Origin of the sequence: Microbacterium allomyrinae, assembly GCF_020682705.1 — a bacterium.
Lineage (GTDB): Bacteria > Actinomycetota > Actinomycetes > Actinomycetales > Microbacteriaceae > Microbacterium > Microbacterium allomyrinae.
Genome location: NZ_JAGTTN010000001.1, coordinates 1,254,485 through 1,310,936 on the forward strand (window position 1 = coordinate 1,254,485; position 56,452 = coordinate 1,310,936).

Genomic DNA, 56,452 nt, shown 5'->3' on the forward strand with positions numbered 1-56,452 from the left:
CACATCCCGGCACACCTGCGTGTTCAGCGCGTTGAGCGCCTCGGGCCGGTTGAGCGTGATCCATCCGACGCGCCCGCGCGTCTCGACCAGGATCGTCTCGTACTCGGTCATGCGGATCCTCCCTGATCTGTAGGCCTCACCCGATGATGCCGCGTCTCACGTCGTTTCGCAGCCTCTCGGCACGCGCGGCGCGATCCATCCCCATGGGGATTGTTCCCCATGGGGGTGGGGTGGGGGTTCGGGTTAGCCTGTGGGCGGGCCTGATCGGGCCCGTGGTTTTCGAGAGGATCGTGACATGGCGGATTTCAAGGCTTCTTATGGCGAGATGGAGGCCATGTCGGGCAAGCTCGACAGCGGTCGTGAGGAGATCGGCGATGTGCTGCGTCGTCTGAAGAGCGATGTGGACCGCCTGCTGGGCGATGACTTCAAGACGCAGCACGCGTCGGGCAAGTTCGGTGAGGGCTACCAGGAGCTGACCACCGGTCTGGAGAAGGCCATCGAGGGAATCTCCGACATGGGTGAGTCGCTGCGCAAGATGCAGCAGGCGATCAAGGACACCGACCAGGCCCTCGCCGGCAACTGACCTTTCGAACGGATGCCGCGGCACGTGATCGCGGCATCCGCCTTCGCATCAATGCCGCCAGCGGCAAGGGGGAAACGGGGAAATGCCCGACGTCATGCTGGACCTCGACCGACTGCGCCAGACGCAGACCGGGCTCACGGCGTCGATCGACGAGTTCAAGAATGGCTTGCGGCACCGATCAAGGCCCGCGCCGCGCTTCCCTCGCCGAGCATCTGGACGAACCCTTTCCGCAGCATCGCACTCGGCGAATCCCAACTCGTGCAGGCCGAGAACTTCCTCGGCACGCTGGGGAAGTCCCCGTGGGGCCAGTCGCCCGCCGTGCAGCAGTTTGTGACGAGCACTAGGGGGGCGCTCCCCAGCGTGTGGAAGCAGGCGGCAAATTTCACAGTGTGGCTCGGCTTCACGGGAGCGGATGCCGTGCAGTCGGTCCACACGACGTTCGGTGTCGGCCCCGACGTCAAGATCCCCGGAATGGACCAGGTGAAGATTCCGTGATGACAACTCGGCGAGACCGCGGCGCCCTGCTCTGGCGCGTCTATGCGATCGCACTCGGCTTCAACGCACTGATTCTCGTCGCGTTCATCGCCGGTTCGATGTTCTTCACGGGTGGCCAGATGGGCGAGAGTGATACAACCAAATGGCAGCCGGTCTGGTATTGGCCGGTGTTTCCGGTGCCGGCGTGGCTGCTGATCATCCCCGCAGCGATCGCCGCAGTCATCGTCATTCCCATGTGCGTCCTGACGCCCGCGTCGCACGTCACTCGACTTCTCAACGCTGCCGGCGTCACCGGTGGAAGCGCAGCATCTGCGTACGTCTTCATGTTCATGTTCCCCGCGAAGTCCGGTGTATTCCCGATACCCGAGATCGGAACCTATGTCGGCCCTCACTGGATCGCACTCGCGTTGTCGCTGGTCTGCCTGGCAGTGCTCGTCGTCGCCTTTCTGATCAAGGCTGCCGCGTACGAGCGGATGCGCAAGGCGGGAACCCTGCCGCAATGATCGACACGGCACCGAGCGGTTTCCACATCATGATGCCGCCCGGCTGGGTGCGGTACCTGGTGGATGCCGATGGCAAAGCCGCTCTCGTCGCCCAGGCGACGTCGCGCATGCGGCAGCTGTCGCGGCCGGATCTGGACGCGCAGGCGCGCAGCATGATCCAGTCGTACTGGCAGACGCTGACACGGCAGCGTATCTCTGCGATCTACCTCCCCTCCGAAGCGGGGGACGAGGGTCTACCGCTGTCGATCGCCGTCAAGCAGCATGCGGCGCCGGAGGACGCCGCATTCGAGGCATCCCTTCCCGCTCTCGCGGGCGCGCCGATCGAGCGTTTCGAGACCCCCGTCGGTATGGTGCTGCGATGGCAGAAGGACTCGCACGGCCACGACGAAATGGCCGGCGTGACCTCGCGGCAGATCGGCTACGGCTTTCCGCTGCCGATCGCGGGGGACCGGCGGGGCATGGTGTTCCTGGCGTCGATCGCCTACCCCGACGAAGCCGCGCCCGATGCCGTCGCCCTCCTCACCGAGACGAGCGACGCGATCATGGAGACCTTCCGCTGGCGATGACCCTCGAGTACACGTTCGACATCGACTACACCGTGTGGATGCCGGTGCCCCTGGAGTTCCCGTGGATTGGGTACGACACCGCGATGTCATGGGCCGCCGACGTCACCGAGGACCTGCTCGCCGGGCGAGGCGCTCCTGAGGAGGTGCGCCGAGCGTTCGCGGCGACCGCGCTGGAACGGGCGCTCATGCCGGCACCGCTCGAAGAGCCCATCGAGCGGTTCTGGCGCCGTCCCGACACCGGCGCGCCCGATCGGCTGGTGCACCTGTATGCGCTGCAGGTGCAGGGCGACCCCGATCCGGACGAGCTGACCGAGCTCGCCCGGACCGGGCTCGGCGGGTTCGTCCAGTCCGTCACGCCTCTCGATCGCACGCCGTTCACCACCGCACTCCGGGTGGTGCTCCTGCTCGAGCTTCCCGGTGGGTCGACAGCGACCGTGATGCGCCTGATCGGCGCACGCGACGGCACGGTTCTGATGCTCGAGCTCGTCGACGACAACGTCGCCGCCGTGGCCTTCCTCGAACCCGAGATCGAGGCGCTGTTCCGCAGCATCCGTCTACGCAGCGCCTGAGGGAGCGCGTCGACGCGCTCCCGCGTCAGACTCTGTCGCCGCGGATCGTGTTGATGATCCCCGAGAAGTCCTGGCCGGCGCCTTCGCCGTCGGCGAACTCCTGGTAGATCTCACGTGCGAGCCGGCCCATCTTCGCCTCGACTCCGGTCGCGGCGATCGCCTTCTCAGCGAGTCCGAGGTCCTTGTTCATCAGCGCACCGGCGAAGCCCGGCTGGTAGTCGCGGTTGGCCGGGCTGGTGGGCACGGGACCGGGAACCGGGCAGTTGGTCGTGAGCGCCCAGCACTGGCCCGACGCGTTCGAGGCGACGTCGAAGAGCGCCTGGTGCGAGAGGCCGAGCCGCTCCCCCAGCACGAAGGCTTCGGCTACGGCGATCTGCGACACCGCGAGGATCATGTTGTTGCAGACCTTGGCGGCCTGGCCGAGACCTGCGCCGCCGCAGTGCACGACGCGCCGCCCCATCGCCTCGAACAGGGGCCGCGCCGCCTCGAAGTCCTCGTCGGTGCCGCCCACCATGAACGCGAGCGTCGCGTTCTCGGCGCCGACGACACCGCCCGACACCGGTGCGTCCAGCGACCGGTGCCCCGCGGCCTCGGCGAGCGCGTGCGCTGCCCTGGCCTCGTCGACGGCGATCGTCGAGCAGTCCACGAAGAGCGCATCGGATGCCGCGACCGCGAGCAGTCCGTCGGCCCCGTCGACACCGCGATAGGCGCCGAGCACCTGGTCCCCGGTCTGGAACATCGTGATCACGACGGACGCGGCGGTCGCGGCATCCGTCCCCGAGTGGGCCACGGCGACCCCCGCCTCCCGCGCCGCGTCGACAGCGGCGGGGAACACGTCGAAACCGACCACCTCATGCCCGGAGGTCGCCAGGTTCTTCGCCATCGGAAGCCCCATGTGGCCGAGGCCCAGGAATGCGATCCTCATCGTCCTGCTCCCAGCAACTGGCGGCCGATGATCACGCGCATGATCTCGTTGGTCCCCTCGAGGATCTGGTGGACGCGGAGATCGCGCACCACCTTCTCGATCCCGTACTCGTGCAGATAGCCGTAGCCGCCGTGCAGCTGCAGGGCCTCGTTGGCGACGCGGAAGCCGGCGTCGGTCGCGAAGCGCTTGGCCATCGCGCACCGCATGCTCGCATCGGGAGCCTTCGCGTCGACCGCGGCGGCGGCATCTCGCACCAGAGCACGCGCGGCGTGCAGCTCGGTGGCCATGTCGGCGAGGCTGAACACGACGGACTGCTTCTCGGCGAGCGGCTCACCGAACGTGAAGCGCTCGTGCACGTAGCGGATGGCGCGATCCAGAGCCCACTGCGCACCGCCGAGCGAGCATGCGGCGATGTTGATCCGCCCGCCGTCGAGCCCCGACATCGCGATCTTGAAGCCCTGTCCTTCGCTGCCGAGCATGCTCGCCGCGGGCACGCGGACTTCGTCGAGGATCACCTGGCGGGTGGGCTGCGCGTTCCACCCCATCTTGTGCTCGTTCGCGCCGAACGAGAGCCCCGGGGTCGCATCGGGGACGAGGAACGCGGTGATGCCGCGCGAACCCCGGTTTCCCGAGCCCGTCGACGAATCGGTGCGCGCCATGACGATGTAGACGGATGCCTCGCCCGCCCCCGAGATGAACTGCTTGACTCCCGTCAGCACGTAGTCGTCGCCGTCTCGTACAGCGCTGGTGGTGATGGCGCCGGCATCGGATCCCGCCCCGGGCTCGGTGAGGCAGTAGCTGCCGAACCCTTCCATGGCCGTCAGGCGCGGCAGCCACTCGCGGCGCTGTGCCTCGGTGCCGTACGAGTCGATCATCCACGCCACCATGTTGTGGATCGAGATGTAGGCGGCGATCGCGGTATCGCCCTGCGCGAGCTCCTCGAAGATCGCCGCCGCGTCGGAGCGGGTGAGGCCCGTGCCGCCGACGTCCTCGCGCACATAGATGCCGCCGAGGCCGAGTTCACCGCCGCGCCGGAGGGTCTCGCGGGGGAAGTGCGACTGCGCATCCCATTCGAGGGCGTGAGGGGCGAGCTCCGTCTGGGCGAAGTCGCGCACCGCCTCGAGAATCGCGTCGCGCTCATCGCTGGTGAGAGTCAGGGGTTCTGGGGTGATCGTGGTGGGCACCGTTGCTCCTTCGGCGATCCGGCGACGCCCTCGTGGGGCTTCGCGATCAGCGTTCTCGTGCCGCCATCGGCACGAAACGATTTTACATGGATGTCCTAGTAATTGTGAGGACACCCGTGAATCGGTTCGCCGTGAGCGACGAGGTCCGAACGCCGCGGCATCCGAACCCCGTCGTGCGGTCTCTACTGGCTCCAAGGAGCGAAGGCGCGCAGCTCTATCTGCCCGTTACGGGCCATCGGATGCCGCGACGCGATCTCGACCGCCTCGTCGAGGTCGTCGACCTCGAGGATGTCGAAGCCGAGGATCACCTCGCTGGTCTCGGCGAAGGGGCCGCGCGTCGTGAGCACCTTTCCGCCGCGCACCGTGACGACGGTGGCATCGGACGCCGGGGCGAGCACTTCGCCGATGACCCGCTTGCCGCTCGCGTCGAGCGGGTCGACCCACAGGTCGATGTCGGACTCGTCGCTCGGCTGGTCGGGCTGAGCGGAGCTGACGACGAACATCATGAACTTCATGGACTGATCCTTTCGGTCGGGGGCGGACTCGCACCACCCTCACTTCGGACGTCGTCCGGGGCGCACCGATGTCGACACTTCGTTCGCGCGCTCCAGACCGGGAACCCGTATGCTCGCGCGCATGACCGATGTCGCGACAAGGCCCCGGCCCGGAACCAGTGTGCACGGCTTGTCCGCACCGCTCCTGCTGGTGAGCGGACTCGTCGTCAGGTTGAGCCTGTGATGCTCGCGCGGCAGGCCCGCGGCGTCGGACTCGCGCTCGTCGCGCTCGTGGTCTCGGGATGCGCGACCGGACCCTCCGGGGACGGGTCGCAGGCCGATCGAGTGGTGCGCGGCATCCCCGAGGTCTGGAGCGGCCCGAACATCGACCCGCTCGAAGGCGGCCCCGTCGTCGGCTGGATCGATGACGACGAGTTCGCGGTCGTCACGATGGGCAGCGGCAGCTGCCCGCCGGTGGCGCGAGAGCCGGAGGTCGTAGGCCCGGGCGAGCTGCGCGTCACGTTCGGCCCCTCGCCGCACGACCCGTGCACGGCGGACATGAGCACGACGACGCACGTCTTCGCGCTCCCCGCCGAAGTCACCGACCGACCGGTGACGATCACCGTGACGTTCGAGGACTGGAACGAGGAGTTCGTGCTCGAGCTGCCCTGAACGCTCGTCGCGTCTTCGTCACCGCTCACACGCCCGCTCGCCCAACGACCGGGGATGCGGGTCGTTGGGCGAGCGGGGTGGAAAGGAGATGCTCTCCCGTCAGTAGGCGAGCACCGGGATGGGGATGACCGTCTTCGAGTTCGCGTAGTCGGCACCGGTGAAGGTGGTGCGGATCACGTGGATGCCCCGACTCGACAGCTTCACATCGAGCGCGACACGGCCCTTGGCGGAGGCATCCAGCTGCACCGTGCCGACGACCTTGCCGTTGTCGGTCACGGTCACCGTGCCCACCGGCGCGGAGCCGTCGGCTGCGGTGACACGGCCGGCGACGGTGATCGTGCTGCCGGCCTTGACGAGCAGCTTCGTCGGCGCGATGAGCGTGCTCGTCGCCACCGGCTCGCGGTCGACCAGCACCACGGCAGACCGTGCCGGAACCGTGATGGTTCCGGTCGCGGCATCCCACGTGGTCGTCTTCACCACGGCGTCCGAGCCCTTGGCGAGCGCCGGCGTGAGCGCGAAGCTGCGACCTGCGAGCTCGGGCACGACCTGGGTGGCCGCATCGGGTGAGGAGTTGAACACGACGAGCGCACCGTCGAGCTTCGGGTCGACGTCGTCGCCGACGAGGTCGTCGATCAGCATCGTGAGAACGCCGGGTGCGGCATCCGGTCCGCTGCCCGGGAACGTGACCTTCTGTCCAATCAGATCCGCCGAGCCGAGGCGGAGAAGCCCCACCTCTTCACGAACCCGGAGCAGATCGAGAGCGGATGCCTCGGCCGTCGCGATGTCGGCCGCTGCGGGCTTGTTCGCCGGGTCCGCGAGCAGCGGTTGCTTGATCGCCCACGAATCGGCGTTGTCGGCCGCACGCGGAAGACCCGAGCCGAAGGTCGACTCCTGACCGGTCCAGTCGATGCGGTTGAACCAGTCACCCGAGTTGTAACTGTTGCGATCCAGCGACTTCGAGCGCAGCAGCTCGGTGCCGGCGTGCCAGAACGACGGAGTCTGCGAGAACGTCGTGGTCGCGAGCGACAGCGTGTTCATGCGGACCCGATCGGCCATCGTCGTGTCGGCCGGCAGCTTCAGCACCGACAGGTCGTACAGCGTCTCGTTGTCGTGGGCGTCGACGTAGGTGATGACCTCGTCGGGCTGGTCGGCGTATCCCGCGGGCGCTCCGCGGTAGTCGAGCTCGTCACCTGCCGCCGTTGCACCGGTGTGGTCGGTGAGCGTGAAGTCGCGGAGGTTGCCCGCGAGTCCGAGCTTGACCAGATCGATCTGGTGGGCGAGGTCGGCGAGCGCCTGCTCGGTCGTGCCGTTGATCGGCACGCCGTTGGGGTCGGTTCCCAGCCCGGTGCCGAAGCCCTGCTGCTGGATCGTCTCGCCCGCCACCGGGCTGCCACCGTGTACGGCATCGCGCAGCCGGTCGCTGAACGTGCCGATCCCGGTGCCGCCCAGTTGGCCCTGCGTGGCCTGCTCGAAGAGGGCGTTGTCCGCGACCTCGCCGAAGTTCCAGCCCTCGCCGTACAGGTAGATCTTCGAGCCGTCGACGCCGTCCTTCTTGACCGTCAGCTCGTCGAGCGCTGCGCGGATCGCGAGCATGTTGGCCTTGGAGTGGTGCCCCATCAGGTCGAAGCGGAAGCCGTCGACCTTGTAGTCGCGGGCCCACGTCACGACCGAGTCGACCATGAGCTTCTGTGCGACTTCGTGCTCGGTGGCGACGTTCTGGCAGCAGGTCGAGGTCTCGACGCCGCCCGCGAGGTTCAGACGCTGGTAGTACCCGGGCACGACCTGGTCGAGAACCGAGGTGGGCGCCTGACCCGATGCGGTGGTGTGGTTGAAGACCTCGTCGAGGACGACCTGCAGGCCCATGTAGTGCAGCGCCCCGACCATCTCGCGGAACTCTCCGACGCGCGCACCGCCCTCGGGGTCGACGGCATAGGAGCCCTCGGGAACCGAGTAGTGGTACGGGTCGTAGCCCCAGTTGTAGCCGTCGGCGTCGACGACCGCCTCGACGCAGGCCTGCTGCTCGGTGCTGTCGGCGGCGAACGACGCGAGGTCGCAGTCGGGCACGGCCTGCTGCGAGCGGTCCTCCTCGATCGTGGCGATGTCGAAGGTGGGCAGCAGGTGCACCGTGTTGATTCCCGCGTCGGCGAGCTGGCGCAGCTGCTTCGTTCCGGCACTGTCGCGCGTGAAGGCGCGGTACGTTCCGCGCTCGGCCTCGGGCACCGTCTCATCGGTGATCGAGAAGTCGCGCACGTGCAGTTCGTAGATCGCGCGGTCGACCGGGCGGTCGATCACGGGCGCCTTCGTCTTCTCCCACATCTTCGGGCGCCACTGCTTGTCGGCGGAGTCGATCGCGACCGAACGCTCGGAGTTGACCGTGAGCGCGATCGAGTACGGGTCGGTGACGGCGTTCGTCTCGATCGCACCGGTGGTCGGCGCGTAGACCACGACCTCCCACAGGTACTCGTCGCCCTTCAGGGCGTTCTTGCCCGCGACGGTCCAGACGCCGGATGCCGCATCCCAGGCCGCTTCATGGCGCACGGCGTCGCCGTCGGTGCCGGCATCCCACGTGAGCAGGGTCGCGGCCTGAGCCGTCGGCGCCCACAGGCGGAACGTGGGCTTGTTGCCCTGGAAGGTGACGCCGAGGTCGGCATCGGCCACCGCGTCGGCGTACAGGTCGTCGAGCACGCCCGGGATCTGCACACCGGTGAAGGCCGTGAGAGCACCATCGGCGTCGCGCTGCGACACCATCAGCTGTCCGCGCACCAGGGCCGCGGCATCCGCATCATCCACGCTGAGCGCGACGAATCCCGCGAGAGCCGGGAACTTCGCCTTCTGCTCGGCGGTGAGCCCGCCGTCGACCAGGGTGAGGTCGATCGCTTCGCCGCCGGTGATCTCACCGTCGGAGAGGGCAACGGATGCGTCAGCCGACGCGTGCAGCTGCCACGAGGCATCCGCGGGGTCGGTGCCGAGGTCGGCCGGCCACGCGATCGTGTCGGCGTCGATCCAGTGTGCGCGCTGCTCACCGGTGCCGGCGAGCGGCGGGTCGCTGACCTCGATCTCGAGGATGTGCGTGGCGAGCGTGTAGCGGAACACGATCAGCTTGCCTTCGGCCGCGCTGAACGAGTAGTTCGAGCCGCCCAGTGCTCCGCCGACACCGTAGTTCTCCGCCCAGCTGAGACCGTGCGCGACCTTGATCTCGTACGCCCCCTCGGGGATCTGGTCGGTGGTGAACTCGTAGACGCCGTCCTTGTCACCATCGGCCATCAGGGTCGCCAGGCAGTCCGGTGCCCAGTCGCCGGCGCAGCCGAGCTCGCTCTGCGGCGAGCCGGGCAGCGTCACGATCGGGCCTTCCGCCGTCGACTGGCCGATGTTGGAGCGGGGGTCGAAGTAGAAGGTGATCGGGCCGCCCGGGTGCGAGATCGCGATGTTCGCGCCGTCCCTGACGCCGTTCGCACCGTAGTTCTCGTCCCACGATCCGTTGAAGGCGAACTTGTACTCGTAGTCGCCTGCGGCGAGGTCGAACGTGCCGGCCCAGATGCCATCGGCGCGCAGCGTGAGCTTCGCCGCCTCGCAGCCGGGTGCCCAGTCGCCCGCGCAGCCGAGCTCGGAGTCGAGGCTTCCGGCCACCGTGATCATGTCGATCGGCGACTCGGGTTCTTCCTCGACGACGAGCGACACCGAGTTGCCCACCGACGCGTACGTCGAGGCGGCGGCGTGGGCACCGGCGGCATCGGTCGTCACGGCGCGGTACTCGAGGAGCGTGCCGTCGGCCAGCCCCTCGACGGTGTGGAATACCCGGGGGTCGGTGTCTTCGGCCGTGCCGAGCTCGTGCCACTCGTCCGAGCCGACGACGCGCCACGAGAAGCTCGTCTCCTGCCACGTGGTGTCGTCGACGTCGGCGCTGACCGGGCTCGATCCGCTGACACCCGCGCCTGCCGAGGGCGCCGACACGGTGATGGCCAGCGGCGCTTCGGGCGAGGTGACCTGAGCATCGGCGCGGTACACGACGGCCGAGAGGGCCGGGACCGTGACGGATGTCGCGGAGGCGGCATCGGTCGAGATCGCGGTGTCGGTGCCGTACACCGGAGCGAACGATGCGCTTGCGGTGAGGGTGTTCAGCTCGACCGTCTTGGCGGCCGTGGTGTTGTTGAGCGCGACCAGGTACTCGACCTTCTCGTCGCGGTCGACGCGCGAGAACGCGTAGACGCCCGCGCCGCTGTCGGTGTAGCGCTCGACCTGGGAACCCGTGACCAGCGCGGGGTGCTCGGCGCGCAGGGCCGCGAGGTCGGCGATGCGCTCGTAGATCGGAACGGCCGTGCTGAAGCGGTCGACAGAACCGGCGTTCTCACCGGTGATGAGGTTCTGGTTCTGGTACTCCGTCACCTGGCTCGCGAAGAGCGTCTGGCGCGCGTCCTTGTCGCCACCCGTGCCCGCGAAGCCCTGCTCATCGCCGTAGTAGACGACAGGCTGGCCGCGGCCCAGGAACATCAGGTCGTGGGCGAGCAGGTCCCGCTCGAGAGCGTTCGGGGTCGTCTGCAGCATGTAGCCGACGCGGCCCATGTCGTGATTGCCGAGGAAGGTCGGCAGCGCCGTCGACGAGGAGTCGGCGGTCGTGTACCAATCGTCACCGGCGTACAGGCCCTGCAGGCCCTTGGCGCTGTTGCCAGCGGCGTAGCTGACGGCGGATGACTGGAACGTGAAGTCGAGGACCGAGTTCATGTCGGTCTCGCGGACGTACGGGGCCAGCTTCACCGGGTCGGCGTCGTAGACCTCGCCGAACATGAAGAAGTCGGGCTTGCCCGCCGCGTGGGCGTAGTCGAGCACCTCGGTCGACCACTTCTCCCAGAACTCGAAGTTGACGTGCTTGGCGGTGTCGATGCGGAAGCCGTCGATGCCGAAGTCGACCCAGTCCTCGTACACGTCGACGAAGCCGTTCACGACGTCGGGGTGCTCGGTCATGAGGTCGTCGAGACCCGAGAAGTCGCCGTACGTGACCGACTCGCCCGTCCAGGTGGAGTCGCCGCGGTTGTGGTACAGCGTCGGATCGTTGAGCCACGCCGGGACCTTGGCGGTCGTGTCGTTCACGACGGGCGTGTACGGGAACGACGTCGCCGCATCGAGCTCGGGGAACGTGTCGGTGCCCGCGTAGTCGGCCGGATCGAACGCGGTGCCCGAGGCGTCGAGATACGGGGTGGTCGCCTGATCGACGTAGGAGTACTGGCCCTGGGTGTTCGAGATCAGGTCTGCGGTGTGGTTCGTGATGATGTCGAAGTAGACCTTGATGCCCTTGGCGTGCGCCTCATCGATCAGCGCCTCGAGCTCGGCATTCGTTCCCAGGTGCGGGTCGATCTGCGTGAAGTCGGTGATCCAGTACCCGTGGTAACCGGCGCTGGCGTTCACGCCCTCGCCCTGCACGGGGTTGTTCTTGAAGCTCGGCGTGAGCCAGATCGCGGTCGTGCCGAGACCCTCGATGTAGTCGAGGTTGTCACGCAGACCCGCGATGTCACCACCGTTGTAGAAGCCCTTGTCGGTCGGGTCGAACCCGTTCACGAGCCGGTCGCCCGCGATGCCGCCGGTGTCGTTCGACGCGTCGCCGTTGGCGAAGCGGTCGGTCATGACGAAGTAGAACTGCTCCTGGCTGCCCGGCTGACGCACCGGAGCCGCGACCAGCGCGTCGTCGTCGGCGGTGTAGCCGGCGCGCAGGCTCTTCGCCTCGAGACCGACGCGGTGGGTCGTGTCGTCGAAGACGAATCGCAGCGTCGAGGGCCCGGCGACGGTCAGCGGGATGTTGTCGCCTCCGCCGTTGAGTCCGTAGGACTCGTCCCACCCGTCGTTCACCGCGACCTTGTACTCGTAGGTGCCGGCCGGCACCTCGAACTCGGCGGCGTACACGCCCGCCGTGTCGGTGGGCGCGAGTTCGGTCGCGGCGCACTCAGGCTGCCAGTCGGCCGAGCAGCCGAGTTCGGACTGCAGGTTGCCGACGATCGCGAACGTCCGATCGACCGCGGCAGCGGGGGCCGTGGCCACCACTCCCCCGGTGAGGATCAGGGCTGCGGCAGCGATACTCGCTGCGATACGGCGGACACGTGCAGAGGACGGCTTCGACGCTGTCGGCATTGACACAAGGCTCCAGGGGTGGGGCGGGGCACGGCTACGTGCCCGAGGTTGCGGTGTGCGGCCGACGCTAGCAGTGGCTCAGGCGAAAATGCAAGCGCTTACAGGTCACAGAATCGTCTCGTCCAGCGGATGCCGCACCCGACGGCATCCGCTCGTTCGCCCCGCGCGCAATCGCTTGCAGGCCGGACGTGAGCGGCGGGTCCGGCTAGAGCCGCTCGATGATCGTGGCGTTGGCCATGCCGCCGCCCTCGCACATCGTCTGCAGGCCGAACCGGCCGTCCGTCGCCTCGAGGTGCGCCACCAGTGTGCCGAGCAGCCGGGTTCCCGATGCGCCCACGGCGTGGCCGAGCGCGATCGCACCGCCCCACGGGTTGAGCTTCGCGGGATCCGCGTCGAACTCCCGCTGCCATGCCAGGGGCACCGAGGCGAACGCCTCGTTCACCTCGTACGCGTCGAGATCGTCCATCGACAGTCCGCTGCGCTCGAGGATGCGTCGCGTCGCCGGAATGGGACCGGTGAGCATGAGCATCGGGTCGTCGCCCACCACCGCGAACGAGTGGAAGCGCGCCCGCGGAGCCAGCCCCAGCTGCGCGGCCGTGTCTTCGCCCATGATGAGAACCGCCGAGGCGGCATCGGTCAGCGGCGAGGAGTTGCCGGGCGTGATCTTGAAGTCCAGCTCCGGGAAGCGCGCGACGATCTCATCGGTCCGGAACGCGGGTGCCAGCCCCGCGAGGCCCTCGACGGTCGTCCCGGCGCGCACGGTCTCGTCTCGGGCGAGCACGCCGTCGGCGGTGGCCACCGGGAGCAGCTGCGAGTCGAAAGCACCGCGGGACCAGGCATCGGTCGCCCGTCGATGCGACTCGGCCGAGAACGAGTCCAGCTCGTCGCGCGTGAAGCCCCAGCGCTGGGCGATGAGCTCGGCGGAGACGCCCTGCCCCACGAGACCCTCGGGATAGCGGGCGGCGATTCCTGCGGGAAGCGTCGCGCCGGTGCGCGAGGAGCCGAGGGGCACACGGCTCATCGATTCGACGCCGGCGGCGATCACGATGTCGTACGCACCCGCGATCACGCCCTGCGCGGCGAAGTGCGCTGCCTGCTGACTCGACCCGCACTGCCGGTCGATCGTGGCCGCCGGCACCGACTCGGCGAACCCCGCGGCGAGTGCCGCCTGGCGCGCGATGTTGCCGCCCTGGTCGCCGAGCTGGCTCACACATCCCATCAGCACGTCGTCGACCTGCCGCGAGTCGAGGCCGTTGCGCTCGAGAAGGGCGGTGAGCACTCCCGCGGCGAGATCGACCGGATGCACTCCGCTGAGGCCGCCTCCTGGTTTACCCCTGCCGGACGGGGTGCGGACGACGTCGACGATGACGGCCTGGCGCATGAGAGCCTCCTGCTCACAAGCCTAGAACTCGAATGGATGGCGCGGGCCGGGTGCGGGTCAGCCGCGGGCCTCGGGCGTCGCGTAGGTGCTGCGCTGCTCGATGACCGCCAGCGTGCAGCGGGAGATGCAGATGAGCTTGCCCGCGTCGTCGATGATGCGGATCTCCCACACGTGCGCGCGGCGGCCGATGTTGACGGCGGTCACGATTCCGGTGACCCAGCCCGACGAGATCGGGCGGATGTGGTTCGCGTTGATCTCCTGCCCCACCACGTGGAAGCGCTCGCGGTCCACCGCGAGGTAGCCCGCCCACGACGCGAGCGTCTCGGCGAACGCGATGGATGCCCCGCCGTGCAGCACGCCGGCCGGCTGCACGGTGCGATGGTCCACCGGCATCCGTCCGACGAGAGCGTCATCGCGGATCTCGACGATCTCGACGCCGAGGTTCTCGATCATGGTGCCCGGCGCCATCCCGCCGAGGTCGATGTCGGCGAGGTCGCCGTGCCAGATGCTCACCCCGCAGACTCCTCGGCGCGGTCGGCGGTCGCCAGGGATGCGGCATCCGGAACGTAGCCGTCGACGTGACGCTCTGGCGGACCGTTGTACTCGGACAGCGGGCGGATGAGGGCGTTCGACGCCGCCTGCTCCATGATGTGCGCGGTCCATCCGGTCACGCGCGCCGCGACGAACAGGGGCGTGAAGGTGAGCGTGTCGAAGCCGATGAGCTTGTACGCGGGCCCCGACGGGTAGTCGAGGTTCGGGTAGATTCCCTTTCGGCCGACGAACTCGGACTCGAGGGTGTCGTACAGCGCCGCGACATCCGGGCGGTCGTAGTGCTCGACCAGCGTGTCGAGCGCGGCCTTCATCGTGGGCACGCGCGAATCGCCCCGCTTGTAGACCCGATGGCCGAAGCCCATGATCTTCCGCTTCTCGGCGAGGGCCTTGTCGAGCCACGGACCCACGTTCTCAGCGGTTCCGATCTCATCGAAGATGTGCAGCACGGCTTCGTTCGCGCCACCGTGCAGCGGGCCCTTCAACGCGCCGATCGCGGCGACGACGGCCGAGTACAGGTCGCTGAGGGTGGACGTGACGACGCGGGCGGTGAACGTCGAGGCGTTGAACGAGTGCTCGGCGTACAGCACCATCGAGCGGTTGAACGCGTCGACCACGACGGGGTCGGACTCTTCACCGAAGGTCATCCACAGGAAGTTCGCCGCATAGTCCAGGTCGTCGCGCGGGGCCACCGGCTGCTGCCCACGACGTCGGCGCTGGCCGTACGCGACGATGGCGGGGAGCACGGCGAACAGCCGGATGCTGCGTGCCAGGTTCTCCTCCACGCTCCCGGCCACATCGAGCACCGACCCGGTGCCGGCGAGGTCGCGCGCGCCGATGAGGCTCACGGCGGTGCGCACCTCGTCCATCGGATGCGCGTCCAGCGGCACGAGATCGATCGCGGCGCGGACGTCGGCGGGCAGCGACCGGTACGACCGCTCGGTCGCCCGCAGCTGCGCGAGCTGCACGTCATCGGGCAGATCGCCGTTCCACAGCAGGTACGCGACGGCCTCGAACGACTGCGTCGCCGCGAGTTCCTGCACCGGATACCCGCGGTACAGCAGCGAGTTCGTGTCGGGATTGACCTTCGACACCGCCGTGTAGTCGACGACGACGCCGGCGAGGCCCTTCTTGATGTCGGGTTCTGTCATGACTGCTGCTCTCCTTCGAGGTGGTGCGTGTCCCGAAGTGCGTCGCTGTGCGAGTGATCCAGCGATGAGGATCGGGGCTTGCGGTGAGAACTTCGGGACATGGGTCAGCGGGAGATCTGGAAGTTGAAGACGTCCTGGTCGAAGTGGTTGTACTGCTCGTAGTCGATGAGCTCGTACAGGTCGGCGCGATGCTGCATCTCGCCGAGCTTCGATGTCAGGTGCCCCTCCTCATCGAGGGTGTCGAGAGCGCGGGATGCCGCCCCCATCGCGATCCGCAGCAGCGAGACGGGCCAGATCACGATGTTCACCCCGACGTCGCGCAGCTGATCGACCGAGAACAGCTCCGACTTTCCGAACTCGGTCATGTTCGCGAGGATCGGCACGTCTACGGCGGCGCGGATCGCGGCGAACTCCTCGAGCGTGCGCATCGCCTCGGGGAAGACGGCATCCGCCCCCGCATCGACGAGCGCCTTCGCGCGGTCGATCGCGGAATCCATCCCCTCCACCGCGCGGATGTCGGTGCGCGCCATGATGAGGAAGTTCGGGTCGCGGCGAGCGTCGGCCGCGGCGCGGATGCGCTTGATCGCGGTGTTCTCGTCGACGACGGCCTTGCCGTCGAGGTGCCCGCAGCGCTTCGGGTTGATCTGATCCTCGATGTGCGTGCCGGCCAGGCCCGCGTCTTCGAGCGTCTGAATCGTACGCGCCACGTTCATCGGCTCGCCGAACCCGGTGTCGGCGTCGATGATGGCCGGCAGATCGGTCATCCGGGCGATCTGCTGACCACGACCGGCGACCTCGGTGAGCGTCGTGAGTCCGATGTCGGGCAGCCCGAGGTCGGCGGAGAGCACGGCGCCCGAGATGTAGACCCCCTCGAACCCCTTGCGCTCGATGAGTCGCGCGGAGAGCGGATTGAACGCGCCCGGGAACCGCAGCAGCTCGCCGGTCGCGAGGCGTTCGCGGAAGAGACGGCGCTTCTCGTGGGCGGGCACGGTGGAGTACAGCATCGGTCAGTCCTCGGCCCTCTCGCGTTGAGGATTCAGGAGACCCGCCCTGAGCGAGCCCCCACGATCGGCGTTCTCGACGCCCCGCCCCGCGGAGTCAGCCATCAGAACAGCCCCTTCGGTGCCGGGGCGCCGGCGAGGACTCCGAAATCGGCGACGATCGTCAGCTGCTGCACCTCTTCGGGCGTGAGCTCGGGCAGACGCTGGGCGAGGTCGAGGAAGCGCTCGATCTCGGCGGCGGTCAGCACGGGCTCGGCCAGGATGCGGAACTTGCGGATGTAATCCTCGCGGGCGAACGGACGGGCGCCGAGCGGGTGGGCGTCGGCGACGGCGATCTCGTCCTCGATCACCGTGCCGTCGGTCAGGGTGATGACGACGCGGCCCCCGAAGGCCTTCTCGTTCGGGTCGTCCGAGTGGTAGCGGCGGGTCCACTCCTCGTCCTCGGCGGTCGTGATCTTGCTCCACAGCTCGACGGTGTCGGCGCGGCCGGCGCGCTCCGGCGCGTAGGAGGCGACGTGGTGCCAGCCGCCGTCCTGCAGCGCGACCGCGAAGATGTACGGGATCGAATGGTCCAGCGTTTCGCGCGACGCCGTCGGGTCGTACTTCTGCGGGTCGTTCGCCCCGGACCCGATGACGTAGTGGGTGTGGTGCGACGTGTGCAGCACGATCGACTCGACGTTCGCGGGGTCGATCGCCTGAGGCGCCGACCCGTGGAGCTTGCGGGCCAGGTCGATCCAGGCCTGCGCCTGATACTCGGCCGAGTGCTCCTTCGTGTACGAATCGAGGATGCCGCGCTTCGACTCGCCGGCATCCGGCAGCGGCACGTCGTACGAGGCATCCGGGCCGTCGAGCAGCCAGGCGATGACGCCGTCCTCACCCTCGTAGATCGGGCTCGGTGAGGTCTCTCCGCGCATCGCGCGGTCGACCGCCTCGACCGCCATCTTGCCGGCGAAGGCGGGAGCATGCGCCTTCCACGTCGAGATCTCGCCCTTGCGCGACTGGCGCGTGGCGGTGGTGGTGTGAAGAGCCTGACCGACCGCCTGGTAGATCGTCTCGACCGGGAGACCGAGAAGGGTGCCGATGCCGGCCGCGGCCGACGGGCCGAGGTGGGCGACGTGGTCGATCTTGTGCTTGTGCAGGCTGATCGCGCGCACGAGATCGATCTGGATCTCGTAGCCCGTGGCGAGTCCGCGCACGAGCGCGGCGCCATCGGACCCGACGTGCTGGGCGACCGCGAGGATCGGCGGGATGTTGTCTCCGGGGTGGGAGTACTCCGCCGCGAGGAAGGTGTCGTGGTAGTCGAGCTCGCGCACGGCCACGCCGTTGGCCCACGCCGCCCACTCGGGGCTGGTGCGACGCTCGAGAGGGCAGCCGAACACGGTTGCGCCCACGCCGCCGACCGACACCGCGTGGTCCAGCGCCTGCTGGCGGGCCGCGCTGACGGGGGCACGGGTGAGGGATGCCGCGGCGACCGCGGCATTGTCGATCACGCGGTTGACGATCATGTCGACCACGTCCTGGTCGACCTCGACGGGGTCCGCGGCGACCTCGGCGATATGCCAGGCCAGCTGCCCTTCGCGCGCGAGATTCTCGTCGCTGCGGTGAACGCGGAGGTGGTGGATGACGGTCATGATGACGGGGCCTTTCAGAGACGCGACCCTTCGACGGGCTCAGGGACCGGAGAACCGGCCGCTGCGGCCGGAGACCCGATCGCTGAGCTCGTCGCAGCGTCGAGGGAATCGAGGATGTTCGTGAGCGCGTTGTGCAGGTGCACGTGCGTGGCGTGAGCGGCGAGGTCGGCGTCGCGCGCGCCGATCGCGGAGGCGATCAGGCCGTGCTCGGCCACCGATGCCGCCAGTCGGCCAGGGTTGTCACGCGCGAGCCGGCGCACGCGCACGAGGTGGGTGCGGACGGTCCGCAGCGCCGCGGTGAGGTAGTCGTTGGAGACGGAGGCATCGAGCATCTCGTCGAACCGCGCGATGAGCAGGTAGTACGCGTCTCGTCCGGTGGCGAGATCGACCCGGGTGAACTCGCGCGCGAGGTCGGTGAAAGCTGCGGGATCCCCCCGCTCGGCGGCGAGACGGGCGGCGGATTCTTCGAGGGCGCGTCGCACTTCGAAGATCTCGCGGATGTCGTCGGGCTCGATCGCGGTGACGACCGTCACGCGCGGCGACTGCTGCGCGACGAGGCCGTCCGCGGCGAGGCGCCCGAGCGCTTCGCGCAGAGGGGTTCTGCTCACGCCCAGACGTGCGGCCTGCTCGACCTCGCCGAGCACGACCCCGGGCCGCAGGACGCCCGACTGGATCTCGTCGAGGAGGGTCGCATATGCGCGATCGCTGGCTCGCACGCGCATCACCTCCTCGTTCAGGACTCCGTCATTGTATACATAAAGGCGCCAGGGCCGCCACTCCTCGTCCCAATCAGACGTTTAGGTATACACCGGTACCGCACACGGGGGGCCGTCGGGAGGCCGTGAGTATTTCGTGAGGAATCTTCACAAGTTTGTGAAATCGGCGTACGCTCCCCGCCATGACCAGCGTCATCCGCACGAGCGGGCTCGCGAAGCACTACGGCCGCGTCCATGCCCTCGATGGGCTCGATCTCGAGGTCGAAAAGGGCCAGATCCACGGCTTCCTCGGCCCGAACGGCGCCGGCAAGTCGACCACGATCCGGGTGCTGCTGGGACTCGCGAGAGCCACTGCCGGTGAGGCATCCGTCTTCGGCTCACACCCGTGGCAGGACGCCGTCGCGCTCCACCGGCGCATCGCGTACGTGCCGGGCGACGTCAGCATCTGGCCCAATCTGTCGGGCGGCGAGGCGATCGACCTCATGGCGCGCCTGCGCAGCGTACCGCGCCGGGACCCCGCCTACCGGGCCGAGCGCGAACGGCTGTGCGAGGCCTTCCAGTTCGACCCGCGCAAGAAGGGCCGCGCCTACTCGAAGGGCAACCGGCAGAAGGTTGCGCTGATCGCCGCGTTCTCGGTACCCGCCGACCTGTACATCCTCGATGAGCCCACCAGCGGCCTTGACCCTCTCATGGAGGTCATGTTCCGGCGCGAGATCGCACGGGTGCGCGCCGGTGGCGCCACGGTGCTGCTGTCGAGCCACATCCTCTCGGAGGTCGAGCAACTGTGCGATCGCGTGTCGATCATCCGGGCCGGCAGGATCGTCGAGTCGGGCACTTTGGCAGAGCTCCGTCACCTCACGCGCACCGAAGTCTCCTTCGAGGGGACGGATGCCGCGGCCGCCGGCGGCATCGCGGGCGTGCACGACATCGTCGCCGAGGAGGGGCGCGTGCGATTCACCGTCGACAGCGATGCCGTCACCGCGATGCTGCCCGAGCTCGCCCGGCGCGACGTCGCCGGGCTGCGCGTGAACCCGCCGTCGCTCGAGGAGCTCTTCCTCCGCCACTACGGTGACGACCTCGCCGCGATGGAGGCAGGCGGACGATGAGCCGCTTCGTCGCGCTGCTCGGCCAGCGGCTCCGTCGCGACTGGGTGCAGCTCGTGCTGTGGACGGTCGGCACGGCACTGTTGGCCTACCTGTCGTTCGTCGGGGTGGCCGAGTCGTACGCCACCGCGCAGGACCGCACCTCGCTGCTGGCCGCCGCCCTCGCGAATCCGGTGATCCTGTTGTTCCGGGGACTCCCCTCGGGCGCCGGAGAGGGCGCATTCATGGTGTTCCTCATCTTCCCGTGGCTCGCGATCCTCGCGGCCTTCATGAGCACATTCCTCGCGGTCCGCCACACTCGCATGGACGAGGAGGCAGGCCGCACCGAACTCGTCGCGGCGACGCCCGCGGGCAGGCTCCTCCCGGTCGGTGCGACCGCCGTCGAGGGACTGATCGCGAACGCGGTGCTCGCGGCATTGGTCGCCCTCGCCTTCGCCGGCGTCGGCCTCCCCCTCGAGGGAGCGCTCCTGGCGGGCGCTGCGGCGGCAGGCGCCGGGATCGTCTTCCTGGGAGTCGGGCTCGTGGCTGCGCAGCTGATGCGCGCTTCACGGGGTGCCAACTCGCTGGCGGTGTGGGTGACGGTCGGCACCTTCGTCCTCGCGGGAATCGGCAACGCCGTCGGCACCCCGAGCGACGATCTCACCCACATGGAGAGTTCGTGGCTCGCCTGGCTGTCGCCGTTCGGGTGGGCGGAGAACACCCGCGCGTTCGACGAGAACGTGTGGTGGCCCGTGCTCGTCTGCCTCGGCGTCGGGCTGGGGCTCGCATGGACGGCGCTCGCCCTGGCCTCAGTGCGCGACATCGGCGAGAGCTTCATCGCCGAGCGCAGCGGACGTGCCGTGGCGCCGGCATCCCTCTCCTCGTCCACCGGGCTGGTGTGGCGGATCACGCGCGGCGCCGTGCAGGGATGGGCGGTCGGCGGGCTGATCACCGGCATCCTGGCGACCACGCTCGCCTCGCTCGTGCAGGAGGTCGGCGCCGACAACCCGTCGGTCGAGCAGATCCTCGCCCAGATCGCCGGAGGCGGCGACATCGAGCAGGCCACGGTCACCGTGTTCTTCACGATGCTGGGCATCCTCGCCGCGTGCTGCGCCGTGCAGATCGTATGCCGTGCACGCCAGGAGGAGGCGCACGGCACCGCCGAGCCGGTACTGGCGACACCCGTCGCGCGCATCCGCTGGCTCGCGGACTACCTGCTCATCGCGCTCGTCGGCATCGTGCTGGTGATCGCCGCCGCGATCGGCGGTGCCGCCCTCGGCATCGCCGGCCAGGGCGGCACATGGGAGCTCATGCCGGATGTGCTGGTGACCGGCGGCGGGCAGGCGGTCGCGGCATCCGTCTTCCTGGTGCTCACGGCGCTCATTTTCGTCGTCGCGCCGCGGCTGACGATCGCGCTGGGATGGACGCTCGTGCTCGTCGGCATGATGCTCGGACTGTTGGGCCCGCTGTTCGGGTTCCCGGACTGGCTCACCCACCTCTCGCCGGTCGCCGTCGCCCCCAAGGTCGAGGGAGATGTCGTCGACATCGCGGGACTGTGGTGGCTCGTGCTGGCGACCGGCGCCGGCGCGGCGCTCTCGCTCGGCCTGATGCGGCGGCGTGAACTCGCGCCCGCCGGATAGCTCCACGGGGTGAGGAGTCCTATGGCCAACGAGCATCCGGGCATGAAGCCCGCAGAACAGGCCGCCGCGATGCTGGCCGCCGCCGGCATGGCGCGCATGCCCGCCCGCGTGATGATGGCGCTGGTCGGTTCGCCCGACGAGGGCTACACGGCGGCCGACCTCGCGGAGCGGCTGGGAGTGTCCGCGGCAGCGGTGTCGGGCGCGGTGCGCTACCTCGTGTCGATGCGGATGATCCAGCGGGTCTCCCGTCCTGGCGACCGGCGCGACCGCTACGACCTCGTGGACGACGCCTGGGCCGGGATGATCACGGCGAACGCCCCGCTGTACGCGGGGCTCGCCGCGCAGATGGACAGCATCGCCGAGGAGAACGCCGGTGCGCCGATCTCGGTCGCGCGGGCACGCGAGATCGCCGACTTCCTGCGCTACCTCGCCGAGCGGATGCCGCGCCTCGCGGCCGACTGGAGGGCCGAGCGCGAGGCCGCAACCCGCCCCGACCCCCGGTAGCCTTGCCCGGGTGACTGATTCTCCCCGCTACATCGTGGCCACCGACGGAGCCTGCAAAGGAAACCCCGGACCGACAGGCTGGGCGTGGGTGGGCGAGGACGGCGAATGGGCCGCGGGGGCGATCCCGCAGGGCACCAACAACGTGGGTGAGCTGATGGGCCTGCTCAAGGCCATCGAGGACCACGCCGACGTCGAGAACCTCGTCGTGCAGGCCGATTCGAAGTATGCGATCGACACCTATACGAAGTGGATGGACGGCCACCGTCGCCGCGGCTGGAAGACCTCGACGGGCGCGCCGACCAAGAACGTCGACATCCTCGAACAGCTCATCGTCGCGCGTGATGCCCGTCGCGCGGCCGGGCTTCCCGACGTCGTGCTCGAGCACGTGCGCGGACACTCGGGTCACGTCCTGAACGCCTGGGCGGACGAGCGCGCGGTGCGCGGGTCCGAGCACGCCGCGAAGGGCGTCGCGAGCGCGTGGTCGTCGCTCGGCACTCACGACAAGATCGACGTGTCGGTCGCGCCGAAGAACGGGCGCTGACGCTTCACAGGCCCGCGCGATACTCCGCCCATGCGTCGCCGAGACGCCGAAGCCCTTCGCTCAGTACGGCCTCGGGTGCGGTGTAGGGCATCCGGATGTGGTCGTCGTAGGCGACGGATGCCGTGAACTCCGCGCTGCCGGCGACGGCGACGCCCCGCATCGCCGCGACCCGGGCGAAGGCGCTCGCCGAGCCGATCGGCAGCTCCGCCCAGGCAGTCAGGCCGCCGCGCGGCGGTACCACGCGCCAGTCCGGCAGATGCTCGGCCATCTCGGCGAGCATCCGGGTCGCCGCGGCCGCGTGCGTCTCGCTCACGTCGCGCCGCAAGCGACGTGCATCGTCGAGGAGGTCGAGCGCGAGCAGCTGAGCGGGCACGCTGGTGGACTGATCGACGAGCTGACGGATGCTGCGAAGCCGCCTCACCTGCACGGGATCGGCTCGGAGCCACCCGATCCGCAAACCCGACCACGACCATTTCGACAGCGAGTCGATCACGATGATCGGGGCATCTGGACGCAGCGCTGCGAGGGTCGGCGGGACGACTCCGTCGAACGACACGTGCGCCAGCGCCCTGTCCTCCAGCACCGGCACGCCGTACTCCGCGGACAGGTCCGCGATCCGCTGACGCGCGGCGTGCGGCGTGCGCGTTCCCGTCGGATTGTGGTGGTGCGGGTTGACCGCCACCAGCACCGGTCGAAGTGCCACGATCGCCGCCTCGAGCTCGTCGATGTCGAGCCCGTCCGGCCCCATCGTCACGCCGTGCAGCCGCCCGCCCCGCCGGCGCACCGAGTCCGCGAGGCCCGGCCAGGTGACGGACTCCGTGAGGACGAGATCACCGGGGCCGATCATGTCGTCGATGACGAGACTGATCGCCTGCTGGGCGCCGTGGGTGACCAGGATCTGCGCGGCCGTGGCAGGCGTGCCCTCCTCGTCGAACAGCGTCGCGATGCGCCTGCGGAGCACCGGCAGACCCGCCGGGTCGGTCTCGGACATGCCCACCGGGTCGAACACGGGAGAGTGCGCACGCACGATCTCGCTCGCCCGCTCCGGGATCGCCGGCACCGCGCGCAGCAGATCGATCGCGGACGGCAGCGCCGAGAAGAGCGTCTCGCCGCGGGCGACTCGATCGTGTGCCGGAGCCGCCGCCACGTGGCCCGCGACGCGCGTGCCGCTCCCCTGGCGACGCTCGACGAGCTCGTCGTCGTCGAGCAGCCCGTAGGCGGCGACGACGGTGCCGCGTGACACCGCGATCGTACCGGCGAGCGTGCGCTCCGCGGGCAGGCGATCTCCGGGGCGCAGCTCGCCACCGGCGATGAGCGCCGAGATCGCTCGCGCCAGCCGGGCCGCGAGCGTCCCCTCACCCTGGGCCCATCGACCGAGGCGCGTGGCGAGCCGTGCGGCGTCGACGGTGCCCGCCCGGGAGACGGGGCCGCTGTGAGCCGCATGATGGTCCACCGGCCACTCATTGGCCCTTTCAAAGGTCGTCATAGCACCGCATTCTGGTCCAATGCGACCCACTGTTCCCACCGAATCGGTAAACCTCGGTCCACTTCAGCCGAATTGGACCGTCCGCGATCTGCTGTCGTGGATCGCCGAGGACGACACCCGGTGCCATGAGCCCGCGCTGACTCCGCTGGTCGCGGCGCTCGATCGTGCACTCCGCCCGGAACGTCGCCCGGCAGACGGGTCGGTCACCATGTCGTCACCGGTCGGCCTGGTCCGCTCGCTGGCGTCTCTGGTCCGCTCGCAGCCCGCGCTCGGTCGCACCTCGGTACTCTCGCTCCTCCAGGGCGGCGGACAGGTGGCGGGACGATCTCTGCCGGATGCCGTCGCCTCGGGTGTGCAGGATCCGCGCGACCTCGACCGGCGCGCGAGCGACGCGGCATCCGCCCCGGCTCGGGCACTCATCCGCGCGTGACGCCCGCCGGCGCGCTCAGCGACCTGACCGAGTCGGGCCGTCAGGCCTCGGATCCGTCCGTGGAGCCTTCGTAGAGTCCGATCGCATTGCCGTCGGGGTCCGAGATCACCGCCCACCAGCTGGTGGGGCTGATCTCGGCCTTCTCCATCAGCACCGTCGCGCCCGCTGCGGTGGCTGCGCCTACCGTGTCGTCGATCGAGTCGACCTCGACGTACGAACGCGGCTGGCTGAACCCTTCGCTGCGCGGAGCGAGACCGCCGCCCGAGATCTGGTTCGGAGCCTGCCACATCGGGTACCCCTCGAACCCGGGAACCTCCGCGATCTGCCAGCCGAACAGCGTCGAGTAGAACTTCTTCGCCTGCGCGAAGTCGGTGACGGGGATGTCGATGTGCGTGATGTCGCCGTGAGCCATGGTGGTGTCCTCTCGTGCGGTTCCGACCCGGCTAGTCTCCGCCGCGATCCGTACGCTCACAAGGGGTCGGACCGTCAGCCGGCACCTGCGTCGGCGAGGTGCGATTCGAGCGCGTCGACGGCGGGGCGCTGCCCCTTCACGAGCTTCTCGCGGGCGTCGGGCAGCGACATCCATTCGACTCGATCGACCTCGGGAAAGGATGCCGTCCGACCCGATCGCGGCGGCCATTCGAGCTCGAACTCGCCGAACTGCGCCCCCTCGAGCGAGAACCCCGCTCCGTCGGCCACGAAGACCGTCACTCGCTTTCCCGATGAGTAGGCGAAGGTGCCGAGCTCGGCGTACGCGACCTGGGGCGCGTCGAGACCGAGCTCCTCGCGGAACTCGCGCCGGGCGGCGTCGAGCGCCCCCTCGTCGGCTTCGACGAACTCGCCTTTCGGGATCGACCAGGCGCCGGCGTCCTTGCTCGCCCAATACGGCCCGCCCATGTGCGCGATCAGCACGCGGGGCTCGGGATCGAGCCGGTAGAGCAGGATGCCGGCGCTCGTGGTCACCATGTCGGTTCCTGAACGCGTCAGCCGATGCGCGTCTTGGGCGACACCGTGTAGGTGTCTTCGGCGTCGTCGTACACGGCACCCGCCAGGGCCGCATCGATCGCCGACATCGTGTCGGCATCGAGCACGACACCCGAGGCCTTGACGGTGTCGGCGAGCTGCTCGGGGCGCGATGCCCCCACCAGCGCCGACGCGACGTTCGGGTTCTGCAGCACCCACGCGATAGCGAGCTGCGGCATCGTCAGCCCGGCCTGCTCGGCGATGGGCCGAAGCCGCTGCACAGCCTCGAGCACGTCGTCGCGCAGGAAGTCCTTGATGAAGTTCGCGCCGCTCTTCTCGTCGGTCGCGCGCGAACCGTCGGGGACAGGCTGGCCGGGCAGGTACTTCCCGCTCAGCACGCCCTGCGCCATCGGCGACCAGACGATCTGCGAGATGCCGAGTTCCTGAGAGGCCGGAACGACCTTGCCCTCGATCACGCGCCACAGCGCCGAGTACTGCGGCTGATTCGAGATGAGCTGGATGCCGTAGCTCTTGGCGAGCGCGTGGCCACTGCGCAGCTGCTCGGCCGTCCATTCCGAGACGCCGATGTACAGCGCCTTGCCCTGCCGGACGACATCGGCGAACGCCTGGAAGGTCTCTTCGAGCGGCGTCTCGTAGTCGAAGCGGTGCGCCTGGTAGAGGTCGACGTAGTCGGTGCCCAGACGCTGCAGCGAGCCGTTGATCGACTCGAAGATGTGCTTGCGGCTGAGCCCGGTGTCGTTTGCGCCACCCGGACCGGTCGGGAAGTACACCTTCGTGAAGATCTCGAGCGACTCGCGGCGCTGACCGGCGAGTGCCTTGCCGAGCACCGCCTCTGCGAGGGTGTTGGCATAGACGTCGGCGGTGTCGAACGTCGAGATGCCGACGTCGAGCGCCGCATGCACGGTGGCGATCGCCGCCGAGTCGTCGACCTGGGAGCCGTGGGTGACCCAGTTGCCGTAGGTGATCTCAGAGACCTTGAGACCGCTGTTGCCGAGGTACCGGTAGTTGACCATGAGAAAACGCTACCCCGCTGGACGGACACCGCGGGCGGCGTCCATCGCGCCGAGGCCGCGAGACGCGGGTTCGCACGACCGGGTCAGCGCGCGACCAGCCACTCCTCGAGCGTCACCGAGTCGATGATCGCCTCTCCCACGGGCACGAGGCTGGTCTGGTCGACGTCGCGTCCGAAGTAGCCCATGCTCTCGTCGACGACGATCGGTCGGGAGTCGCCCGCCGCAACGAGCACCCGCCCGACGAGACTCGGAATCGACGCCCGCTCGGGACCTGCGACCTCGACGACGCCCGCGGCCGGGGCAACCGCGGCATCGGCGACCGCACGCGCGACGGCAGCCGCAGCGACGGGCTGCATGGTCGCCGGAGCGAGGCGCACTTCACCGGCGACGGTGCTCGCGTCGGCGATGCTCGCCAGAAACTCGAAGAACTGGGTCGCACGCACGATCGTGAACGGCACGCCGCCCTCGTGGATGAGGCGCTCCTGCACGACCTTTCCCGCGAGGTAGCCCGGCGAATCAGGGTCGCGGTCCACGCCCACGATCGACAGGGCGACATGATGGCCGACTCCCGCGCGCTTCTCGGCGGCGAGCACGTTCGCCGTCGCGGCCGAGAAGAAGGCGATCACCGCCGCCTCGTCGAACGCGGGGGCATTCGTCACGTCGACGACGACATCTGCACCCGCGAGGGCTGCGTCGAGTCCGGCCCCGGTCACGCTGTCGACACCTGTCGACGGCGACGCCGCGATCGCCTCGTGCCCTCGATCCCGCAGCTGCGAGACGACCTGCGCGCCGATGAGTCCTGTTCCGCCCAGTACCACGATCTTCATATCTCCACCTAACTCGGATACTTGTTGTCCGGGTTGACCTTACCCGGATAACACCTATCCGAGTCAAGTACGATTTCGGGATGCGGATGTCGGGCGGAGTCGAGTGGGCGGTGCACTGCTGCGTCGTGCTCACCGACGTCGATCAGCCGGTGCCCGCTGCGACCCTCGCGAAGCTCCACGACGTGTCGATGACCTACCTCGCCAAGCAGATGCAGGCGCTCGCCCGCGCGGGACTCGTCCGCTCGGTGCAGGGGAAGGCCGGCGGCTACGTACTCACCCGCGACCCCGACGAGATCACCGTGCTGGACGTGGTCGTCGCGATCGAAGGCGTCGAACCGCAGTTCGTCTGCACCGAGATCCGTCAGCGCGGCCCCCTCGGAACGCCGCCCGAGGATTGCCGCACCGCATGTCCGGTCGCGAAGGCCATGCTGGCCGCCGAGTCCGCCTGGCGCGGCGCGCTGAAGGCGATCACGATCGGCGATCTCGGTCGCGAGGTCAATCGCGGAGCGGGCCGCGACGCCCTCGCGACGATACGGACCTGGTTCGGCGGCGAGGCCGCCTGACGCTCCCACGGGCGACGCGCGGGCGGCGAGCCCGGGCGTCGTCCGGCTCAGCGGACCTGCGCGCTCTCCTCGTCCAGCTCGTCCAGCTCATCGAGGTCTTCGATGCCCGCACCGATGATGTCGTCGGGGTCGGTCGCGGCCTGCTCGAACTGCGAGTTGTAGAGCCGGAAGTACGCGCCCTTCGCGGCGATGAGCTCGTCGTGCGCTCCCTGCTCGACGATGCCGCCGTTCTCCATCACCAGGATGAGATCGGCATCGCGGATCGTGGACAGCCGGTGGGCGATCACGAACGAGGTGCGCCCTTCGCGCAGCGCCGCCATCGCGTTCTGCAGCAGCAGCTCGGTGCGGGTGTCGACCGAGCTGGTGGCCTCGTCGAGGATGAGCACCGACGGCTGTGCGACGAACGCGCGGGCGATCGTGATGAGCTGCTTCTCGCCCGCCGAGATGTTCGACGCGTCCTCGTCGAGCACGGTGTCGTAACCGTCGGGGAGCGAGTGCACGAACCGGTCGACGTACGTGGCGCGAGCGGATTCGAGGATCTCGGTGTCGGTGGCGTCGGCGCGTCCGTAGCGGATGTTGTCGCGGATCGTACCCGCGAACAGCCACGGGTCCTGCAGCACCATGCCGGTCTTCGCGCGGATGTCGTGTCGCGTCAGATCGGCGATGTTCTGACCGTTGAGCAGGATGCGGCCGCCATCGAGCTCGTAGAACCGCATGATCAGGTTGACCAGCGTCGTCTTACCCGCACCCGTCGGGCCCACGATCGCCACCGTCTGGCCGGGCTCGACCCGGAAGGACAGATCGTGGATGAGAGGACGGTCGGGCGAATACGAGAACGCGACGTCCTGGAACTCGATCGTGCCGTCTCCGTCGATCGGCGCCGGCGCATCGGCCGCGTCGGGCTCCTCCTCCGGCTCGTCGAGCAGTTCGAACACGCGCTCGGCGGATGCCGTTCCGGACTGGACCACGGCGGCCATGCCGCCGAGCTCCGACAGCGGCTGGGTGAACTGCTGCGAGTACTGGATGAACGCCTGCACGTCGCCGAGGCGCAGCTGGCCGCCCGCGACCATGAGCGCGCCGAACACGGCGATGCCGACGTAGGTGAGGTTTCCGATGAACATCATCGCGGGCATCATGATGTTCGATAGGAACTGGGCCTTGAACGACGCCTGGTAGAGCTCCTCGTTCTCGACACGGAACGCCTCGCGCGAGGCCTGCTCGCGGCCGAACACCTTCACGAGCGCGTGGCCCGAGAACGACTCCTCGACGCGCGCGTTCAGGCGGCCGACCTTGCGCCACTGGATGCCGAACGCCTTCTGCGAACGCGGTCCGATCACACCGAACAGAACGCCCATCAGAGGGAAGCTCACGAGCACCACGAGCGTCAGCTGCCACGAGATCGAGAGCATCATGATGAGCACGCCGATCACGGTGAGCACGCTCGTGAGCGCCTGCGACAGCGACTGCTGCATCATCTGCGTGATGTTGTCGATGTCGTTGGTGACGCGCGAGATCAGCTCGCCGCGCTGCACGCGGTCGAAGTAGCTCAGCGGCATGCGGTTGATCTTGGCTTCGACCTGCTCGCGCAGGCGCCACATGGTGCGGACCATGATCACGTTGATGACGTAGCCCTGCACCCACAGCAGCAGCGACGACGCGAAGTACAGCGCCAGCACGACGAGGAGCACGCGGCTCAGCGCCAGGAAGTCGACGCCCGCCCCGGGGTCGAAGTTCTGCATCGCGTTGACGACATTGGCGAGATCGGGCTGTCCTGCGTCGATGAGACCCTGGACGACCTGTTCTTTCGTCGCGCCGGCGGGAACCATGCCGGACACGACGCCCTCGAAGAGGATGTTGGTCGCCTCACCCAGCACCTTCGGCGCGAGCACGGCGAGGACGACGCCGGCGGCGCCGAGCAGCGACACGAAGACGAAGGCGACCGCGTTCGGCTTGAGCAGACCCAGCAGCCGGCGGAAGGACGGCCCGAACCGCGATGCCTTGCCGGGAGCGACACCGCCCGACCAGTCGTCGGCCGCGATGCGCGCCTGCTCGCCGAGTTCGATCTCGAGCTTCTCCTCGGCGGACAACGCCACTTCTGCGCGTTCCTTCACCCGGCCCTTCCCGTCCTTCGCCGTCTGCCGGCTCTCGTCGGCGCTCATCGGGCCACCTCCGCGCCGAGCTGGGATTCCACGATCTCGCGGTAGGTCTGGCTGGACTCGAGAAGCTCCTCGTGGGTTCCGAGACCCACGATGCCGCCGTCGTCGAGCACCACGATGCGGTCGGCGTCGGTGATGGTGGAGATGCGCTGGGCGACCACGATCTTCGTCACGTCGGGCAGTTCCCGCCACAACGCCTGTCTGAGCCTGGCGTCGGTCGTGAGATCGAGCGCGGAGAAGGAGTCGTCGAACACCAGGATGCGCGGCTCGTGCACGATCGCCCGCGCGATCGCGAGCCGCTGACGCTGACCGCCCGAGACGTTGGTGCCGCCCTGTGCGATCGGAGAGTCGAGCCCGTGCGGCATCTGACTCACGAAATCGCTCGCCTGGGCGATCTCGAGTGCCCGCCAGATCTCGGCATCCGTCGCGTCTTCTTTTCCGAAGCGCAGATTCGACGCGATCGTGCCGGAGAACAGGAACGGCCGCTGCGGCACCAGCCCGATCGCGCTCCACAGCCCGTCGAGATCGGCCTCGCGCACGTCGAGCCCGCCGACGCGCACCACGCCGCCGGTGACGTCGAACAGGCGTGGGATGAGCGAGACGAGCGTCGTCTTGCCCGCGCCGGTCGAGCCCACGATCGCGACCGTCTCGCCGGGATCGGCGCGGAAGGTGATGCCGGACAGGATCGGATGCTCGGCACCCGGATACGTGTACGCGACGTCCTCGAACGCGAGGGCCCCCGGCGTCGGGAACCGCGACGTGGCATCGTCGGGGCGCACCAGCGTCGATGGGGTGCCGAGCACCTCGCCGACGCGCTCCGCAGAGACGGCGGCACGCGGGATCATCAGCGCCATGAAGCTCGCCATCATGACACCCGACAGGATGATCATCACGTACTGCATGAAGGCGAAGAGGGTGCCGATCTGGATCTCGCCGGAGTCGACCTGGAAGCCGCCGAACCAGATCACTCCGATCACGGTGACGTTGAGGATCAGCATGACGGCGGGGAACAGCACCACGAAGAGCGAACCGACCTTGCGGCCGACGACCATGATCTCGGTGTTCGCCTCGCGGAAGCGCTCCTCTTCGATGGGCTCGCGGACGAACGCGCGGATGACCCGGATGCCGGTGAGCTGCTCGCGCATGACGCGGTTCACCCCGTCGAGCTTGCCCTGGTAGCTGCGGAAGAGCGGGACCATGCGGGCGATGAGGAGCCCCGCCACGACGAGCAGCACGGGGACGGCCACCAGGATGATCCATGCGAGGCTCGCCGCCTGGTCGATCGCGAGGATGATTCCGCCGATCGCCAGGAGCGGCGCCGACACGAGGAACGTCGCGCCCATCATCGCGAGCATCTGCACCTGCTGCACGTCGTTGGTGTTGCGGGTGATCAGCGAGCCCGCTCCGAAGCCGGTCACCTCACGCTCGGAGAAGCTCGAGACCCGCTCGAAGATCCCGTCGCGAAGATCGCGGCCCATCTTCATCGCAGCTTTCGCCGCGAAGTACGTGGCGATGATCGCCGCGACGATCTGACCGAGAGACACCGTGAGCATGACGAGCCCGGTGCGCCAGATGTACTCGGTGTCGCCCTTGGAGACGCCGTTGTCGACGATGTCGGCGTTGAGGCTGGGCAGATACAGCGACGCGAGCGCCGAAGCGAACTGGAACACCAGCACTCCAAGCAGGAGCCAGCCGTACGGCTTCAGATAGCGAACGAGGAGCTTTGCCAGCACGGATGTCTCCAGAGTCTGCCGGGCGCAACGGATGGCGCCCGCGAGGTGATGCAGACACCCTCCCACGTGCCACCGACATCGCGACGGCCCGTTCTCGGAGGGCGGAACGCGCAGAGCAGGCGACCGCCCTTCCGCATCCGTCGATCACGATAACACGATATATCGCGACGTTCGAGGCGAGCGCGCGTCTCTCAGGCGGTCACGCCTCGGCTCCCTGCGCGATGTCCGCGCGCTCGCGCCAGCTGCGTGCCGTGACGCGGTCCAGCGCGACCTTACGGCGCAGTGCGGCGGCCTGCTCGTAGAGCGACGGCTCACCGTAGCTCGTGAGCACCTTCACGAGGACCGGGAGCAGCTCGATCATGAAGAACAGACCGGCGATCAGCCAGTGCGCCCACGCGAGCGTCGGCTCGCGCTGAGAGAGGCGTTCCAGCCCGCTGATCTGGCTGAGCAGTCCCTCGGCTTCGGCATTGCCGCTCGCAACGGCATCGGCACGGGCGTTGTAGGCGGCGAGCGCCGTTTCGTACTGCGTGCGCGCCGCGGGCAGCTCGCCTTCGGCCTGCTCCTTGTTCTGCGCCTCCGAGGCGCCGACGGCGGCCGTGCCGGCGGTCTGCGCGGCAGCAAGATCCGCCTCGGCCGTGCGCAGCTGGGCCGCGATGTCGTCATACGATGCCTGCGCCTGCGCGAGCTGGTCTCGCGCGGCGCCCGAGCTCGCCCCCTCGCCCGCGACCCCGGTGCAGCCGGCGACCTCGCCCGCGCCCTCGCCACTGATCTCGCACTGGTACATCGCGCGGGCCTGATCGATGACCTCCTGCTGTGCAGCGAGCTTCGCCGTCATCTCGTCGACGGTCTGCTGAGCCGTCGCGGTGGTGGCGGACGTCGAGGACGTGCCCTCGACGATGCCCGTCGCCGCCTGGTTCTCGAGCGCGGCGACACGCGCGCTCGCGGCATCCAGGGCCTGCTTCTCGGGGCCCGAGGTGACCGCATCCTGATCGGACTGGGCCTGCACGAGGTTCGTCGCCGTCACCTCGCGTGCGATGTCGTTGTGGAAGATCTGCAGCACGAGCGGCTCGGCCACCACGATGCCGATGACCGCCGCCATGATCACGCGAGGGACGGCCAGCCCGATCAGCCGGCCGACGCTGTGCGTGGAGCGCATCGTCGAGGTCAGGAAGCGGTCGAGGTTGAAGATGATGAGCGCCCACAGGATCGCCAGCGGCAGGGCGCCCCAGGCCACGATCCGCACACCCGTGGTCAGCGCGAAGTACATCGAGATCGCCGAGATCAGAGCGGTGCCTGCGATCACGAAGAACATCTGCACGAATCGAGGCGTCTCGGTGGGCACCTGATCGAGCACATCGGGCTCTGCGCCGCCGAGGATCGCGAGCCGGCGCCATCCCGATCCGCGAGGCCGCCGATGCGAGCGGGCGCGCACCTCGCCCGCGTCGGGAGCGGATGCCTCGTCCGGCGTGGCCGCCGCACCCGCGTCGTGGGGATCGCCCTCTTCCACGATCGTCGTCGGAGCGGTGTCGTCGAAGAGTTCGTCGACCTTCTCGAACGGGTCGACGCGGTCGTCGGGTCCCTGCGCGGGCTCCGGCTCGGACGAGCCGGCTTGAGCTGCGCGCACATCGTCGACGAAGAGGTCGTCGACCTGATCGCCGGACGCGTCGAGGTCGATCCGACCGTCGGAGCCGAAACGGCCGGGCCGGTGTGCGGAGAAAGACATCCGCCCAGGCTAAGCAGGGCCACCTGTGCGGCAGGTGGATGAACGCTATGCCGCGTCAGACCTCGAGCGGCGTGACGGCCGCGACGGCCTGGTCATCCTCGGTCGCGACCAGCTGCCCGCAGGCGCCGTCGATCTCCTTGCCGCGGGTGTCGCGCAGCGTGGTCGGCACGCCCGCCTCATTCAGGCGCCGAACGAACTCGTTCTGCACCGAGACGTCGGACGAGGTCCAGATCGATCCGGGCGTCGGGTTGAGCGGGATGGGATTCACGTGCACCCAGCCGCGGCCGCGCTGGTTGAGCTTCTCTGCGAGAAGATCGGCGCGCCAGGCGTGGTCGTTCATGTCTTTGATGAGCGCGTACTCGATCGAGACGCGGCGGCCGGTCTTGTCGAAGTAGGCGCGGGCGGCATCGAGCGCCTCGTCGACCTTCCAGCGGGAGTTCACCGGGATGAGCTCGTCGCGCAGCTTGTCGTCCGGCGCATGCAGCGACAGGGCGAAGGTCACCGGGATGTCCTCGTTCGCGAGCTTCACGATCGCCGGCACGAGTCCGACCGTCGACACCGTGATGCCGCGGGCGCTCATGCCGAGGCCGTGCTCTTTGTCGGTCATCACGCGCACCGCCTGCATGACCCGCGCATAGTTGGCGAGCGGCTCCCCCATGCCCATGAAGACGATGTTCGACACCCGCTCGGCGGAGTGGTCGTCCTTCTTCTTGCCACCGAGACCGCCCTCGGCGATGAGGCGATTGGCGCGCACGATCTGCTCGATGATCTCGGCCGCCGACATGTTGCGGGTGAGTCCCGCCTGCCCCGTCGCACAGAACGGGCAGTTCATGCCGCAGCCCGCCTGGCTCGACACGCACAGCGTGATGCGGCCGGGGTAGCGCATGAGCACCGACTCGACGAGGGCGCCGTCGTGCAGCTTCCAGAGGAACTTGATCGTGTCGCCGCGGTCGGTCTCGAGGCGGCGCACCTCGGTGAGCAGTGGCGGCAGCATGCCATGCACGAACTCCTCACGGCCCTCCGCCGGGAGGTCGGTCATATCGGCGGGGTCGTGGGTCCAGTGCTGGAAATAGTGCTTCTCGAGCTGCTTCGCGCGGAAGCCGGGCAGACCGAGCTCTTTGACCTTCTCGACACGCTGCGCGGGAGTGAGGTCGGCCAGATGCACCGGCGGCTTTCCGCGCTTGGGGCTCGCGAACTGGAGGAGAGGCCGACCCTCGGCATCCTTCTTCTGCGTCCAGCCTTCCGTCGCCGGACGCACCTGCTTGGGTTTGGTGGCGCGCACGGGCGAGGGCTCGGTCATGCCCTCAGGGTACCGGCCGCACCTGCGCGAACGCTGGTCAGCGATGGCGCGGGCTGTCTGCCGCCGAGAACCGACCAGGGACCCGCCGCCGCGAATCGCGCGGCTTACACTTCTGAGCATGAGCACCGATCCGAAGCCGGCGGCGGCGAGGGCCGTCGTCGCGCACAAGGTGCTCAACAACAATGTCGTCATCACGGTCGACGCCGGCGGCACCGAGCGAGTGCTCATGGGACGCGGGCTGGGCTTCCAGCTGAAGCCCGACGACATCCTCGATCCGGTGAAAGTCGAGAAGACGTTCATCCTGGACGACGGCGCCGAGGGCGATCGCGAGCGCCAGATCCTCACCGACGTGCCCTACGCCGTCATCGAGGCGGTGAGCCGCGCCGTCGACGAGGCCGAACGCGCACTCGGCCACCAGCTCGGCCGGCGGCTGACGATCGCGGTGATCGACCACATCCAGTACGTGTTCGAGCGACTCGAGCAGGGCATCCGCATTCCGACGACGTCGATGCCGGAGCTGCGTGTGCTGCACCCGCAGGAGTTCGCCGCCGCGACCCGCATGGCATCGTCGATCGAATCGGCGCTGAACAAGCCGCTTCCCGACGAAGAGGCCGTCTTTCTCACGATGCACCTGCTCAATGCCACCCGCGACGAGCCCAACGGCACCGCGGCGCTGCTGTTCCGCCGTGTGCAGCACGTCGTCGCGACGGTGGAGTCGGGCCTCGGCGTCGAGCTGGACCTCGAGAGTGCCGACTACGCGCGCTTCATCCTGCACGTGCAGTTCCTGTTGCAGCGTCTCGTCGAACGGACCATGCTCGCCAGCGGCGACACCTCGTTCTTCGAGTTCGCCAAGCACAGCTACCCGCGCTCGCATGCGATCGCCCTCGACGTCAAGGCGTACGTGCGGGAGGCGACGGGGTCGGAACTGACGGACGAGGAACTGCTCTACGTCATCGTGCACGTCGAACGGCTGCGGACCCAGATCGCCAGAGGCGCGAATCCCGACCCTGTGGTAACTTAACAATCGCAGGCATGTCCTGCAGCCTGGATTGTTACCGCGCGAGCGGGCAAAACCTGAACTCATGTCGCCGAATGGCGGCATCCGAGTTCAGGTTTTTTTGTTGCCCGAAAGCGGGCAGCGGTCCGGTCTCCGAATGTACCGAACCAGCCGCATCGATGCGGCGAAAGGATGGCGGATCCCAATGGCGGATTACGCGAAGACCGCAGCCGGTGTGCTCGCCGGCGTCGGCGGCGAAGAGAACGTGCAGTCGGTCGTGCACTGCGCGACCCGGCTGCGATTCGTCCTCAAGGACGAGGCGAAGGCGGATGCCGCGAAAATCAAGGCCGTGCCCGGGGTCATCACGACCGCGCAGGCCGGCGGCCAGTATCAGGTCGTCGTCGGCAATGACGTGCCCGAGGTGTACGCCGAGCTCGGCAAGATCTCGAAGCTCGGCGGATCCGGCGCCGCGAGCCCTGCCGAGGACGGCCCGAAGGGCAACCTCTTCAACCGCTTCATCACGATGATCGCGGCGATCTTCACCCCGCTGCTGTGGGCCCTCGCCGGCACCGGGCTGCTGAAGGCGTTCCTCGCCGCTGCGGCGACATTCGGGTGGATCGACACGGTCTCCAGCACGTACGTCGTTCTCTACGCGCTCTCGGATGCCTTCATCAACTTCCTGCCGCTCGCTCTCGCGATCACGGCCGCACGATACTTCAAAGCGGCGGAGTTCACCTCGCTCGCGATCGCCGGCGCGCTCGTCTATCCGACGATCACGCAGCTCGTGGGCGCTCCGGACCTGACCTTCTTCGGCATCCCGTTCACGATGGTCACCTACGTGTCCAGCGTCATCCCCATCATCATCATCGTGTGGCTCCAGAGTCATGCCGAGAAGTTCCTGTACGCGAAGCTCCCCGGCGCGATCCGTCGCTTCGTGACCCCGATGATCGTCGTGCTGATCGCCGTGCCTCTCGTGTTCGTCGTCATCGGGCCCATCTCGGCCATCCTGAGCGGCTGGATCGGAACCGGCATCGGCTGGGTCTTCGCGACCGTGCCGTGGCTCGGCGGCGCCCTGATGGGTGGTCTCTGGCAGGTGTTCGTCATCTTCGGCCTGCACTGGGGCCTCGTGCCGCTGTTCACGCTCGAGTACCAGACCAGCGGTCAGATCATGCTCCTCGCCCCGGTGTTCGCCGCCGTGCTCGCGCAGGCCGCCGCCGTCGCCGGCGTCTGGGTGCGCACGCGAAACCGGAACCTCAAGTCGCTGGCCGCGCCCGCGACCCTCTCGGGCTTCCTCGCCGGCATCACCGAGCCCGCGATCTACGGCGTGAACCTTCCCCTCAAGCGCCCCTTCGCGTTCGGAATCGCCGGCGGTGTGGTCGGCGGCGCGCTCATCGCGGCAGGTGGCGTCTTCGCCACGAGCTTCGTCGTGCCCTCGGGCCTCGCCCTCCCGGCGCTCTTCGGCAACGGCAGCATGATCATGCTCGTCATCGGTCTCGCCGCGGCGATCATCATCCCGTTCCTGCTGGTGGTGCTCGTCGGCTTCAAGGATCCGGCCGAGGACGCCGTCATCGCCGCCGAGGGCACCGACCTCGCGGTCAACAGCCCGCTCGACGGCACGGTCGTGCCGCTGTCGGAGACTCCGGATGCCGTGTTCGCCGGCGGCGGTCTCGGCGAGGGCGTCGCGATCGTCCCCCGCTCGGGCGCCGTCTACGCCCCCTTCGACGCGACGGTCGCGGCGGCCTTCCCCACCGGTCACGCCGTGGGCCTGCGTCACGCAGACGGCGCCGAGCTGCTCATCCACATCGGCATCGACACCGTCAAACTCGGCGGCAAGCACTTCGATCTGAAGGTGACGACGGGCCAGGTGGTCAAGGCGGGCGACCTGCTCGTCGAGTTCGACCTCGCGGCGATCGCCGCGGCCGGGTACGACCTCACGACGCCGATCGTCGTGACGAACTCGGACCTGTACCCCGAGGTCGGAGGCGCTGCATCCGGCCCCATCGCGCACGGCGAGCCGCTGTTCTTCGCCCGCGCCGTGGAATCGGCGATCGCCGCAAAGTGAGACGTCCGGGTGGGTCGTGTCCCCCACCGCCCCACCCGGCATCCTGAACGAAGGAGAAACCCCATGACCGAAACGACAGTGTTCCCCGAGGGCTTCCTCTGGGGCGGCGCGACCGCCGCCAACCAGGTCGAAGGCGCGTACGACGTCGGCGGCAAGGGCCTGTCGGTGCAGGATGTCCTGCCCCACGGCGGCATCGGATCGCCCCGCAGCGAAGGCCCCACCCCCGACAACCTCAAGCTCGAGGCGATCGACTTCTACCACCGGTACGCCGACGACATCGCGCTGTTCGCGCGGATGGGCTTCAAGACCTACCGCTTCTCGATCGCGTGGAGCCGCATCTTCCCGAAGGGCGACGAGGCCGAGCCCAACGAGGAGGGGCTCGCGTTCTACGACCGTGTGCTCGACGAGCTCGAGAAGCACGGCATCGAGCCGCTCGTCACGATCTCGCACTACGAGACCCCGCTTCACCTCGCCGAGACGTACGACGGCTGGGTGAGCCGCGATCTCATCGGGTTCTACGAGAACTACGCCCGCACCCTCTTCGAGCGCTACGGCGCCCGCGTGAAGTACTGGCTGACGTTCAACGAGATCAACTCGCTGCTGCACGCCCCGTTCATGAGCGGCGGCATCAGCACCCCGAAGGAGCAGCTCGGCGAGCAGGCGCTGTACCAGGCGATGCACCACGAGCTCGTGGCATCCGCCCGCGCCACGCGCATCGCCCGCGAGGTCGCTCCGAACGCGCAGATCGGCTGCATGGTGCTCTCGATGCCGGTCTACCCGCTCAGCCCCGACCCGGCCGACGTGCTCCAGGTCATGAAGAGCGATCACGCGAACCTCGTCTACGGCGACGTCCACACCCGTGGCGTCTACCCGGGCTACTTCCTGCGCACCCTGCACGAGAAGGGCATCGCCCTCGACATCACCGACCAGGACCGCGACGACCTGACGAACACCGTCGACTTCGTCTCCTTCAGCTACTACATGAGCATCGCCGAGACCGCCGGCCCCGCGAAGAAGGTCTCCGGCGCGGGCAACATCATGGGCGGCGTGCCGAACCCCACGCTCGAGGCGAGCGAGTGGGGCTGGCAGATCGACCCGGTCGGCCTGCGCATCGTGCTGAACCAGTTCTGGGACCGCTGGCAGAAGCCCCTGTTCATCGTCGAGAACGGCCTGGGCGCGAAGGACCAGCTGGTCGAGGTCGACGGCGTGAAGACCGTCGTCGACGACTACCGAATCGCGTACCTCAACGACCATCTGGTGCAGGTCGGCGAGGCGATCACCGACGGCGTCGATGTGCTCGGCTACACGTCGTGGGGCTGCATCGACCTCGTCAGCGCCTCGACGGCGCAGTTGAGCAAGCGGTACGGCTTCATCTACGTCGACCGCAACGACGACGGCAGCGGTTCACTCGCGCGTCACCCGAAGAAGTCGTTCCACTGGTACGCAGAGGTCATCCGCACCAACGGTGCGAGTCTGACCTCCTGAGCATCGCCGACAGGACTCCGGGATGCCGCGGCATCCCGGAGTCCCCTTCTTGGAGCCTCCCGTGACTCACCCCCGCATCGTCTTCCTCGACGTCGACGGCACCCTGATCGACCACTCCCAGCGACTCGCCCCCGCCGTCGTCCAGGCCGTCCGCGGCGCGCGGGCATCCGGTCACCTCGTCTACCTCTCGACGGGGCGCTCCCGGGTCGAGATCCCCGACTTCGTCACCGAGATCGGCTTCGACGGCGTGATCTCGGCCGGTGGCGGGTTCATCGAACACGGAGACGACCTGCTCGCCGCCCACACGATGCCGGAACCGGTCGTGCGCGACCTCGTCGGATTCTTCGAGCGCCACGACATCGAGTACACGCTGCAGGCGTACGAGTCGGCCCACCCGAGCAAAGGACTGCTCACGCGGATGCAGCCGCTCTTCACCGAGCTCGGCTTCGACTCTGCTCGCGGGGAGCGCCTCGTCGAGACGATGACCTACCGCGGTCCGGCACCGACGAGCGGGATCGCGAAGGCCACGTTCTTCGGCACCGATCCGCGCACGTTCAGTGTCGTGCGCGACGGGCTCGGCGACCGCTTCCACGTCATCACCGGCACCATCCCGTACCTCGGCGAAGCGGGCGGCGAAGTGAGCCTCGGCGGCATTCACAAGGGTGCGGCGATCACACAGCTCGTCCGCGCCCTGGGCCTGGACATCGCCGACTCGATCGCGATCGGCGACAGCACGAACGATCTGGAGATGCTCGAAGCCGCCGGCGTCGGCATCGCGATGGGCAATGCGGATGCCGCGGTGAAGGCCATCGCCGACGAGATCACCACCGCAGTCGACGACGACGGCGTCGCGCGGGCGTTCGCGCGGCACGGACTCGTCTGACGCCGGCGGACCGCGCCGGCGCGCCCCGCACGCGGGCGGGCTCCTCGCGGCGCCGGTGTCGCCCCCGCGGCTAGGCTCGCTCTGTGGTGCCTCCCGAGAATCTTCTGGCGTTCACGCTCGCCGCCCTCGTGCTGATCGTGATCCCCGGGCCGAGCGTGCTGTTCACGATCGGCCGAGCACTCGCGCTGGGTCGCATCGGCGGCCTTCTCAGCGTGCTCGGCAACGCGCTGGGCCTGCTTCCCGTCATCGCCCTCGTCGCGCTCGGCGTCGGCGGGATCGTCGCGCAGTCGATCGTGCTTTTCACGATCCTCAAGGTCGCCGGCGCCGTCTACCTCATGTATCTCGGCGTCCAGGCGATCCGCCATCGTGGTCGCGCAGCTGCCGAGGCGAACGGTGGAGTGCTCCCCCGGTCGGCGTGGCGCCAGCTGGGCGAGGGTTTCGTCGTCGGGGTGACCAACCCCAAGACGATCGCGTTCTTCGTTGCGGTGCTGCCCCAGTTCGTCGATCTGTCGGCGGGATCGGTGCCGCTGCAGATGGTGCAGCTCGGACTCGTCTTCTTCGTGATCGCCCTCATCTCGGACGGCATCTGGGCGCTCGTCGCCGCAGCCGCGCGGTCGTGGTTCGGCCGCTCCCCGAAGCGCATCGCGACGCTCTCGGCCACCGGCGGCGGACTCATGATCGGGCTGGGCGGCATCCTGCTGTTCACCGGGAACAGGCACTGACCATGACGACACGAACGCCCCCCTCGACACGCACGGGCAAGGCCGCCCCGTCATCCGGGAACCGTCGCCGCATCATCTTCCTCGATGTGGACGGCACCATCCTCGAGCACGGCCAGCACATCGCCCCACGGACCGGTGACGCGATCCGTGCGGCGCGCGCCGCCGGCCATCTCGTCTACCTCAGCACCGGGCGCGCGGCGTCCGACATCCACCCCCTGGTCGCCGAGATCGGGTTCGACGGCGCGATCACCAACAGCGGAGCCCTCGTCACCGACGGCGACGCCGTGATCGTGGACCGCCCGCTCTCACCGGCGGCGACGGAGCGCCTGCTCACCGTGCTGCGCGGCCGCGGCATCCCGTTCTTCCTGCAGACGCACGAGGGCGTGTTCGCGAGCGACGACATGAGCGAGCTCATGCGGGTCTACGCGCAGGCACTGCGCGAACGCGACGCGGCCGCGGGCGACGTCCGCCCCGAAGACTCGCTCGCGGGACTCGCGAACCGCGCGTTCCCGCCGGTCGAAGAAGCCGACCTCGCACACGTCGCGAAAGCGGTGTTCGTGGCGGATCGGCCCGACGGGGTCGAGGTGCTGCGCACCGACCTCGGAGACGGATTCCTCGTCGTGCCCGGAAGCATGCCACTGCCGGGCGGCTCGAACGGCGAGATCAACGAGCAGGGCACCACCAAGGGCTCGGCGATCGAGCTGCTGCTCGATCACCTCGGCCTCGACGCCGCCGATGCCATCGCGGTCGGCGACAGCTGGAACGACGTCGAGATGTTCCAGGTGTGCGGAGTGAGCGTCGCCATGGGCAACGCCCAGCCCGAGCTCAAGACCCTCGCCGACTTCGTCACGACCGACGTGCTCGACGACGGGATCTGGAACGCATTCGAGCGGCTCGGCCTGCACTGACCACGGCACGGACCAGCCGTTCAGGCTGCGGGCTGCTCGGCACCCAGGTTCACGAGGTTGCCGGCCGGATCGCGCGCGGTCAATTCAAGAAGATGTCGGGGAAGAGCGCCTCGTCGGGTGTTCCGGGGACAGCCGCGTAGCCAGAGAAGTCCGTGATGCCCGCAGCTTCCAGCACATCCTCGACGATGAGCGTCTGCCCGGTGTACTCGCGTGCCGGCTTCGTGAAGACCTCGTATGCGGCATCCGCATAGATCTCCGGCGTGCGGCTGACCTTCATCATCGTGTCGCCACCGAGCGCGAAGCGCACGGCCGCCGTCGCGATCGTGGTGCGCGGCCAGAGCGTGTTGGCGGCGATCCCGGCCTTCGCGAACTCGGCGGCCAGCCCCAGCGTCGTCATCGTCATGCCGTACTTCGCGAGTGTGTATCCGGTGTGCGCGCCGAGCCACTTCGGCGCGAGATTCAGCGGCGGCGAGAGCGACAGGATGTGCGGGTTCGCGGCATCCTTCAGAATCGGCACCGCCGCGCGGCTCAGCATGAAAGTGCCGCGAACGTTGACGTCCTGCATGAGGTCGTACTTCTTCGCGTCGAGGTCGAGGGAGCGCGACAGGTCGATGACCGACGCGTTGTTGACGACGATGTCGATACCGCCGAACTCGCCCTCGGTCTTGAGCACCGCCTCGGTCACGTCGTCGTCGTTGCGCACGTCGCCGACGATCGGCAGCGCCTGACCGCCCGCCGCACGGATCTGCTCCGCCGCCGAGTGCACCGTCCCCTCGAGCTTCGGGTGCGGGGTGTCGGTCTTGGCGAGCAGCGCGATGTTGGCACCGTCGCGGGCGGCCCGCAGCGCGATCGCGAGGCCGATGCCGCGGCTGCCGCCCGACATCAGGATGGTCTTTCCGGCGAGCGGCTTGTCGCTCATCTTGTTCTCTCCTTGTGAGGGTTGTTCACTTCATGTCCTCTCACCGAGTTCACACGCTGTGAACGCGAATGTGGTGCGGTTTCGGCGAGCGCACATGCAGTGGACGGCGGGTGTCGACGCGTTCGATGCGAGGTGGGAGGGCGGAGCAGCGGGACCGCGGGTCAGGAACGGGACTTGGAGGCCGCGGCGAACGCCGCGACGCGTGCCTGGGATTCGGGCGTGTCGAAGGCGGCGCCGATCGAGCGCGCCTCTTCGGCCAGCTGCTCGACGAACGTGCGATCGGGCTGCGACCGGATCAGGCGCTTGGCCTGCCCGTAGGCGCCGTACGCGTTCGCCAGCCAGAACCGCGCGATCTCGTCTGCCCGGGCCTTCACTCCCTGGGCGATGGACGCGGGATCGTCGCCGGGCACGACTTCGGCGACGAGGCCCCACGCGAGCGCCTCGTCGGCGGCGAGCATTCGATCCTGCAGCACGAGCTGGAGCGCCCGGCGCTGCCCGATCGCGTGGGCGAGCTGGGCCGAGACCGACAGGTCGGGGGTGAGGCCGATGTTGGCGTAGAGGCTGCCGATGCGCGAGTTCGCACCGACGACGGCGTAGTCGCTCGTCATGAGGATGCCGAGTCCGCCGCCCGCGGTCGTGCCGTGTGCGGCGGCGACGACCGGGATCACCGACTCGGTGAGCGCCCGGATGCCGACATTGATGACTCCGGCGAGCTCGCGGATATCTGCGCCCGACCCCATCTTCTGCGCCATCTCGCGCACATCGCCGCCGGCGCAGAATGCGCGACCCGCGGCATCCAGCACGATCGCTCCGACATCGTCGTGCGACGTCGCCTCGACGGTCACGCGGGCCCACTCGTGCGCGAGCGCGGCGTCGAAGGCGTTCAGGCTCTCCGGCCGGTTCAGCGTGATGCGCGCCAGCCCGTCGTCGACGCTGAACAGGATCGGATCAGTCATGCTGCTGCTCCTTCGCTCGGTGCTGCGCGGTTCATCTGGGCGCCATCCGGATCGCCCCGTCGAGACGGATCGTCTCGCCGTTGAGATAGCCGTTCTCGACGATCGACATCACGAGCCGGGCGTACTCGTCAGGCCGGCCGAGGCGCTGCGGGTACGGCACCTGCTGGCCGAGAGAGTCCTGTGCCGCCTGCGGCAGGCCCTTCAGCATGGGGGTCTCCATGATGCCGGGGGCGATGGTGAGTACCCGGATGCCGTAGCGCGCGAGCTCGCGCGCGATGGGCAGGGTCATCGCGTGAACTCCGCCCTTGCTCGCGGCATAGGCGGGCTGGCCGATCTGTCCGTCGAACGCTGCGACGCTCGCCGTGCTGACGATGACCCCCCGAGCCCCGTCGTCGGTGGGCTCGGTCTTCGCCATCGCGGCCGATGCCTGCGCGATGACGTTGTACGTGCCGATGAGGTTGACTCGGATGATCCGTTCGAAGTCGCCCAGCGGTGTCGGCGCGCCGTCGCGATCGAGCACCTTGGCGGGCGGTGCGATCCCGGCGCAGTTCACCACGACCCGCAGTGGCCCGGATGCCGCGGCCACCGCGACCGCGTCGGCCACCGGTGCCGGATCGGTGACGTCGGCCGGCGCGAACGAACCCCCGAGTTCGGCGGCGATCTCGGCGCCGGCGGAGGAAGGCAGGTCGACGATCGTGACCACTGCTCCGGCCGCGGCGAGGCGGCGGGCGGTGGCGAAACCGAGTCCGCTCGCGCCCCCGGTGACGAGGGCGGATGCACCCGTGAGGTCCATGCGTTCTCCTTCGAACTGATATCGCGTCCCACAATACGTGGTACTGCGTGCCACGTCGCGCACGGTGGCTCTGTGCGTGCGGGACAGTCGCGCCGTGGACCCCACGCTACTCACCGGCTCAGCCGCCGGCATCCTCCCGTTGACACACCCGCTGGCGCACGTGCGGAGGGCAGGATGGGATGAGGTCATGGAACTGCGCCTCAAGCGTGTCTACGGCGAGCCCGATCCGAGCGACGGATTCCGGGTGCTGGTCGACCGTCTCTGGCCCCGCGGGGTGTCGAAGGAGCGCGCCGCGCTGGACCTCTGGGCCAAGGAGGTCGCGCCGTCGGCAGAGCTGCGCAAGGCCTTCCACCAGGGCGGAATGGCGTGGGACGCCTTCGCCGACGCCTATCGCGCGGAACTCGCGGGTGCGACGCGGTCCGCCGTCGAACGCCTGCGCACCGAGTTGTCGCCCCACGCCGTCGTGACGCTCCTGCACGCCGTGCGCGACGACATCCAGAACCACGCCAAGATCCTCTGTGAGGTGCTGGAGAGTCCTCCACAACCCCTGGGCGGGCAGTGATGCCCGCCCAGCGAAGCTGCTCTCAGTTGATCGCCTCCCACGGCCCCGTCGCGACCCCGGGCGTATCGCTGCGCGTCCACCACTTCGCTCGATACGTCAACCCGTCGTGCGTGACGAGATCGCCGAAGTCGTAGATCGTCGTCGTCGTCCACGCTGCTGGTGAACCGGCGGATGGCACGATCTCCGCCCACGCGCCACCTTCCTGCCCCGGCTGCTGATTGCGGTTCCACCACAGCGCGCGGTACCGCACGCCGGCGTAGACGGCCTCTTCGCCGGTCAGGAAGATCCGCGACGGAGACCACACCGAGTCACCCTCTTGAGACTCGATGATGTGCTGCCAGGCGCCGTTCGGGTCCTCACCGGGTGTTGCGCCCTGAGTCCACCAGGCGGCGACGTAGTGATCGTCGTCGTACACGACCTCGTCGCCCGCGTCGTAGATGGCGCCCGCATCCCACGTCGGCGCTTCGTTCGGGGAATCGCCCTCTGCGACGACGGCGGAGGTGTTCCCATCCCCGTCCACAGTTCGCACGCTGTACTCATCGCCCGCACTCGCGTCCGGATCGAAGAAGTACTCGCCGACGCTGACTTTCGAGACGGGTGAGCCGTTCCTGAAGATCTCGTAGTAGGAGATCCAACGATCGTCGGAACCGGCAGCCCATGTCACATCGACACCGTCCTCACCCAAGTGGGTCGCGACGGTCGACTGGACGAGAGAAGGCGAGGTGGGCGCGGTCGCGTCCGTGCCGGCGCCCGGGCGATCCTCGAGATTGAAGTAGACCACTTCTCCCTCCATGTACGCGGCCATCGTGATCCCCGCGGCCATCCAGTCAGCACCGGTCTTGGTCGCAGTCGGTACCGATCCCTCTTGGGAAGCCACCGTGTAAGTCCGGTCAGCCTCGAGTCCCTTGGGGAAGAGTGTGACCGTGCTGCCGACACCGAAGGCCGACTTCGGGAAGGTGATGTAGCCGCGCTCTCCGTCGCCGCTCATCTTCTGGATGATGCCCTCGGCGCTGCCCGTCTGCACGGTGGGTCGGTAGATCTTGACCCAGCGCCCCATGACCTCCTGGGAAGCGAGATATCGATAGAGCTCGGCGTCGATTCGAAGCGGCTCCAGGGCCTCCGGGCCGGCGTTGGTGTCACCTGCGATAGTGAGGTGGAAGCTGAGCAGATGCCGGTTGCTCTTGTCATAGGCGCCGATGTTCCCACGCCCATAGGACATGATCAGCTTCTCAGCCGGGTAAAGCAGCGAAGTCCAGTAGCCCTCTTCCTTTCCGCCCACTCCGTCGCGCAGCAGTGCCAGGTCGGAGAGCGACACGGTATAGAGATTCATCAACCCGCCCCCGTCACTGCACAACTGGAGCCCCGCCGCAGGGTTGTTCTTCACAAAGTCCTCGAGAATCTGCACGGTGGCGTTCGCCTTTTCGAGGTTCCCGCTGTCTGCGCCGAAGTCCGTTTTCAGCATGAACGGCCCGAAGTCGTTCTGCTTCTGCTGCAGCACCTCATCGATATGAGTGACGACGTCCGGGTTCGTCGTGTCCAAACCTGCCTTCCGGTTCGTGAGGTTCACCATCCAGTCCGGATGCTGCTGCGCCAGCTGGGACGATCCTTCTGCACCCCAGGGGACGAGCCAGTACCCGACTTGCAGGCCCGACTGGGCAGCGAAGTCGCGGTACTCGGTGAGCGGCTCATCCTCCTTCGCATTCCAGTCGCCCATCGCGTCCTGCCATCCGTCGTCCATCCACACCATGTCGCCGCCGATGTACGCGAGCTGTCGAGTCTTGTTGAGAATGGTGGTGGGGTCGCTGCCATAGCCGCCATAGCGGATGAGAGGCACATACTCCTCGGACGTGTCGTCCCACAGGTACCGGTACGTGAAGTCCAGGACAGCGTTTCCCATGTCGTCCAGATCTCCCCGGAAGAAGCCGATCCGCCCGGTGGGTCCGGAAATGGTCGCTCCGGAGGCCAGTGCCGTTGCCAAGGTCGCTCTGGGCTCGACGAGCAGCTTGCCGTAGTTGTCCCCGACCGTCGTGCTCCAGTTGCCGGTGAAGTCCCACGTCGCGATCAACCCGTCGTTCGTCTGGCGATTGCGCAGGGCGAGGAAGGGCTGGTATCCGTTCGCGCCGCTCCCACCGAAGGTCCGAACACCGGAGGTCATCGCATATGGCCCCTGGAGTGTCTGCAGCTTCATCCCGGAGGTCGCCTTGTCGCCGCTCATGTTGTAAAGATCGACGTTGGATGCTTCGCTTCCAAGGACGCGCATGGAGATCGCAGAGTAGTCCGTCAGCGTCTTCGCCTCAGACGTCTTGTTGGTGACGTCGGTGCGCTCCTCGATGAACGAGGTCTCCGGATACACCCAGTAGTGGCGGGTGATCCCGAGATCGTCCGTACTGAGCTGGACGATCAGATGGATTGATCCGTTGGGCTGCACTTCGCTCGATTGACCGTCGAGGTTCCAGCCGCCGGTAGAGCCGCGAAAGTCGGTGGCGCCATCGACACGGACGCGGAACTCCGATGTCGCGCCACTCTGCTGGTACTCGTGACCGGTGGAGAGATCAACGAGTGATGTCTGACGATAGTTACCACCAGAGAGCTGAACGACGCGCTTCACCTTGCTCGTGATCATCGTCCAGGTCGAGGTGGTGGCGTCGTACGTGACCGAAGCGTCCCCGGAAGTCGTCGCGCCTGCGGCGTAGGCCGGTGCGACGCCGGTGAGGACGCCCGCGGCCAAGGCGAGTACAACGACGAGGCCGATTCCGGCGCGTCGGGATATTTCTCTGTCCATGATCTGTGCTTTCTCTTCGTTGAGCAGATGGATCGCGTGGGCGGTGGGTGCGTCAGGCGGCGTCGGTGTTCACGACCTTGTCGTGCTCGATCTGGCTGGCTCTGATCTCGTCAGGCCACGACAGCGGCACACCTCTGCGAGTCAGGATCGCTTGGACGTCGTCCAGGTGCCTCGCCCGAACACCCTCGGAACTCTCGCCGGTGGACAGCACAGTGGAGGCCAGTGCCCCCGCCGCTTCACCGATCGCCCATTCCACTGGATGGAGGCGATAGGCGCCATTCGTGATGTGAGTGGTTCCGATGTTCTTGTTTGCGGGTATCAAGTTGTCGGCATCCCGCGGGATCAGTGCGCCGAGCGGGATCTGGAAGGGGTAGCAGCCGATGTCGACGTAGGTTCTGCCGGATGTCGACGGATGCAGATCGATCCGGTAGGAACCGATACCAACCGTGTCGTCGAACAGCTCGGGCGGACGTGATCCGCGCATCTCGCGACCGATGTGAGCCTCCGTGACGGTGAATATCGCTCGGCTCCGTCGCGACTCGCGAATGTAGGCCTCGAGCGCGAAGCCGTCCTCGCTGCCAACAACATCCGGGCGCAACCGAAGGCCCGGGTATCCGGTGCCGCCATCCGGCCGAGGCGCGTCGGTCTGCATCCAGTACAGGAACGCGGTGGACAGGTCGCGGGCACCACGCAGCGCAGCCGACCGGTCCTGGTCCCCGATCCCCGGCCCGACAAGGGGACGTTCCCAATAGTCGATCTGCGGCCAGTTGACCAACGTCACGTCGCGGATCGAGCGGTCGAAGTTGCGGCTGCCGAGCACCCGTCGAAAATGCCAGAAGTCGTCGCCCTCGACCGCATCCGCCGAGGCTGGGGAGCCCGAGAAGATCTGGTGGTGTCTCTCCTCGAGGGTGTATGGAACCACATCGATCCACGACAGCTGCGGCCCGGGCCACCTCGGGTCATGCGTGTCTCGCCAGTGCGAGTAGGACGCCGGCCTGTCGATCGTGTGATCTTCGCCGGGGCGGTGCTCTACCGCAAAACACCAGGAGACTGCTTGTTGGTCCAACGGGTCGCCGTACTCCGGGGCGTGCAGTTCGCCCGTCTCGGAACGCGCTTCGGAGCCCGTGACGAAGTCGAATGCGCCGAGTGCGAGCAGATCACCGAGTTCGGTGGCATCGATAACGACACTGCCCTCGAGGGTCTGTTGCGCCCCGGTGAGGTCATTCTGGACGGTGACGGCAAGGATCCGCCGCCCGTCGCGATGCACGGCGGTCGGCGTGCGATGGCGCAGCACCGTCAGCCGTCCTGTCGCCAGATATGGCGACAGCACCGTTTCCAGTGCGAGCGCACCGACGCGCGGCTCATGGGTGACCCGCGACACGCTGCCCAGTCCGGGGTTCAGGTGCTCTTGCCGCCGAGCGAAGGCGGACAAAGGGTACTGGGCGCTGTAGATCCCGCGGATCGTCTCACGCAGCGATGCGTACGTTGACGACGACATCGTCTCGACCCAGGCGCTTTCGTCTGGGGGCACCGCCTGGGAGGTCAATTGCCCGCCCAACCAGGGACCTTGCGTGGTGATGATTACGGTTCGGCCGAGCGAAATCGCGGTGATCGCTGCTGCGACCCCGCCGAGACCGCCGCCGACGATGAGGATCTCGGCGCGCGCATCGAGTGAAGTCATAGGTGTATCGAGGTCTTTCGTAGTGGGATTTCAGCCCTTGACGCTGCCGTCGGAGAGCCCGGAGATGAAGTGGCGTTGGTTGAACAGGAAGACCAGCAGCACAGGGATGGTCGCGATGACGGCGCCGGCCATCATCGGGCCGTACTGGATGTTGCCCGAACCCAGGAACCGCGTCAGCGCGAGCTGCACAGTCTCGTGCGCAGGCGTGGAGACGATCACGAGCGGCCAGAGGAAGTCGTCCCACACGGCCGTGAAGGAGAAGATGGCGATCACCGCGACGAGCGGGCGGGCGATGGGCAGGTAGATCGTCCAGAACACGCGGAACTCGCCGGCACCGTCGATTCGCGCTGCCTCTGCCAGGTCAGGGCTCGAGGACGAGAAGTACTGCCGGGCGATGAAGATGTTCAACGGGAGAACGATGAACGGCAGGACGATGCCGGCCAGCGAGTCCAGCAAGCCTGTCCCGCCCTGCCCGAGGATGTCGTTGCCGCCGACGAGCGGAATGCCCTTCGCGATGAGAAACAACGGGATCAGCGTGACGGAGACAGGGACTGCTGCCGTCGCGATGAGCGTGTAGAAGAGCGCCGTGCTGCCCCGGAAGGGGAGCATTGCGAACCCATACCCGGCTGCGACCGCGATGCCGCAGTTGGTGATGACGGCGATCGCGCCGACGGCGAGGGAATTGGCCAGCGCCGGAAGCAGATCGGCTTCCACGATGGCGCGGGCGAAATTGTCCCACGTCGGGTCGCTGGGGATCAGCGACATGTCGCCGAATGCCTGCTCCTGCGGTGTGAACGCGATGCTGACCATCCACAGGAACGGCAGCAGCACCAGGAGAGAGGAGACAAACAGCACCAGAAAGGAGCCGGGGCGGAACCGCCGTCGCCAACGGAGAAAACTCCGCGAGGGGAATGCGACCGATGTCATGCAGACCTCCGGGTGATGCTCCGGATCCACACCAGCGACACTCCCGCGATCAGAGCGAAGAGCACGAAGGCCATCGCCGAGGCGGAGCCCATCGAGTTGTATTGGAACGCCTCGGTGTAGATGAGGTAGTTGGTCACGGTTGTGCTGCCGAGTGGCCCGCCGCGAGTGAGAATGAAGATCTCAGCGAACGACTGGGCGAGATAGATCACGTCCATCGCGACGACGTAGACGAGCATCGGACGCAGTCCGGGCAGCGTGACGTAGCGGAACCTCGCCCACGCGCCGGCTCCATCCATTCGTGCCGCCTCGTACAGGTCACCGGGAATGGTCTGCAACCCGGCCAGGAGGAGCACCATGTTGCTGCCCAGGGCCTTCCAGATTCGCATGACAGCCACCGCGGGCAACGCGGCATTCTCGTCGAGCAGCCACGTCTGCGGATCGAGTCCGATGGTCTCGAGAAGTCCGTTGATGGCGCCGTTGCTCGAATAGATCCACAGCCAGATCATGCTCACTGCGGTGAGCGAGACGATGTGTGGCACATAGAGGGCTGAGCGGAAGATGCCGACACCCTTGAACGGCCGATTGACCATCATCGCCAGGGCGAGCGCCAGGATCAGCAGCGCCGGGAGGACGAGCAGGACGTACTGGCCGGTGACGAGGAGCGAGCGGAGGAATCTCGGATCCGCCAGGACGTCCGCGAAGTTCTCGAACCCGACGAACTCGGGCCCGCTGCGCGAGAGCGGACTGTAGTCGGTGAAGCTGAGGACAAGTCCGTAGACGACGGGAATCAGCTGAAAGCCGACGATATAGACCGTGGCCGGCAAGACGAAGAGCAACCCGGCGACGGCCAGTCGCCTTCTTCCCCTATGCGCGGGTCGTTTCGTGTTGATGGGGGCGGCTGGGGAGCTCGCTGCGAACTCCCCGGCCGCCGTCATGTTCACTGTCATGTGTGCGGTGCGTCAGCCTACGAGCGCGCTGACCTCGTCAGACGCACGCTTGAGCGCGTCCTCAGGAGTCGCCTGGCCGGCCAGCGCCTGCTCGAGGTAGCTGTCGAGGATGTCCCGGATCTGTGTCCACTGCGGCACGTTGGGGTTGGGAACGAAGTACGGCATCTGGTTGATGAATACGCCGAGGGCAGGGCTGTCCTTGACGTAGTCACTGTCGACGGCCGAGGCGCGGATCGGAATGGTTCCCGTTCCTTCCGCATAGTCGGTGCTGATGTCGGGTGAGGACATGAAGGTGATGAACTCCCAAGCGGCGTCCTTCGCTTCGCTGTCGGCGTTGATGAACAGTCCGGCGCCCGCGCCACCGAACGTTGCGGGCTCGGTGAACTGCAGAGCCGGAAGGACCCCGACCTTCAGATCGGGGTCTGCGATGGTGATCTGCGATACCGCCTGCGAGGTCAGGAGAGTCATGGCCGCACTTCCTGTCACGAGCGGCTGTTGTGCGGCGGCGCTGTTGACATAGTCTTCGCCGAGGTTGGTGGCTACCGCGTCGTCACCGTTGTAGAGGTCTGCGAAGTAGGTGAGTGCCTGCACGCCCTCACTGCTGTCGAACTCGGGTTCCGATCCGTCATCGTTCATGAGCTGTCCGCCTGCTCCGGAGATCAGTCCGTTGAAGGTGATCGTCCGCTGCTGCGCGGCGGTGCCGAGTAGCAGGCCGGCGCGGGTGATCCGGTCTCCGTCGCGCTCGGTGAGCAGCTCGGCCGCATCCTTCAGGTCACCCCACGTCGTGATACTCGATGGGTCGATTCCCGCAGCGTCGAGCAGGTCCTCGCGGTAGGCGACCAACCACCCGCTCACCGACAGGGGGATGAGATACTGCTTCCCGTCGACCTGCCCGCCGGTGAGCGCGGAGGCGAGGTCATCCTGGTCGTCCTCCGGCCACGAGGCGACATCATCGTCGAGGTCCAGAACACGATCGTTGGCGACCAGGTCGGCCGCCGCCGCGGGGCCGTGGCCGAACACGTCAGGACCAGTACCCGCGGCGAACGCCGCGTTCAGCTTCGGTGACAGATCACCCCAGTCCACGAAGGTGACCTCGACGTCGATCCCGGTTTCGCTCTCGAATTCGGGAACGAGTGTGTTGGTCACAAGGTCGATCTCGGGCTGGCTGGAACCAGGGAACCAGACCGTCAGTGTTTCGGTCGAGTCGGTTTCCTCCGACGTTGACTGTGCAGAGCAGCCGGTGATGGCGAGTATGCCCGCAAGGCCGACGGCGAACGGCGCCGAGCGACGCGCGATGGTGGACATCTTCATTGATTGCTCTCCTTCGTTGGAAAATGAACTTGCTGGTACGTATGAGCACATGCGCATAGCGAGCATGCTTCGACCCTCAATCAATTGATTGGTGGTGCGATCGTTTCGTTTCCGGGCGTCGAGACCGGGAGGGTGACGGGCTGCGGCCGTATGGATTCGTCCATGCAGCGTTGAAGGAGCTGAAGCGCCGCAGCCCCCATCTCCCGCTTGGGTAGGGCCATGCTGCTCCACCCCGAGGCGGCACCGGAGCGGCTGGGGGTATCGAGTACGACACACGAAAGATCCGCCGGTATCGACAGCCCCCGGTCGTCAGCACAAGTGGCGACGGCATCTGCGAGTTCGAGCGTCTCCACCATCAGTGCAGTCGGCTCCGCAGTGAGCATGTCATCCCATTCATTGTCGATCCGAGAAGGGACCAATGTGACGACTCGAGCGTCCAGACTTCGCGACGACATCTCATCGCGATAGGCGCGGAGGCGCTCGTTGTGCGGGTCGTCGCGCTCCACGGTTCCGACGTAGTTGATTCGACGGTGGCCCATGGCCTGTAGCGCGTCGATCGTGGCCGCCACCCCGCCGGCATAGTCGGCCGTGACATGGGTGAGTTCGTCGCTGCCGACCGTGCGCCGTCCGATGAAGACGAAGGGGTATCCGTCGCGGGCGAGTTGCGCGAGCTCATCGTCGTCCTGCGCGAGGCCCATGAAGATCGAGCCATCTGCGAGACGAAGTCGGTTCATCCCCTCGGTGAACACCGCACGACTGCCGTCGTCTCGCAGCGTCGAGGAGAAGAGCACCAGGTCGACTCCGTGCGTGACAGCGGCTTCTTCGATTCCGACGAGGAACTCGTGATAGTAGTCGTCTTCGCGTACGGGGAATACCCGCTCATAGGTGTGCACGCCGATGAGGCCGTTGCGAGTCCCTTTCAGCAGTCGCGCGGCCACATTCGGGACATAGCCGACCTCGCGTATGACCTGCTCGATGCGGATCCGCGTCTCCGCCGGAATACGGTTCGCCTCCGCGCGACCGCTCACGACCAAGGAGACCGCCGACTGCGACACGTTCGCCAGCTCTGCGATCGTTCGCTGGCTCGCCTTCGGTGTGCGCGACATCTGTGCCTCTCCTCATCGAGGTTGCTAATTCGTACCAGCAACGTAGCATCGCTTTCCCGCGCAGGTCAAGAATCGGTGCAAGGCGAGGCCTCTGAACGCGACAGATCCCACAGATCGTGCGGCAAGTCACCGCACCGATCCCCCGCCCGCCGGCCGACATCGCCGTGGCGTCCATGTCGACGACGTGGAACGATGGCGAGGGATGAGAAGACGCCCTCATCGACACGCACGGAGTCGAGTCCGACCGCGAGCGCATCGCCTACTACCGGGAGCTGTGGAACGCGACATGACCCACATCACAGGCACCGTGACGAAGATCGACGGCGAGCCGAATCTCGTGATCCTGCGCCGCTTCGCCGCGACCGCCGCCGACGTCTGGCGCGAGCTCACCGACTCAGCGCGCCTGGAGCGCTGGATCGGCCGGTGGGAGGGCGACCCGACCTCGGGTCGCGTGACGTTCTTCATGACGTCCGAGGGGCAGGATGCTCCGCCCGCCGACTTCACGATCGTCGAGTGTGATGCACCCCGCCGATACGCCGGCCATCTTCCGCCCGCGTCGGGCGGTTGGCACCTCTGGGTCGAACTCGTCGAAGAAGCGCCGGCCGACACGGTGCTGACGTTCGGGCAGCGCCTCGCTCCCGGCGAGGATATCGGATCGATCGGGCCGGGCTGGGAGTATTATCTGGACCGCCTCGTGGCATCGCACGCCGGGGTGGATGCGGCGACGGTCGTCTGGGACGACTACTTCCCTGCACTGCAGCCCGCCTATGAGGAGCTCGTCGCCGCCGACTGAGGCGCCGCCCGTTGCCGCCTCCCTGCACCGTGGCGTCGACGATTCAGGAGACACGCCAACCGGCTGACCGGCCCCGTCCGCTTTCCCCCTCGCCGTCCTGAATTCTCGACGGCGAGGGCCGGTGAGCGGCTCAGGACCAGACGAAGCGGAACGTCCCGGCGGCGACGGCCGCGGTAAGTGCGAGCGCGATGATCACGACTCCACCGAGAAGCGCGACCAGGTCGCGCGGACCCACGTGCGAGGGGCGTGCCCACGTGCGGGGAATGCCCGAACCGAATCCGCGGGCCTCCATCGCCATGGCGAGCTTCGTGCCGCGGCGCACCGCGAATACCAGCAGCACGAATGCCATGGAGAAGAAGCGGCGCAGTGCACCGCTGTCGCCGACGCCGCGCGCGCGCCGGGCGAGACCCATGCTGCGCCAGTCGTCCAGGAAGAGTCCCAGCGTGCGCGTTCCGGCGAGCACGCCCAGAACGAATCGCGCGGGCAGCTTCGCGACCTGCGCGAGAGCGTCGGCGAGCTCGGTGGGGTCGGTGCGCCCGAACAGCAGGATCGTCGGCAGCCCCAGTGCGACCACGCGCAGGCTGACCGCGATCGCGAGGGCGATCGAGTCGTCGCTGATCGTCGCGTACCACAACGACCAGTAGACCTGTCCGCCGGGCTGCGCGTAGAGGAGCATGCTCACCCCGGCGATGGGTGCGAAGACGACGATCGGAAGCAGACGCTTGGCGACCGTCGCCACCGCGAGCCCGGTGAGCGAAAGGCAGGCCAGCTGCAGCACGATCGCCGCAGCCGCACTGGTGACATCGATCGAGGCGAGGAGGGGCACCGAAAGCAGCACGGCGAGCACGAGCTTCGTCACCGGGTTGACCCCGTCCAGCCACGCGGGGCGCACGTCGGCGGGGTTGTCGACGGGGGCGATCCGGGCGTCGACGGCGGTCATGCGCGCACTCCCGCGTTCTCCGGGACGCCCGCTCCGAGCTCGATGCGATGCCCGCCGAGGTGGTGGAGCACATCCTCGTCGTGGGTGACCGCGACGACGGTCGTGCCGGCTGCGATCTCGGACTGCAGCAGCCGCACGAGCTCGATCCAGCCGCGCCGATCCTGTCCGAACGTCGGCTCGTCGAGCACGATCACCGGCGGCGCGTCGGCCAGCACCGTCGCCACCGACAGCCGGCGCTTCTGCCCGCCCGAGAGCGTGAAGGGGTTCGCCTCGGCGAGGGGCGCCAGATGCAGACGTTCGAGCAGCTCGTCGACGATCAGGGTGACCGCGGCGGCATCCACTCCGCGCGAGCGCGGTCCGATCGCCAGCTCGTCGCGGACGGTCGAGGCGAGGAACTGATGCTCGGGCTCCTGGAAGACGGTCCCGATGCGGGTGAGCAGCTCGCGCGACTTCCACCGCGACGGGCGACGGCCGGACTTCGCCGCGAGCTCGGCAGCGGCGACGACCTCGCCGGCGGCCTCGGGCAGAAGTCCCGCGAGCGTGAGCGCCAGTGTCGACTTTCCTGCCCCGTTCGGGCCCGTGATCACGGTGGCGGCCCCACGGGGGATGCGCAGGTCCAGCCCGGTGCGCACGACGGTGCGCGCGTCGCGCGAGATCGAGAGACCGGATGCCGCCAATGCAGGCTGCGCGAACTCCGAGGCGCCGGCGACCACCGGAAGCCCGACGGGCCTGCCCGGCACCCACACTCCGGCGGCGGCGAGTTGCGCGCCATGGCGGGCGAAGACCTCATCGGGAGCACCGTCGGCGAGCAGCCCGCCATCCGCGTCGAGCACGATGACCCGGCTCATCAGGTCGGCCCACACCGCGGTGCGGTGCTCGATCACGACGAGCGTGGCGCCGGTCTCGGCGACGATACGGCCGACGCTCGCGCGCACTTCGCGCACGCCGTCGGGGTCGAGGTTGGCGGTCGGTTCGTCCAGCAGCAGCACGCCGGGTCGCATCGCGAGCACACCGGCCAGCGCGAGCCGCTGCTTCTGGCCGCCCGACAGCGCCTTGGTCGGACGGGCGAGCGGCACGTCCAGTCCGACGGCGTCGAGCGCCTCGGCCACGCGGCGGGGAATCTCGTCGACCGGAACCCCGAGGTTCTCGCAGCCGAACG

At 68.1% G+C, this 56,452-nt stretch carries 51 protein-coding genes (2 of these 51 cut by a window edge); 20 read left to right on the plus strand and 31 right to left on the minus strand.

The annotated features are described in order from the left end of the window. On the minus strand, positions 1 to 111 hold the beginning of the coding sequence (locus KEC57_RS05750; RefSeq protein ID WP_229383555.1) for an enoyl-CoA hydratase. The gene continues 666 nt to the left of window position 1, outside the view; only the first 111 of its 777 coding nucleotides appear in the window; it begins with the start codon at positions 109 to 111; its stop codon lies beyond the left edge, outside the window. A gap of 184 nt (positions 112 to 295) precedes the next feature. Between KEC57_RS05750 and KEC57_RS05755 the strand changes: the two genes are divergently transcribed. From KEC57_RS05755 to KEC57_RS05775, 5 genes are all read left to right on the plus strand, one after another. Beyond that, complete coding sequence (locus KEC57_RS05755; RefSeq protein ID WP_229383556.1) at positions 296 to 583, plus strand: WXG100 family type VII secretion target; 288 nt, start codon at positions 296 to 298, stop codon at positions 581 to 583. A 258-nt stretch (positions 584 to 841) separates the two neighbouring features. Further along, on the plus strand, positions 842 to 1,078 hold the full coding sequence (locus KEC57_RS05760) for a hypothetical protein (protein ID WP_229383557.1): 237 nt from the start codon (positions 842 to 844) through the stop codon (positions 1,076 to 1,078). After that, positions 1,078 to 1,581 carry a hypothetical protein gene (locus KEC57_RS05765; RefSeq protein ID WP_229383558.1) on the plus strand — a complete coding sequence of 168 codons (504 nt, stop codon included), beginning with the start codon at positions 1,078 to 1,080 and terminating at the stop codon, positions 1,579 to 1,581. The genes KEC57_RS05760 and KEC57_RS05765 overlap by 1 nt, the downstream gene beginning before the upstream one ends. Continuing rightward, on the plus strand, positions 1,578 to 2,147 hold the full coding sequence (locus KEC57_RS05770) for a hypothetical protein (protein WP_229383559.1): 570 nt from the start codon (positions 1,578 to 1,580) through the stop codon (positions 2,145 to 2,147). Before KEC57_RS05765 ends, KEC57_RS05770 begins: the two co-directional genes overlap by 4 nt. Continuing rightward, positions 2,144 to 2,716: a hypothetical protein gene (locus tag KEC57_RS05775; RefSeq protein WP_229383560.1), complete on the plus strand. Its 573-nt coding sequence runs from the start codon at positions 2,144 to 2,146 to the stop codon at positions 2,714 to 2,716. Before KEC57_RS05770 ends, KEC57_RS05775 begins: the two co-directional genes overlap by 4 nt. Before the next feature lie 25 nt (positions 2,717 to 2,741). Here the strand turns inward: KEC57_RS05775 and mmsB are convergent, their stop codons facing one another. From mmsB to KEC57_RS05790, 3 genes are all read right to left on the minus strand, one after another. Next, on the minus strand, positions 2,742 to 3,641 hold the full coding sequence (gene mmsB, locus KEC57_RS05780; protein WP_229383561.1) for a 3-hydroxyisobutyrate dehydrogenase: 900 nt from the start codon (positions 3,639 to 3,641) through the stop codon (positions 2,742 to 2,744). Beyond that, a complete protein-coding gene (locus tag KEC57_RS05785) occupies positions 3,638 to 4,825 on the minus strand; it encodes an acyl-CoA dehydrogenase family protein (RefSeq protein WP_229383562.1) in 1,188 nt (395 codons plus the stop codon). Before KEC57_RS05785 ends, mmsB begins: the two co-directional genes overlap by 4 nt. A gap of 182 nt (positions 4,826 to 5,007) precedes the next feature. Next, positions 5,008 to 5,340, minus strand: coding sequence for a YciI family protein (locus KEC57_RS05790; protein WP_229383563.1), 333 nt, complete (start codon positions 5,338 to 5,340; stop codon positions 5,008 to 5,010). 219 nt (positions 5,341 to 5,559) lie between these two features. Between KEC57_RS05790 and KEC57_RS05795 the strand changes: the two genes are divergently transcribed. Continuing rightward, positions 5,560 to 5,991, plus strand: a complete 432-nt coding sequence (locus KEC57_RS05795) for a hypothetical protein (RefSeq protein ID WP_229383564.1) — start codon at positions 5,560 to 5,562, stop codon at positions 5,989 to 5,991. A gap of 99 nt (positions 5,992 to 6,090) precedes the next feature. Here the strand turns inward: KEC57_RS05795 and pulA are convergent, their stop codons facing one another. From pulA to KEC57_RS05830, 7 genes are all read right to left on the minus strand, one after another. Further along, positions 6,091 to 12,108 carry a pullulanase-type alpha-1,6-glucosidase gene (gene pulA, locus KEC57_RS05800; RefSeq protein WP_229383565.1) on the minus strand — a complete coding sequence of 2,006 codons (6,018 nt, stop codon included), beginning with the start codon at positions 12,106 to 12,108 and terminating at the stop codon, positions 6,091 to 6,093. 205 nt (positions 12,109 to 12,313) lie between these two features. After that, on the minus strand, positions 12,314 to 13,489 hold the full coding sequence (locus KEC57_RS05805) for a thiolase family protein (protein ID WP_229383566.1): 1,176 nt from the start codon (positions 13,487 to 13,489) through the stop codon (positions 12,314 to 12,316). A gap of 57 nt (positions 13,490 to 13,546) precedes the next feature. Next, positions 13,547 to 14,002, minus strand: a complete 456-nt coding sequence (locus tag KEC57_RS05810; RefSeq protein WP_229383567.1) for a hotdog fold thioesterase — start codon at positions 14,000 to 14,002, stop codon at positions 13,547 to 13,549. Continuing rightward, positions 13,999 to 15,189, minus strand: coding sequence for a bifunctional 2-methylcitrate synthase/citrate synthase (locus tag KEC57_RS05815; protein WP_229383568.1), 1,191 nt, complete (start codon positions 15,187 to 15,189; stop codon positions 13,999 to 14,001). The genes KEC57_RS05810 and KEC57_RS05815 overlap by 4 nt, the downstream gene beginning before the upstream one ends. 104 nt (positions 15,190 to 15,293) lie before the next feature. Next, positions 15,294 to 16,193 (minus strand): methylisocitrate lyase, encoded by a 900-nt coding sequence (gene prpB, locus KEC57_RS05820; protein ID WP_229383569.1) that lies wholly within the window; start codon positions 16,191 to 16,193, stop codon positions 15,294 to 15,296. 101 nt (positions 16,194 to 16,294) lie between these two features. Then, positions 16,295 to 17,821, minus strand: coding sequence for an MmgE/PrpD family protein (locus KEC57_RS05825; RefSeq protein ID WP_229383570.1), 1,527 nt, complete (start codon positions 17,819 to 17,821; stop codon positions 16,295 to 16,297). A 14-nt stretch (positions 17,822 to 17,835) separates the two neighbouring features. Beyond that, positions 17,836 to 18,537, minus strand: coding sequence for a GntR family transcriptional regulator (locus KEC57_RS05830; RefSeq protein WP_229383571.1), 702 nt, complete (start codon positions 18,535 to 18,537; stop codon positions 17,836 to 17,838). 182 nt (positions 18,538 to 18,719) lie between these two features. On the opposite strand from KEC57_RS05830, the gene KEC57_RS05835 reads away from it, so the two are divergent. The 4 genes from KEC57_RS05835 to KEC57_RS05850 are packed head-to-tail and all read left to right on the plus strand — an operon-like array spanning position 18,720 to position 22,304. Further along, positions 18,720 to 19,643: an ABC transporter ATP-binding protein gene (locus KEC57_RS05835; RefSeq protein ID WP_229383572.1), complete on the plus strand. Its 924-nt coding sequence runs from the start codon at positions 18,720 to 18,722 to the stop codon at positions 19,641 to 19,643. After that, positions 19,640 to 21,259 carry an ABC transporter permease gene (locus tag KEC57_RS05840; protein WP_229383573.1) on the plus strand — a complete coding sequence of 540 codons (1,620 nt, stop codon included), beginning with the start codon at positions 19,640 to 19,642 and terminating at the stop codon, positions 21,257 to 21,259. The genes KEC57_RS05835 and KEC57_RS05840 overlap by 4 nt, the downstream gene beginning before the upstream one ends. A gap of 42 nt (positions 21,260 to 21,301) precedes the next feature. After that, positions 21,302 to 21,763 carry a GbsR/MarR family transcriptional regulator gene (locus KEC57_RS05845; protein WP_229383574.1) on the plus strand — a complete coding sequence of 154 codons (462 nt, stop codon included), beginning with the start codon at positions 21,302 to 21,304 and terminating at the stop codon, positions 21,761 to 21,763. A 10-nt stretch (positions 21,764 to 21,773) separates the two neighbouring features. Beyond that, on the plus strand, positions 21,774 to 22,304 hold the full coding sequence (locus tag KEC57_RS05850) for a ribonuclease H family protein (protein WP_229383575.1): 531 nt from the start codon (positions 21,774 to 21,776) through the stop codon (positions 22,302 to 22,304). Positions 22,305 to 22,308: 4 nt separating this feature from the next. Here the strand turns inward: KEC57_RS05850 and KEC57_RS05855 are convergent, their stop codons facing one another. Continuing rightward, entirely contained in the window at positions 22,309 to 23,790 is a 1,482-nt protein-coding gene (locus KEC57_RS05855; protein WP_229383576.1) for an aminotransferase-like domain-containing protein, read from the minus strand. A gap of 19 nt (positions 23,791 to 23,809) precedes the next feature. On the opposite strand from KEC57_RS05855, the gene KEC57_RS05860 reads away from it, so the two are divergent. Then, on the plus strand, positions 23,810 to 24,220 hold the full coding sequence (locus KEC57_RS05860; RefSeq protein WP_229383577.1) for a hypothetical protein: 411 nt from the start codon (positions 23,810 to 23,812) through the stop codon (positions 24,218 to 24,220). Positions 24,221 to 24,260: 40 nt separating this feature from the next. Here the strand turns inward: KEC57_RS05860 and KEC57_RS05865 are convergent, their stop codons facing one another. The 4 genes from KEC57_RS05865 to KEC57_RS05880 form a co-directional block, all read right to left on the minus strand. Further along, positions 24,261 to 24,632, minus strand: coding sequence for a VOC family protein (locus tag KEC57_RS05865; RefSeq protein WP_229383578.1), 372 nt, complete (start codon positions 24,630 to 24,632; stop codon positions 24,261 to 24,263). A gap of 74 nt (positions 24,633 to 24,706) precedes the next feature. Then, positions 24,707 to 25,186 carry an NUDIX hydrolase gene (locus tag KEC57_RS05870; RefSeq protein ID WP_229383579.1) on the minus strand — a complete coding sequence of 160 codons (480 nt, stop codon included), beginning with the start codon at positions 25,184 to 25,186 and terminating at the stop codon, positions 24,707 to 24,709. 17 nt (positions 25,187 to 25,203) lie between these two features. Then, complete coding sequence (locus KEC57_RS05875) at positions 25,204 to 26,217, minus strand: aldo/keto reductase family protein (RefSeq protein WP_229383580.1); 1,014 nt, start codon at positions 26,215 to 26,217, stop codon at positions 25,204 to 25,206. 83 nt (positions 26,218 to 26,300) lie between these two features. Beyond that, positions 26,301 to 27,044, minus strand: a complete 744-nt coding sequence (locus KEC57_RS05880; protein WP_229383581.1) for an SDR family oxidoreductase — start codon at positions 27,042 to 27,044, stop codon at positions 26,301 to 26,303. Between the two features lie 80 nt (positions 27,045 to 27,124). Here KEC57_RS05880 and KEC57_RS05885 point away from each other — a divergent pair, with 80 nt between their 5' ends. Then, a complete protein-coding gene (locus tag KEC57_RS05885) occupies positions 27,125 to 27,607 on the plus strand; it encodes an RrF2 family transcriptional regulator (protein WP_229383582.1) in 483 nt (160 codons plus the stop codon). 47 nt (positions 27,608 to 27,654) lie between these two features. Here KEC57_RS05885 and KEC57_RS05890 read toward each other — a convergent pair whose 3' ends face one another. The 4 genes from KEC57_RS05890 to rlmN form a co-directional block, all read right to left on the minus strand. Next, entirely contained in the window at positions 27,655 to 29,766 is a 2,112-nt protein-coding gene (locus KEC57_RS05890; RefSeq protein WP_229383583.1) for an ABC transporter ATP-binding protein, read from the minus strand. Next, positions 29,763 to 31,496: an ABC transporter ATP-binding protein gene (locus tag KEC57_RS05895; RefSeq protein ID WP_229383584.1), complete on the minus strand. Its 1,734-nt coding sequence runs from the start codon at positions 31,494 to 31,496 to the stop codon at positions 29,763 to 29,765. Before KEC57_RS05895 ends, KEC57_RS05890 begins: the two co-directional genes overlap by 4 nt. 199 nt (positions 31,497 to 31,695) lie before the next feature. Beyond that, positions 31,696 to 33,219, minus strand: coding sequence for a DUF4407 domain-containing protein (locus KEC57_RS05900; protein WP_229383585.1), 1,524 nt, complete (start codon positions 33,217 to 33,219; stop codon positions 31,696 to 31,698). A gap of 55 nt (positions 33,220 to 33,274) precedes the next feature. Next, positions 33,275 to 34,519, minus strand: a complete 1,245-nt coding sequence (rlmN, locus tag KEC57_RS05905; protein WP_229383586.1) for a dual-specificity RNA methyltransferase RlmN — start codon at positions 34,517 to 34,519, stop codon at positions 33,275 to 33,277. Positions 34,520 to 34,637: 118 nt separating this feature from the next. Here rlmN and KEC57_RS05910 point away from each other — a divergent pair, with 118 nt between their 5' ends. From KEC57_RS05910 to KEC57_RS05935, 6 genes are all read left to right on the plus strand, one after another. After that, positions 34,638 to 35,540 (plus strand): PRD domain-containing protein, encoded by a 903-nt coding sequence (locus tag KEC57_RS05910; protein WP_229383587.1) that lies wholly within the window; start codon positions 34,638 to 34,640, stop codon positions 35,538 to 35,540. A gap of 181 nt (positions 35,541 to 35,721) precedes the next feature. Further along, entirely contained in the window at positions 35,722 to 37,578 is a 1,857-nt protein-coding gene (locus tag KEC57_RS05915) for a beta-glucoside-specific PTS transporter subunit IIABC (RefSeq protein WP_229383588.1), read from the plus strand. 63 nt (positions 37,579 to 37,641) lie between these two features. Further along, entirely contained in the window at positions 37,642 to 39,063 is a 1,422-nt protein-coding gene (locus KEC57_RS05920; protein WP_229383589.1) for a glycoside hydrolase family 1 protein, read from the plus strand. A gap of 61 nt (positions 39,064 to 39,124) precedes the next feature. Continuing rightward, a complete protein-coding gene (locus tag KEC57_RS05925) occupies positions 39,125 to 39,946 on the plus strand; it encodes a Cof-type HAD-IIB family hydrolase (RefSeq protein ID WP_229383590.1) in 822 nt (273 codons plus the stop codon). Positions 39,947 to 40,029: 83 nt separating this feature from the next. Then, positions 40,030 to 40,668 carry a LysE family translocator gene (locus tag KEC57_RS05930; protein ID WP_229383591.1) on the plus strand — a complete coding sequence of 213 codons (639 nt, stop codon included), beginning with the start codon at positions 40,030 to 40,032 and terminating at the stop codon, positions 40,666 to 40,668. Between the two features lie 2 nt (positions 40,669 to 40,670). Continuing rightward, positions 40,671 to 41,576, plus strand: a complete 906-nt coding sequence (locus KEC57_RS05935; RefSeq protein WP_229383592.1) for a Cof-type HAD-IIB family hydrolase — start codon at positions 40,671 to 40,673, stop codon at positions 41,574 to 41,576. A gap of 79 nt (positions 41,577 to 41,655) precedes the next feature. On the opposite strand, the gene KEC57_RS05940 is transcribed toward KEC57_RS05935, so the two are convergent. The 3 genes from KEC57_RS05940 to KEC57_RS05950 all read right to left on the minus strand — a co-directional run bounded on the left by KEC57_RS05940 (position 41,656) and on the right by KEC57_RS05950 (position 44,244). Next, positions 41,656 to 42,495: an SDR family oxidoreductase gene (locus KEC57_RS05940; RefSeq protein ID WP_229383593.1), complete on the minus strand. Its 840-nt coding sequence runs from the start codon at positions 42,493 to 42,495 to the stop codon at positions 41,656 to 41,658. 161 nt (positions 42,496 to 42,656) lie between these two features. Continuing rightward, entirely contained in the window at positions 42,657 to 43,451 is a 795-nt protein-coding gene (locus tag KEC57_RS05945; protein WP_229383594.1) for an enoyl-CoA hydratase/isomerase family protein, read from the minus strand. A gap of 31 nt (positions 43,452 to 43,482) precedes the next feature. After that, positions 43,483 to 44,244, minus strand: a complete 762-nt coding sequence (locus KEC57_RS05950; protein WP_229383595.1) for an SDR family NAD(P)-dependent oxidoreductase — start codon at positions 44,242 to 44,244, stop codon at positions 43,483 to 43,485. A 94-nt stretch (positions 44,245 to 44,338) separates the two neighbouring features. Here KEC57_RS05950 and KEC57_RS05955 point away from each other — a divergent pair, with 94 nt between their 5' ends. Continuing rightward, a complete protein-coding gene (locus KEC57_RS05955) occupies positions 44,339 to 44,806 on the plus strand; it encodes a DUF488 domain-containing protein (protein ID WP_308187575.1) in 468 nt (155 codons plus the stop codon). Between the two features lie 22 nt (positions 44,807 to 44,828). On the opposite strand, the gene KEC57_RS05960 is transcribed toward KEC57_RS05955, so the two are convergent. The 6 genes from KEC57_RS05960 to KEC57_RS05985 form a co-directional block, all read right to left on the minus strand. Then, positions 44,829 to 47,588 (minus strand): carbohydrate-binding protein, encoded by a 2,760-nt coding sequence (locus tag KEC57_RS05960; RefSeq protein ID WP_229383596.1) that lies wholly within the window; start codon positions 47,586 to 47,588, stop codon positions 44,829 to 44,831. A 52-nt stretch (positions 47,589 to 47,640) separates the two neighbouring features. After that, a complete protein-coding gene (locus KEC57_RS05965) occupies positions 47,641 to 49,269 on the minus strand; it encodes an FAD-dependent oxidoreductase (protein ID WP_229383597.1) in 1,629 nt (542 codons plus the stop codon). 30 nt (positions 49,270 to 49,299) lie between these two features. After that, positions 49,300 to 50,124: a carbohydrate ABC transporter permease gene (locus tag KEC57_RS05970; RefSeq protein ID WP_229383598.1), complete on the minus strand. Its 825-nt coding sequence runs from the start codon at positions 50,122 to 50,124 to the stop codon at positions 49,300 to 49,302. Positions 50,125 to 50,192: 68 nt separating this feature from the next. Continuing rightward, positions 50,193 to 51,032, minus strand: a complete 840-nt coding sequence (locus KEC57_RS05975) for a carbohydrate ABC transporter permease (protein ID WP_229383599.1) — start codon at positions 51,030 to 51,032, stop codon at positions 50,193 to 50,195. 123 nt (positions 51,033 to 51,155) lie between these two features. Further along, a complete protein-coding gene (locus KEC57_RS05980) occupies positions 51,156 to 52,454 on the minus strand; it encodes an ABC transporter substrate-binding protein (protein WP_229383600.1) in 1,299 nt (432 codons plus the stop codon). Positions 52,455 to 52,534: 80 nt separating this feature from the next. Beyond that, positions 52,535 to 53,560, minus strand: coding sequence for a LacI family DNA-binding transcriptional regulator (locus tag KEC57_RS05985; protein ID WP_229383601.1), 1,026 nt, complete (start codon positions 53,558 to 53,560; stop codon positions 52,535 to 52,537). Between the two features lie 286 nt (positions 53,561 to 53,846). Here KEC57_RS05985 and KEC57_RS05990 point away from each other — a divergent pair, with 286 nt between their 5' ends. Then, a complete protein-coding gene (locus tag KEC57_RS05990) occupies positions 53,847 to 54,353 on the plus strand; it encodes an SRPBCC domain-containing protein (protein ID WP_229383602.1) in 507 nt (168 codons plus the stop codon). Between the two features lie 130 nt (positions 54,354 to 54,483). On the opposite strand, the gene KEC57_RS05995 is transcribed toward KEC57_RS05990, so the two are convergent. Together KEC57_RS05995 and KEC57_RS06000 are read right to left on the minus strand one after the other, a co-directional pair. After that, complete coding sequence (locus KEC57_RS05995) at positions 54,484 to 55,293, minus strand: energy-coupling factor transporter transmembrane component T family protein (protein WP_229383603.1); 810 nt, start codon at positions 55,291 to 55,293, stop codon at positions 54,484 to 54,486. Continuing rightward, a protein-coding gene (locus KEC57_RS06000; protein WP_372456946.1) for an ABC transporter ATP-binding protein crosses the window boundary here: on the minus strand, positions 55,290 to 56,452 show its 3' portion. Its footprint extends 403 nt past the window's final position; the window shows 1,163 of its 1,566 coding nt (coding positions 404-1,566); its start codon lies beyond the right edge, outside the window; the stop codon is at positions 55,290 to 55,292. Before KEC57_RS06000 ends, KEC57_RS05995 begins: the two co-directional genes overlap by 4 nt.

Excerpts from the sequence above, each read along its gene's own strand:
- KEC57_RS05755 (WP_229383556.1), top strand. The coding sequence starts at position 296 with ATGGCGGATTTCAAGGCTTCTTATGGCGAGATGGAGGCCATGTCGGGC.
- KEC57_RS05765 (WP_229383558.1), top strand. The coding sequence starts at position 1,078 with ATGACAACTCGGCGAGACCGCGGCGCCCTGCTCTGGCGCGTCTATGCG.
- KEC57_RS05770 (WP_229383559.1), top strand. The coding sequence starts at position 1,578 with ATGATCGACACGGCACCGAGCGGTTTCCACATCATGATGCCGCCCGGC.
- KEC57_RS05775 (WP_229383560.1), top strand. The coding sequence starts at position 2,144 with ATGACCCTCGAGTACACGTTCGACATCGACTACACCGTGTGGATGCCG.
- mmsB (WP_229383561.1), bottom strand. The coding sequence starts at position 3,641 with ATGAGGATCGCATTCCTGGGCCTCGGCCACATGGGGCTTCCGATGGCG.
- KEC57_RS05790 (WP_229383563.1), bottom strand. The coding sequence starts at position 5,340 with ATGAAGTTCATGATGTTCGTCGTCAGCTCCGCTCAGCCCGACCAGCCG.
- pulA (WP_229383565.1), bottom strand. The coding sequence starts at position 12,108 with ATGCCGACAGCGTCGAAGCCGTCCTCTGCACGTGTCCGCCGTATCGCA.
- KEC57_RS05805 (WP_229383566.1), bottom strand. The coding sequence starts at position 13,489 with ATGCGCCAGGCCGTCATCGTCGACGTCGTCCGCACCCCGTCCGGCAGG.
- KEC57_RS05815 (WP_229383568.1), bottom strand. The coding sequence starts at position 15,189 with ATGACAGAACCCGACATCAAGAAGGGCCTCGCCGGCGTCGTCGTCGAC.
- prpB (WP_229383569.1), bottom strand. The coding sequence starts at position 16,193 with ATGCTGTACTCCACCGTGCCCGCCCACGAGAAGCGCCGTCTCTTCCGC.
- KEC57_RS05825 (WP_229383570.1), bottom strand. The coding sequence starts at position 17,821 with ATGACCGTCATCCACCACCTCCGCGTTCACCGCAGCGACGAGAATCTC.
- KEC57_RS05835 (WP_229383572.1), top strand. The coding sequence starts at position 18,720 with ATGACCAGCGTCATCCGCACGAGCGGGCTCGCGAAGCACTACGGCCGC.
- KEC57_RS05840 (WP_229383573.1), top strand. The coding sequence starts at position 19,640 with ATGAGCCGCTTCGTCGCGCTGCTCGGCCAGCGGCTCCGTCGCGACTGG.
- KEC57_RS05845 (WP_229383574.1), top strand. The coding sequence starts at position 21,302 with ATGAAGCCCGCAGAACAGGCCGCCGCGATGCTGGCCGCCGCCGGCATG.
- KEC57_RS05855 (WP_229383576.1), bottom strand. The coding sequence starts at position 23,790 with ATGACGACCTTTGAAAGGGCCAATGAGTGGCCGGTGGACCATCATGCG.
- KEC57_RS05860 (WP_229383577.1), top strand. The coding sequence starts at position 23,810 with ATGCGACCCACTGTTCCCACCGAATCGGTAAACCTCGGTCCACTTCAG.
- KEC57_RS05865 (WP_229383578.1), bottom strand. The coding sequence starts at position 24,632 with ATGGCTCACGGCGACATCACGCACATCGACATCCCCGTCACCGACTTC.
- KEC57_RS05870 (WP_229383579.1), bottom strand. The coding sequence starts at position 25,186 with ATGGTGACCACGAGCGCCGGCATCCTGCTCTACCGGCTCGATCCCGAG.
- KEC57_RS05875 (WP_229383580.1), bottom strand. The coding sequence starts at position 26,217 with ATGGTCAACTACCGGTACCTCGGCAACAGCGGTCTCAAGGTCTCTGAG.
- KEC57_RS05880 (WP_229383581.1), bottom strand. The coding sequence starts at position 27,044 with ATGAAGATCGTGGTACTGGGCGGAACAGGACTCATCGGCGCGCAGGTC.
- KEC57_RS05885 (WP_229383582.1), top strand. The coding sequence starts at position 27,125 with ATGCGGATGTCGGGCGGAGTCGAGTGGGCGGTGCACTGCTGCGTCGTG.
- KEC57_RS05890 (WP_229383583.1), bottom strand. The coding sequence starts at position 29,766 with ATGAGCGCCGACGAGAGCCGGCAGACGGCGAAGGACGGGAAGGGCCGG.
- KEC57_RS05900 (WP_229383585.1), bottom strand. The coding sequence starts at position 33,219 with ATGTCTTTCTCCGCACACCGGCCCGGCCGTTTCGGCTCCGACGGTCGG.
- rlmN (WP_229383586.1), bottom strand. The coding sequence starts at position 34,519 with ATGACCGAGCCCTCGCCCGTGCGCGCCACCAAACCCAAGCAGGTGCGT.
- KEC57_RS05910 (WP_229383587.1), top strand. The coding sequence starts at position 34,638 with ATGAGCACCGATCCGAAGCCGGCGGCGGCGAGGGCCGTCGTCGCGCAC.
- KEC57_RS05915 (WP_229383588.1), top strand. The coding sequence starts at position 35,722 with ATGGCGGATTACGCGAAGACCGCAGCCGGTGTGCTCGCCGGCGTCGGC.
- KEC57_RS05920 (WP_229383589.1), top strand. The coding sequence starts at position 37,642 with ATGACCGAAACGACAGTGTTCCCCGAGGGCTTCCTCTGGGGCGGCGCG.
- KEC57_RS05935 (WP_229383592.1), top strand. The coding sequence starts at position 40,671 with ATGACGACACGAACGCCCCCCTCGACACGCACGGGCAAGGCCGCCCCG.
- KEC57_RS05940 (WP_229383593.1), bottom strand. The coding sequence starts at position 42,495 with ATGAGCGACAAGCCGCTCGCCGGAAAGACCATCCTGATGTCGGGCGGC.
- KEC57_RS05945 (WP_229383594.1), bottom strand. The coding sequence starts at position 43,451 with ATGACTGATCCGATCCTGTTCAGCGTCGACGACGGGCTGGCGCGCATC.
- KEC57_RS05950 (WP_229383595.1), bottom strand. The coding sequence starts at position 44,244 with ATGGACCTCACGGGTGCATCCGCCCTCGTCACCGGGGGCGCGAGCGGA.
- KEC57_RS05960 (WP_229383596.1), bottom strand. The coding sequence starts at position 47,588 with ATGGACAGAGAAATATCCCGACGCGCCGGAATCGGCCTCGTCGTTGTA.
- KEC57_RS05965 (WP_229383597.1), bottom strand. The coding sequence starts at position 49,269 with ATGACTTCACTCGATGCGCGCGCCGAGATCCTCATCGTCGGCGGCGGT.
- KEC57_RS05980 (WP_229383600.1), bottom strand. The coding sequence starts at position 52,454 with ATGAAGATGTCCACCATCGCGCGTCGCTCGGCGCCGTTCGCCGTCGGC.
- KEC57_RS05985 (WP_229383601.1), bottom strand. The coding sequence starts at position 53,560 with ATGTCGCGCACACCGAAGGCGAGCCAGCGAACGATCGCAGAGCTGGCG.
- KEC57_RS05990 (WP_229383602.1), top strand. The coding sequence starts at position 53,847 with ATGACCCACATCACAGGCACCGTGACGAAGATCGACGGCGAGCCGAAT.
- KEC57_RS05995 (WP_229383603.1), bottom strand. The coding sequence starts at position 55,293 with ATGACCGCCGTCGACGCCCGGATCGCCCCCGTCGACAACCCCGCCGAC.